Raw genomic sequence first — 57,671 nt, forward strand, 5'->3', positions numbered from 1 at the left:
CCCCCCCCCCCCCCCCCCCCCCCCCCCCCACGCTCGCGATCCCTCGCTCGCCCTTGCGGGCCCGCGCTTCGGCTTCACGCGTCGCTCGGCTGGACCAAGTGGGTTTGGAAAACACCACCTTGCCATGGTCTGAGGTGGGTTGCTCACATCCCCGTAGCGCGCACCGAGTACCACAGCCCCACCGGGAGCTTTTAAGCGAGACCGTGTTCGAGCCCGAGGCGCGTTGTTCAGCGCCCGGCGAGTTGGTCGAGCGCCCGGTGGGGCGAGGAACGGAGGGAGATGTCGCGCGCTCCGGGGGAGCGCTTCTTTGGGTATTTTCTTGTCGCGACAAGAAAGTACCTCGACCTCGGGTGCGAGAACCCGATTCAAATACGTCACCGAAGGCGACACAAAACCAGACACCAGAAACGGAGGGCACGAATAACCAGATTGGTCGGGGCGAGAGGATTTGAACCTCCGACCACCACCACCCCAAGGTGGTGCGCTACCAGGCTGCGCTACGCCCCGGATGTCAATATGCCTGATTAATTCCTGCATGATTTACGACTGATGTGCCGGAGCCATCATACCGGAGAATCCGCATGAGAGCGAGATAATCATGGCAGGGATCCACTCATTACCTATCCGTAGTACCGAATGGCAAGGTACGTGTGAACAGACGACTGCCGGTTAAACTTGTTTTACTAAACCAAGGATGGCGGGTGTAAGAGACAGGAAGGGTATTACAGTTTCCTCAGCATGCCCAAGACATCTTCCAGTTCCTGTATGAGTGTCCTGATGGTCTGTTGTCGATTGATATCGAGTGGTTCAGGACTATCCAGTTCGAGTTTGTTGCGTGCGCCGCTGATGGTAAATCCCTCGACGTATAACAGGCTGCGTATCTGCCGAATGAGGATTACATCATGCCGCTGGTAGTATCGCCGGTTGCCGCGGCGCTTTACCGGCTTTAATTGGGGAAACTCTTGCTCCCAATAACGCAACACATGAGGTTTGACGGCACACAACTCGCTTACTTCACCGATGGTGAAATAACGCTTTCCGGGTATTGTAGGGAGTTCGTGATTCTCGCCGGGGTCAAGCATTTATTTCTGCCTGCTCTTTGAATTTTTCGCGATTCGCCTGGGCATTCTGCTCGACTCGTTCCTTGAGCTTGTGGCTGGCACGAAAAGTTACAACTCTCCGGGCAGTGATGGGGATCTCCTCTCCCGTCTTGGGATTGCGTCCCGGCCGGGAGTTCTTTTGACGCAGGGAAAAATTGCCGAAACCGGATAGCTTGACCTGTTCCCCTTCAGCCAACGCGGCTCTTATCCTTTCGAAGAAAAATTCAACGAATTCCTTTGCTTCCCGTTTATTCAGACCCAGCTCGTTAAACAGGTTTTCCGCAAGATCTGCTTTGGTTAATGCCATAGGCCTATACCTTCTTCTTTGTTCTCCAACACTTACTGTCGCGGTTGTGCCCCTAACTCGGCGCCCAAGGCGGCAATTACCTTCGCCTTCATTCGTTCAGCCTCGTCTTCATTAAGAGTGCGCGAAGAGTCCTGGAAGGTCAAGCCCACGGCCAAACTTTTTCTTCCGGAATCAATGCCTTTCCCGCGATATTCGTCAAATAGCTCAAGGTTCACGAGCAAATTTCCTGCCACTTTTCGCACACAGTCGATGACAGCCTGGGCCGGGATCTCTTCGGCCACGATCACGGCGATGTCACGCCGGATTGAGGGAAATCTTGAAAATTCTTTGAAAATCAGTGTATTTCCAGGCCTCATCAGTAAAGTTAGATCGAGTTCAAACACTATCACCGATTGCTCTAGCTCCAGTTGTGATTGAATATCCGGGTGCAGTACCCCCAGCTTTCCAATCATGCGTTCTTGTTGCCAAATTTCGGCACTTTGACCCGGGTGCAGCGCCGGATGGTGCCCGGCGTTAAATGCAAATCCCTCCGATCGGGCGGTTAGACCCAGTACTGCTTCGATATCTGACTTGACGTCAAAGAAATCAACATCTCGGTCTGGAATCCCCCATTGTTTCGACTGGGCCCCGCCGCACACGGCTCCCCCCAGCATTTTATTCTGAACCACACTGCTCCCCATTGGAATAAAGGTACGCCCAATCTCGAATAATCGTACGCGCGTCTGTTGCCGATTCAGGTTGTATCGAATTGCCTGAAGCAGACCTGGCCAAAGTGTAGTACGCATAACCGCCATGTCCACACTGATCGGGTTAGTGAGCGTCAGAGGTTTTATCCGAGGATCAATAAGCGCCTGGTTCCCGGGATCGATAAAACTGTATGTAATGACTTCCTGGTAATCTCGATCTATCAAAACCGTTCGCCAGCGGGCTTCGGCAATTCCTGATTCGGGGACCGGTTTTGCGGTCATTTCGATACGGGGACGGCTGCTTGGAAGCTTGTCATATCCATGGATACGTGCAATTTCCTCAATCAAGTCCACCTCAAGGGCAATATCGAAGCGATATGATGGCGGTGTGACAGTCCAGCTACCGCCGGATTTTTTCAGTTTCATTCCAAGACGCCTTAGAATACTTTCTATTGTTCGAGGCATTACTTTCGTCCCCAGAATTCCTTCCACACGCGCCAAGCGCAAAGTTATCGGATTGACTCGAGGCAGAAAGCGACGTACCGATTTTTCGATAACCGGCCCGGGTTTTCCTCCCATGATTCCAAGTAACAATTCGGTGGCGCGCTCGATAGCGGGTCGTTGGAGTGCCGGATCCACGCCACGCTCGAATCTTAGCGATGATTCTGTTTGCAACGCCATGGCACGGGAAAGAGTTGAAATCGTTTCCGGACGGAACCAGGCGCTTTCCAGAAACAAGTGGCGTGTCGAATCGTTCACTGCTGAAGCCAGGCCACCCATAATACCCGCCAGCGCCAGCGGCTGCCGATCATCGGCGATCAATAGACTGCCTTGTTTCAAGGTGATCTCATTTCCGTCAAGCAAGACAAGCTTTTCCCGTGCTTGGGCATAGCGGACGCAGATCGTACCGTGGAGTTTTTCAAAATCAAAAGCATGCATCGGCTGGCCATATTCGAGCATGACATAATTTGTGACATCTACAACCGGATGAATGCTTCGTATACCGCTGCGCCGGAGTTTTTCTTTCATCCACAAAGGCGTAACGGCCCTTGGATTGATGTCAGTAATGATCCGCCCGACATAATGCGGGCAGTCCTTGGGCGCGTCGAGCATAACGGGCACCATTCGACGATGCTTGGGTGGGAGCGACTTGTGGGGAAGGCTTTTGAGTTTTGCACCGGTTAAAGCGGCAATTTCTCTTGCGATACCGAATACGCTCAGGCAATCGCCTCGGTTCGGCGTAAGGTCGATTTCCAGGGAGACATCATCAACACCGAGATAGTCAGATAATGACACGCCGGCCACGGCCGCTTTGCCGAGATTCATTAACTCCCCGCCGGATTCACCCAGTCCCAATTCGCTGGCAGAACACAACATGCCAAAGGAAGTAATGCCGCGAATTTCTGTATGCATAATTTTAATTCCATTGGCAAGCACGGCTCCTTCCAACGCTACAGGCGCCTTCATGCCGGCCGTTGCATTCGCAGCGCCGCAGACAATATCGAGCATTTTGGCCTTGCCGATTTCCACCCGACAAAGGAAAAGTTTCTCGGCGGTGGGATGTGTTGTGACGGAAACGATTTTACCGACAACCACGCGATCCAGCGCCGGCGCGACAGGGTGGATGGCAGCAACTTCCAATCCGGCCATGGTCAACCGGTCTGACAACTTTTTCACGTCCATTCCGGGTGATACCCGCTCACGAACCCATTTTTCACTTAATTTCATGATTTATTCTGCTATGGGTACTTCGTTAATCCCGAGACAATCGAGTTACCGGAAATATTATGGAATTATCAGTTGAATTGACGCAAAAAACGCAAATCATTTTCATAGAACATTCGTATATCGTTTACGCCATAACGCAGCATGGCGAGGCGCTCTACGCCCAATCCAAACGCAAAGCCGATCCATTGCTCGCTGTTGATGCCGACATGTCGAAAGACCTCAGGATGCACCATCCCGCAGCCGAGTACTTCCAGCCAACCGCTGTTCTTGCATACACGGCAGCCTTTGCCTCCGCAAATCACGCAACTGATATCCACCTCTGCGGATGGTTCGGTGAAGGGGAAATAAGATGACCGAAAACGTACGTTCAGCGGCTTCTCGAAAAACTGCACAAGAAAATCAGATAACACCCCTTTGAGGTCCGTGAAACTCACGGTTTTATCGACCATGAGTCCTTCGATTTGATGAAACATCGGGGTATGCGTTACATCCGAGTCACGACGAAAAACCCGTCCGGGTGCGATGATTCGCAATGGCGGCTTGTGTTGCAGCATAAATCGCACTTGAACGGGTGACGTGTGAGTGCGCAACAACCGATGCGCATCAAGATAAAACGTATCATGCATCGCCCGTGATGGATGGCTCTCAGGAATGTTGAGTGCCTCGAAATTATGATAATCGTCCTCAACCTCCGGACCGTCGGCAACGTCGAATCCCATCCGCGTTAATAGAGTTTCCAGCCGGTCCAGAGTGAGCGTAATAGGGTGTTGGCCGCCCGTGCGCAATCCACGCCCCGGAAGTGTCACGTCGACAATTTCACGCGAGAGTTGCTGTATGCTTGCCGCGGATTCAAGTTGCAGCTTTTTCGCGCCAAGCTTTTCCAGAAGTGTCTCTTTGGCCTGATTAACGACCAAGCCGACACGTGGTCGATCTTCCGGGGAAAGTTTTCCGAGATTCTTCAATTGTTCAGTCAATATTCCCTTCTTACCCAGGAATTTGACACGGATGTTTTCAATATCCGCAGCGCCGATAGCCGCGGCAACGGCTGCATCGGCATCCGCCATCCATTGCTTCAATTGCTGCTCAATATCATCAGTCATTTCGGTCATGATCCGACCTGAAATTCTTAAACTACGTTATCCCCGGAAGTAATAAAATTACCGGAAAGTGCCCTTGATTCAGCTACCAATCATATGAACACGCTGTCGAATAATTTCGTTGCGAATTTGGACACAGATATGTCATAAAAAAGGGAAAGGTCAACCGACCTTTCCCTTTCTGCGATGATCACGCCATTCGGCAGCCCACACCGCCGCGATTTCAATTAGACAAGGCGGCCTTGGCCTTGTCAGCCAGAACGGAAAAGGATTTCTTGTCATAAACCGCTATATCGGCCAGGACTTTTCGGTCGATTTCGATAGTAGCCTTTTTAAGTCCATTCATAAATCGGCTGTAAGAAAGGCCGTATTCCCTTGCGGCGGCATTGATGCGCGCTATCCAAAGCGCACGAAATTCCCGTTTGCAGACGCGTCGATCACGATATGCGTATTGTCCTGCCTTAGCAACTGCCTGTTTGGCGACCCGGTATACTTTTCGACGCGCGTTGTAGTATCCCTTGGCCCGAGACAATACCTTTTTATGGCGAGCGCCGGCTGTGACTCCTCGTTTGACTCTTGGCATGTTCCATTCTCCTCAACTGTATGGCAACAAGCGCCGAAGGCCGGAAACGTCCGAACCGGATACCGTGGTTGTTCCACGGAGATTGCGTTTACGCTTGGAGCTTTTCTTGGTGAGGATGTGCCGCAAATGTGAATGCGAACGTTTAAATCCGCCACGTGCGGTCTTTTTAAACCGCTTGGCCGCCGCGCGGTTGGTTTTCAGCTTAGGCATGTTTTGTACTCCTTTCGTTGACGCCTGGGGGCACATGCATGGCCCTTTCGGTCGCTGGTTGTAGATTCACTTAAACAGCTATTGCCATGACAGGAATCACTGCTGCTTCATCGACGGCATCCCGCATCCGGAAGATCGACGCCAATGCCACGGGATGCATTGACTAGACTGCTGTTTTTGTTTTGGGTTCAGCCTTCGTTCCAGCCACTGCTTTTGCGCCTGGTTTATGCATTGATTTTTCGCTTTTGGTGGACTTCCCGGCGCCTGGTTTTGGATTTAGCACCATTACCATCTGCTTGCCTTCCATTCGCGGGTGCTGTTCCACCAGACCATGATCTTTCAAATCGTTTTCGAGACGCTTCAGCATTTCAACACCAAGTTCCTGATGCGCCAGTTCACGTCCCCGGAAACGTAATGTAATTTTTGCTTTGTTCCCTTCTGACAGAAAGCGAATCAGATTGCGCAGCTTGGTTTGGTAATCACCGATATCCGTGCCAGGGCGAAATTTGACTTCTTTTACCTGAATCTGTTTTTGTTTGCGCTTCGCTGCGTGCTTGCGTTTGCTTTCTTCGTACTGATATTTGCCGAAGTCCATGATGCGGCATACCGGTGGCGCCGCGTTGGGAGAAATCTCTACGAGGTCGAGGCCTGCATCCTCGGCCCGACGCAGGGCATCGCTCACCGGAACTATGCCAATCTGCTGGCCGTCACTGCTTATCAGTCTGACATTCGGGGCGTTGATACGCCCATTGATACGAACCTCTTTATCCGTCGCGATCTTTCTGTTCCTCCAAAATAGTAACGCCGCGGCCCGCGGTTTCACGGGTGAGCAAGGCGTGAAACGCTTCCGGCGTCATACCGCCCAGATCTTCACCCTTACGCGTGCGCACGGCTATGGTGCCTTCCTGCGCTTCCTTCTTGCCGACAACTAGCAGGTAGGGGATACGCTGCAAGGTATGTTCCCGAATTTTAAAGCCTATTTTCTCGTTTCTCAAGTCGGACTCCACTCTCCAGCCCCGGTGACGAAGCTTCTGCTGCAGTTTACGGGCAGCCTCCTGTTGCTGATCGGTGATGGTAAGGATCATGCCCTGCACCGGGGCAAGCCAGGGCGGTAATGCGCCGGCATATTCTTCGATCAATATGCCAATAAAACGCTCCAGCGAGCCCAAGATGGCCCGATGCAGCATGACCGGGACCTGCTTGGTCCCATTTTGGTCAATGTAGGCTGCTCCCAACCGTCCGGGCATGGAAAAATCCACCTGGATGGTGCCGCATTGCCACACCCTCCCGAGGCTGTCCTTGAGGGAGAATTCGATCTTGGGACCGTAAAATGCCCCCTCCCCCGGCTGCAGACCCCATTGGAGCCTGTTGCTGTTCAGCGCCTGTTCCAGCGCCCGTTCAGCCTTGTCCCAGCTCGTATCAGAGCCGATCCGTTTCAGCGGACGGGTGGAAAATTTATAGACTACATCGCGGAATCCGAAGTCGGCATAAACCCGATGCAACAGATCGATGAATTCCGAAACTTCGTCCTGGACCTGATCTTCGGTACAGAAGATATGGGCATCGTCCTGAACAAAATTCCGGAGGCGCAACAATCCGTGCAAGGCACCTGAAAGTTCGTTTCGATGGCAGGAGCCGAATTCCGCCAGCCTCAATGGAAGGTCACGATAACTCTTGAGCCCTTGGTTATACACCTGGATATGACAAGGACAGTTCATCGGTTTGATGGCATAAAGTTTTTTTTCTGATTCGGTAATGAACATATCACTCTGGAACTGCTCCCAGTGGCCGGATTTTTCCCACAGTGTGCGGTCAACCAGCTCCGGCGTGCGGATTTCCCGATAACCGTGTTCGCGCCACAACGCGCCCATGTATTGAACAATCAACTGGTAGAGGCGCCAACCCCGCTCATGCCAGAACACCATGCCCGGTGACTCCTCCTGCAGATGAAAAAAATCCAGGCTGCGGCCGATTTTCCGGTGGTCGCGTTTTTCGGCTTCTTCAATTTGGTGCAAATAGGCATCGAGGGCTTCTTTGCTGGTCCAGGCTGTTCCGTAAATGCGGGCCAGCATTTCATTGCGGGAATCCCCGCGCCAATAGGCACCGGCGACTTTCATCAATTTAAATGCCTTCAGCTTTCCGGTAGATGGCACATGCGGTCCCCGACAGAGATCGATAAATTCACCCTGGCGATAGAGCGATATTTGTTCGCCAACCGGTATCTCTTCAATAATGCGCGCCTTGTATTCTTCACCTATGTCGCGAAAAAACTTAACCGCCTCTTCCCGCGGCATGACGGTCCGGATCACGGGGTAATCGCGTTTGGCAATATCACGCATTCGATCCTCGATTTTGACGAGATCATCCTCGGTAAATCCACGCTCAAAAGCAAAATCATAATAAAACCCATTTTCAATAACCGGGCCGATCGTGACCTGGGCTTCCGGATACAATTCTTTGACGGCCTGGGCCAACAAATGCGCGGAGGAATGACGGATAATTTCCAACCCTTCGGGATCGCGATCGGTGACGATGGCAACCCGAGCGTCCTGATCGACGAGAAAAGAAGTATCCACGAGCTTGTCATTGACACGGCCTGCCAGTGCCGCGCGTGCCAGTCCTGGTCCAATGCTCGCGGCAATTTCTGCGACGGTTACGGGTTTGGGATATTTGCGTTGGCTGCCGTCCGGCAGGGTAATGTTTGGCATATGGCGTGATCCTATGGTCAGTGGCGACCGCTACGAATGGCCGCGTGAGCAACACATCAATTTCGCATACTCATTTCCCGGTCGATCGGGAAGATCGCGCCTTATTCCGCTATCCCCCGAACAGAGGGCGATTGGTGAGCGGATCTCCCTCCCGTCCTCACGGCTTGTCCCGACAGGAGACGGGTGACGCGCGGGCGCGCATCCTGCGCATTCCCGTATACTCTGGTAGGCGCGAGTGGGATCGAACCACCGACCACCACCATGTCAAGGTGGTGCTCTACCACTGAGCTACGCGCCTGCAAATTGGCGCGAAAAAATAACACAAGTTGACATGGCGTCACAAGTTTTTCGCGTGCTTACGTAAAATAAACATCGGTTATCGCCATGAACGGAATAAGCGATGCTTTAAATTTTTTTAATCTCATTGCCGGCGGCCACCGCCTTCAACAAGGCCGAACCGGCGTGAGCGGATGGCATGAATCTTGTCGCGCAGTGCCGCGGCCTTTTCAAACTCAAGATCGCGGGCAAGGGCATACATCTGTTTTTCCAGTTTGCTAATCAGTTTCGCCAGTGCATTCGGCGCCATGGCGGCATATTCGGCTCCTTCCTCGGCGGCACGCAGATACTCGTGGCTGGGATGGGCTTTATTCGTGCCGTAGTTCTCGCTCCCGAAAAGCGGATGAGTCGGCGGAACACCATCGATGATTTCCTTGACGGCCTTGATAATGCCCTTGGGTGTTATTCCGCGCGCAGTATTATGGACCAACTGTTTCTGTCGCCGACGTTCGGTTTCGCCCATGGCCACGCGCATTGATTCGGTCAGGCGATCCGCGTAAAGAATCGCCTTTCCATGGATGTGCCGCGCCGCGCGTCCGATTGTCTGGATGAGGGATCGCGTCGACCGCAGGAATCCTTCTTTGTCGGCGTCAAGGATGGCAACCAGCGAGACTTCCGGGATATCCAGGCCCTCGCGCAACAAATTGATGCCTACGAGAACATCAAATACCCCGGAGCGCAGGTCGCGAATAATCTCGACTCGTTCGATAGTATCAATGTCGGAATGAAGATAGCGCACGCGCACGTCATGTTCATGAAAATATTCTGTCAGGTCTTCCGCCATTCGCTTGGTCAACGTCGTGACCAATACGCGCTCTCCCACGGCGACCCGGGCGCGAATTTCAGACAACAAGTCATCGACCTGGGACAACGCCGGGCGGACCTCAATTTCCGGATCAACCAATCCGGTCGGACGTACCACTTGATCCACCACAATCCCGTGACAGTGTTTTTGCTCATACGGCCCAGGGGTGGCCGATACAAAAATAGTCTGTGGCATCATACTTTCAAATTCGTCGAATCGCAGCGGTCGATTGTCCAAGGCGGAGGGCAGGCGAAATCCATACTCGACCAGGGTTTCTTTGCGTGAACGGTCGCCGCGGTACATGCCGCCGAGCTGCGGGATCGTTACGTGGCTTTCATCGATTACCAGCATGGAATTTTTCGGCAAATAGTCGATCAGCGTCGGCGGCGGTTCACCGGCCTTGCGCCCGGAAAGATAGCGCGAATAGTTTTCGATTCCGGCGCAGTATCCGACTTCGCGCATCATTTCCAGATCGTAAAGCGTCCGCTGTTCCAGGCGCTGGCTTTCCACCAGCTTGTCGTTCGCGCGCAATTGTTTCAGCCGTTCCTGGAGTTCTTTTTTGATTTCCTCGATGGCATCAAGAATGGTCTCACGCGGCGTAACATAGTGCGATGACGGATAGATGGTAGTTCGGACCAGCCGATCATTGACTTCTCCCGTCAACGGATCAAACTCGGATAGCGCGTCGATGTCATCACCGAACAATTCGATCCGGACAGCGAGCTTTTCCGCTTCCGCCGGGAAAATATCGATAACATCGCCGTGAACGCGAAACGTGCCACGGTGCAATTCGAGATCATTCCGCGTGTATTGCATTTCGGTCAGACGCTGAAGAATGGCCCTCTGCCCCATGGCGGTACCCTGCCGCAGGTGAAGAATCATGCCGTGGTAGGCGTCCACGTCGCCCAGTCCGTAAATGGCGGAAACCGTCGCCACGATGATGACATCCTCGCGTTCCAGCAAAGCCTTGGTGGCCGATAATCGCATTTGCTCTATTTGTTCGTTTATCGAGGCATCTTTTTCTATATAGGTATCCGTGGAGGGAACATAGGCTTCGGGCTGGTAGTAGTCGTAATAAGACACGAAATACTCGACTGCATTGCTCGGAAAAAAATCACGAAACTCGGAATAGAGTTGGGCGGCAAGCGTCTTGTTCGGTGCCAGCACCAGTGTCGGTCGCTGCACCTGCTGTATCACATTGGCCATCGTGAAGGTTTTGCCCGAACCGGTCACGCCGAGCAAAGTCTGAAAATGCTCGCAGCGGACCAGTCCTGAAACAATCGCGGCAATCGCCTCCGGTTGATCGCCGGCAGGCAGAAACGGGCTGGCCAACTGAAATTTGTGATTCATGTGATATCGATTTTAAATGTCGCTGCAGGTATATTACCGCGTAATTCCAACTTTGTTGCACGAGGATCTCTTGTCCACCATTCGTCTGTCAGACCGTGTCGGCCGTATCAAGCCTTCCCCTACCCTTGCCGTTACCAGCCGCGCCCAGGCGCTCAAAGCGCAAGGAAAGGATGTCATCGGACTCGGGGCGGGTGAACCGGATTTTGACACACCCGATCACATCAAGGAGGCGGCCATACGCGCCATCCGGGACGGGTTCACCAAATACACGCCCGTTGACGGAACCCCCGGACTAAAAAAAGCGGTAATTGCGAAATTCAAGCGTGATAACAATCTCGACTATGCGCCGGACGAGATATTGGTGTCTGTCGGAGGCAAACAAAGTTTTTTCAATCTCGCTCTGGCCTTGCTGGGCGAGGGAGATGAAGTCATCATTCCGGCCCCGTATTGGGTGTCCTATCCTGATATCGTCCTGCTGGCCGACGCAAAACCGGTCATTATTACCGCCGGCATCGACCAAGCGTTTAAAATAAGTTCCGAACAACTTGAGCGTGCCATCACCCGTCGTACCCGGCTGCTGGTTATCAACAGTCCATCGAACCCAACGGGAGCGGCCTACACACTTGCGGAACTGGCGGCACTGGGCGAAGTGTTGCGCCGACATTCGCATGTGCTGATTGCCACTGACGACATGTACGAGCATATTTTGTGGACGAAAGAACCCTTTTGCAACATCCTCACCGCCTGCCCCGATCTCAAGGACCGCACGATCGTGTTGAATGGGGTCTCCAAGGTTTACGCCATGACCGGCTGGCGAATTGGTTATGCCGGCGGACCAACAAATCTGATCATGGCGATGCGCGACATTCAATCGCAAAGCACTTCAAATCCTACATCGATTGCACAAGTCGCCGCGGAGGCGGCGCTTAATGGCGATCAGAGTTGCATTGCCCCGATGGTCCGTGCCTTCCAGGAACGCCATGATCGCGTGGTCAGCCGTCTCAATCGCATTCGCGGCGTGCGGTGCGTGCCGTCTCAGGGAACATTCTACACCTTCCCCGATTTCAACCAGGCCATGGCCGCCACCCCCGATGTCAAAAACGATGTGGAGTTTGCGGAATATCTGCTGGTTAAATCCGGGGTGGCCGTGGTGCCGGGATCGGCGTTCGGTACGGAAGGCTATCAGCGCCTTTCCTACGCGACGTCCATGAAAGCACTTGACGATGCGCTTGATCGGATTGAAAAACTGCTCGGTAAGGCATAACTGCCTGGTTACCGGGTGATATATTGCATAAGGAATAATATTCAGGATAATACATCGCTGTAGCAATAAATCTATAACATCAATAAAACTATCGCGCTGCTTCTCCGCGGCGAATAACAAGAAAGCAAGGAAGGATTGGGGTGCTACATTTTCAACCCACGTCAACTTCGATACATGCGCGTTTCAGGGACACCCTGAAACAGCCGGGTTTTTCCCTTCACGATCTCATGATTACCCTGTGTGTCACGAGTGTGTTGGGCGTTTTTGCCATCGGCACAACAGGCCTGGTGCAGGAAACGCGCATGACCGCCGCGGTGAACCAACTCATGGGAACTTTGAGTTTGGCGCGCAGCGAAGCCATCAAGCGAAGCGCAATGGTCGTACTATGCAAGAGCAACGATGGCGCCACCTGTTCAGATGAAGCCGCCTGGAAATCCGGCTGGATTGTGTTCGCGGATGAAGACAATAATCATGAAGTGAACACAAATGAACCGCTAATTTCCGTACAGCAGGCGCTGGAGGGAAACATGTCGCTTCGCTATGGGGAAACTGGCACATACTCTTATGTGCGCTATAACGCGACCGGCGAGGCCTGGCCGGGCGCTACATTCACATTCTGTGACGGGCGCGGCGCGGAAAAAGCCAAGGCGGTCATTGTCTACTGGAGCGGCCGGCCGCGTGTTTCTACAAAAACTTCCGAGGGTAAGCCACTGCAGTGCATTTGACCGGTTGCCTTGACCCTTCTGCCCTTCCGCCCTAACATACCCGGCCTTCTGACATTTCCCCGGTAGCTCAGTCGGTAGAGCAGGTGACTGTTAATCACCGGGTCGGCGGTTCGAGTCCGTCCCGGGGAGCCATTTACCTTTCCAAGATCATCCGACACCATCCAACACCATCTCAAAGTCTCTGCTTTTCAAGCGTTCGCTCCACTTCTCTTGTCTGTTGTCGTCTCACTTAATTCATTGACATGCCCCCAACTTGGGGGCACATTTGGGGGCACATGAGCCGTCACTCAATCGAGGTGCCCCCAATGCCCCTTTCTGATACCGCAGCACGCAACACCAAGCCACGCGAGAAGTCTTACAGAATCACAGACGCCAAAGGCATGTATCTCGAAGTCACGCCAACGGGCAGTAAGTATTGGCGCTTGAAGTACCGCTTTGGCGGCAAGGAAAAACGCCTCGCCTTGGGCGTCTATCCCGATGTTTCGCTGGCACAAGCGCGTGAGCGGTGCGGCCAGGCACGCAAACACCTGGCCAATGGCGTTGACCCCGGCATAATAAAGAAGACCAGCAAGGCGGCGACCGAAAACAGCTTCGAGGCGGTGGCGCGGGAATGGCACGCCAAATTCTCACTGGGCTGGGCTCCGCACCACGCCGAAAAAATCATCCGGCGGCTGGAGCGTGAAGTATTCCCGTGGCTGGGAAGTCGCCCTATTGGCGACATAAACGCACCGGAACTGCTCGCCGTCCTGCGCCGCATTGAAGCACGTGGCGCACTTGAAACCGCGCATCGCGTACACCAGAACTGCGGAAAGGTATTCAGGTACGCGGTCGCCACCGGTCGCGCGCAACGCGATCCTTCCGGCGATCTGCGCGGCGCGATTCCACCCGCTCAAGAACGCCATCACCCGACTATTACCGAACCCAAGCGTGTTGGCGAACTGTTACGCGCCATTGCCGGATATAGCGGCTCGAACATCACCCGGTACGCACTGCAATTAGCGCCGCTGGTTTTCGTGCGTCCCGGCGAACTGCGCAAGGCGGAGTGGTCAGAGTTCGATCTGGACAAGGCCGAGTGGCGCATACCGGCGCACAAGATGAAAATGAAGGCCGTACATATCGTGCCACTGTCCACCCAAGCCGTATCGATCCTGCAAGAACTGCACGCCGTGACTGGCAAGGAACGTTACGTATTTCCCGGCGCACGTGGCAAAGACCGCCACATGAGCGAGAACACCATCAACGCGGGACTTCGTCGGCTTGGCTACGCGGTAGGCGACATGACCGGGCACGGTTTCAGAAGCATGGCGTCCACCCTGCTCAACGAACAAGGATGGAATCGAGACGCCATCGAACGGCAACTTGCGCACGCGGAACACGACGACATCCGCGCCGCCTACAACTACGCCGAGCACCTGCCTGAACGCCGCAAGATGATGCAGGCTTGGGCGGATTATCTCGACAAGCTGAAGGCTGGAGCCGAAGTAATCCGACTAGCACAACGCGCCTGAAGGGAGCCCCTATGGGGCGGACGGGAGGCGCGGCGCGAGCACGGGGAGCGGAAGACGCGCAGCGGCTGAAGCCCCGCGCGCAGCGACACGCAAGGTGGGCGGGGAATCAAAAACAAGTGAAGGCAATTTACACATAATGCAAATTATGCGGGCACGAGCCGGACAGCGCGTTTTTTTTTGCGCTGCGCATAATTCCTAGCATTATGTTGAATTGCCGACCACCGAACATGGCTGGGCAGGCAACACCGCACGGCGAACGAAGCCGGGGACGCACGCGGGCGGAAAGTGCAGCGCCGCGCGAGGGACACGGCAGGCTGGGCGGTAGCCGAGCCTGCCAGTGGCCCGAGCAAGCGGAAACAAAGGGAGCTGCGCCAAACGAAGCCACCGAGGGCATTGCGAAGGCGGCGAAGGCGATAGCCGCAGCCGCCGAAGCATTGCCCGGTGCGAAAGGTCGCCACCGCTGTAGCCCGGCGCGACGCTTGCGCCGTTTTACTTGCAAGCGGCGTGACGGGCGGACCGGGGGTCAGCTCACTAACTCTGTCAGCGAGCTAACAACCTTGAAACGGACTTCCTCGAAATTCTTGAAATGCCGCTTACCGCATTCGATGCGCAACTCTTCAATAGGCCGCAACAAATCGAGCTGTATATGGTCTCTGTTGCCAGTGTTCTTAGTTTCTGCGACAAAGTACAAAGTTTTATCGTTGCGATACGCGAGTGCCCAATCCGGGTTGTACAGGCCGACTGGCGTCTCAATCTTAAACCAGCGCGGCAGCTTGATGTAGAACAGCACATCGTCGTTGTCTTCGCAGGCTTGCGCGAATAACCGTTCCGGGCCTGAATTGGAATCGATGACGATATGCGAAAAGAGCGTCTTGTCCTGCTTCTCCACCGCCTTCACGTTGGACGCAAACACTTCCATTAAATCATCACCCTCGAAGCATCGCATTTCATAGGCCAGACCTTCAACCTTAAAATACTCGACGCCGTTCACTAAGACTTCGCGTTTCACGGCATTGATCGCTTCCGCCGTGTGTTCGATGAAAGCCTGCGGATTCTTAACGGCGTCGGTGAGCCGCCCTGAATCAAGTAAAATGCGCGCAACGGTTGACTTCGCAAACCCAGTTTTCGCCTGTACCTGCCCAACAAAGTCCGGCATAACGTACTTTGCCTCTAGTGTTTGTGTGCGCAAGCCGGTTTGCTTACCGGTAACACCTGTAGTGCTGATGACAATATCGGCACGGGTGAGCGCCACTTTTGGCCGTTCAATAACGGGCATCTTATCCTTAATCCGCTGTGCAGCCTTTCTTGAGAGTTCCGCTGTACTGTAATGAACTCGATAGCGGGTACGTGCACGAATCTTTTCCCATAGGTCCAGAAAGCGGCTATCAGTTTCATAGCCCTTCTTGAGACGCACCGTTACCTTATCGCGCTCGTTCTGCACCATCTCGCGTTTGAATGTTACCCCGGCTTCGACCATCTCAGTCTGCAACTGGTTAGCAAAGTCCTCGTAGCTCTCATTGGCGATAACGGTTAGGTGGTTCACAGCCCGGTCACGTACCCGCTCGCCATCCTTGTTCACGCACAGGCGCAAGCCTCGACCGATCTCCTGGCGCTTCTTGATGTCCGAACTGGATTCGACCAGCGTGCAAATCTGGAACACGTTGGGATTGTCCCAGCCCTCGCGCAGCGCGGAATGGCTGAAGATAAAGGCCAGCGGTTCGCTCAAGTCCAGCAGGCGCTCTTTGTGGCGCATGATGAGCGCATAAGTATCCTCGTCGTCCTTGCCGCTGCGCTCTGTTGAATCCTTCCAGACACCAGCCTTGTCCTGCGAGAAGTAGCCGTTATGCACCTGTGCCGCTTCATGCGGCATGAGCCCCGCGTAATTGGGCTTGGCGCGGTACTGTTCGTAAATCTCCTCGAACCATTTGGCGAACTTGCCCTTGGCTGTCATACCGTCCTCCCCGTAGGTGCGGTAGTTTGCCACCCGGTCGATGAAGAAAACTGAAAGCACCTTGATCCCCATCGGATGCAAGCGCAACGCCTTCTCGAAGTGGCGGCGCACCGTGGCCTCGATCTGCAAGCGCAGGATGGCGTCGGTCAGCGCGCCGTGTGGCTGGCCTAGACGCACCCGCACGTCGTTGGCGAAGGTGACATAGCCCTCGCCCGCGTCGATCTCGTTGACTATGAAGCCGTCGCGGTAAATCTCGCGCTTGTTGGAAAACTTCTCGGAATAAAGGTCGTCCCCGTTCTTCACGGTCACGGTCATTTTCGCTGGGCCGCTGGCCTGATTGACCCAAATGGTGAGTTTGGCCGACACACTGCGAGCGCCTGTCCTGAAACCTTCCACCTCGATATAAGCCTGATTTGCATCCCTCAGCTCGATCACCGAATCCACGCCGATCTGCTTCACTAGCCCCAGCTCGTAGGCGCGCACCGGGTCCAGCGAGTGAATCAGGTTGTAAGTATTGCGGTGAGTGGCGGAGTAGCGCAGCGTACACATAGGATTCAGGCGCGCGATGGCCTGCTTGCGGATGTCAGTCTCCAGGTTCTGCGGCTCGTCCAGGATCAGGATGGGGTGCGTGGCCTGGATGAACTCGATGGGCGCCACCCCGGTTTCGCGTACCTGGTTGATGACGTTGCCCTTGGACTTCTTGCGGCGCGCACCCGCCGCGCCGTTTGCCTCGGTCGAATCCTTGGCGAAGGCATCGATGTTGATAACCAGAATCTGGATCGCATCGGAAAGCGCGAAATTGCGAAGCTGATTCACCTTGGCCGAGTCGTACACCATGAATTCAGTGCGCTCATAGTCGTAAAGCGTCTGTAAATGTTCCTTGGTGATTTGCAGGCTTTTCAGCACCCCCTCGCGGATCGCCACCGAAGGCACCACGATGACAAACTTCCTGAAGCCGTAGGTCTTCGCCAGTTCATGGACGGTGCGCAGATAGACGTAGGTCTTGCCCGTGCCGGTCTCCATCTCCACGGTGAAATTAGGAAACGCGCCGACCGGTGTCCCATCATCCAGCGTCATGGTCTCCAGTGCCAACGAAGGCTCGATGCCGTGCGCTTTTTGGACAGCGTGCAGGTTTTCCAGCCACTGCGCATCGTCGATCACCCGATGGTTGGCGATGCCGGTTTGCGTGAGCTTCAGGCTGGAAAGCTCGTCTTCGCGCGTCACGGCAGTCTGCGAGGCGACCGGCTGCCCCTCGAACAGCTCCACCACGGCGCGGATGGCTTCGAGCTGGTAGTCCTGATTCGCGTCGAATTGCAGCTTCATCCGAACGATCTTACAGGCAAGTGAATTTGATTCCCGCGTCGCGGCATTGCAGGTCCAGATTGGTCTTCAAGGTGTCCGAATCCTGAAACACCCCGTCGATGGCGATGATCTCGCGCGGCTTCAGGTCCACCAGCGGCTGGATCATGGCTTCGGTGAAGCCCTCCAGCACGAACAGCATCTTGCGCTCGTGTATGGCGAAGACCTTACCGCCCGCCACATCCAACGTTTCGACAGGCGTTGTCAGTTCCTGCCCGAACTTCAGCAGCAACTCATAGAGCATGTCCTCGATCTGCGCGCCTTCCTTTTCGGACTTGGCGAACATCTGCATTTGCTCGGCGAGTTGCTCGGGCGTGTCGATGCCGTCGCCGCGCCATTGTTTGAAGTTGGAGGGCATAAGTAGAAAAGACTTGAAACCAAGATCATCAGGGATCGGAGATACCAAGTCGGATGCTGCCTTGAGTTGCTCAATGACGCGCGCGATGCGATCCCTGCTTAATGCCGCAATAGTCGGATAACCAGCTTTGAAGGCCGCACTTTTCTCATCACACGGCTCTGGAATCTGAACAGCCAATACTCGCCGACTTCCACCTTCTCTTGCATTCAGGGTAAGCACTGCTTCCACGGTGCTTGCGGAGCCAGCAAAAAAATCCACCACCAAGCCTTTGTCATCGTCACCTATGCAATAGCGAATGAGTCGCGCCAAGACTTCATGATCCTTGGGATTATTGAAAAGCTTCCCGCCCATCAGTTTCCGTAGATACTTCACAGAGACTTGGGACTGCTTGTAAAGAACACTCCCGATAACCTGAAGACCGATCTCGTCGTCGGAAACCTCTTCTTCATCGAAATCGGTCATCTGATCGTCGGAAAGTTCATCGGGAACGGGAATGAGGTGGGCCTTCCGGAATGGTGGCTCCTTGTGGTCGTCACGAAACTCAACCAGCCCCAGCTTGATCTGACGCTGCATCTCTTCCGTGGTTGAGTAAATCCATCCACGTTCGGGAACCTTGCAAGGCTTTTTCGTGACGGGGTGCGGAACGTCATACCGCGGCCCGCCACCACCCGGCCAGGAAATATCACGGTCACGCCATGGCCCCCACTTATCCACCCATTTGTGGCGACTCAGCTTCTTGGACGGATGCGAATCGGGGAGCGATTTGTACCATTCACGAAGGGCCTCCTGTTGCGCTTCATAGTTGGTCTCTCCGCACTTTGCCTTTAGTTCGCGCCACTTCTCGACGATCTCTTTGGCCCCTGGTTTGGGTTCGCGCCAAACCGTCTTGTTTTCCTTCAGCCGAGTCATGCTACGTGCGTAAATCAGCAGATATTCGTGGCCAATAGAAACGAGCTTGGCGTCATTCTTCCGCCCTTTTTCCCAAACCATCTGGGCAATCAGGTTCTCGGGGCCGAACACCTCATCCATGAGCAATTTAAGATTGGACGCCTCGTTGTCGTCGATGGATACCAAGATCACCCCATCGTCGCGCAGCAGGTTCCGTGCGATGTAAAGGCGCGGCAACATCATCGACAGCCAGTTGCTGTGATAGTGCCCGTTTTCCTTGCTGTTCTTGCGAAAGAACCCTTCGCGCATCAGCGTGCCGTCGTCGGTCAGCTCGTTGATGCGCCGCAGGTAGTCTTCCTTGCTCTCCTGAAAGCGGTCGGGGTAGATGAAACTGTCGGAACCGGTGTTGTAGGGCGGGTCGATGTAGATCAGCTTGACCTTGCCGAAATACGCCTTCTGCAAGACCTTGAGCACTTCCAGGTTCTCACCCTCGATGAAAACATGTTGCGCCTGGTCGAAATTCACCGACTTGTCGCGCTCGGGCCGCAGTGTGGCGGTGGACGGGGTTTGCAGCACCTTGTAGGCGTTGGCCTTGCCCGCCCAGGTGAGCGCGTAGCGTTCGCCGCCTTCGATTACGGCCTCTTCGCCCAGGGCGCGCTTGAGTGCAGCCACGTCAAGCCTACCTTCCGAGAAGGCTTCAGGCACGAGGGCGGTGAGCTGTGCGCGGCGCTCGTCGGCGGGGTTGGGCGATTCGGCGATGGTCTTGTTCTCGTCAGTCATGGGCAATCCTGAATCGGTTATCGGTTGCGGATGCGACGTTCGCGCACCTGCTTCAATGCGCCCTGTTCTGGAATCGTGACACCGTTACGTCCGCAATAGTCCCGGATCAACACCTCCACCATATTGGCAATGGAACGATGCTCCCGCTCGGCGGCCGTGCGTAACGCTTCCTTCAAGGCTGGTTCGATACGAAAGGTCAGCGTGGTGGTCTTGGCGATGGCCATCCTCTCCCTCAGAGACGGCATACTGCGGATGTACTGTAATGTACTGTAAAATCCGGCATAGTCCAAATGGTAGGCATCGGAGGAAGTGATGCGACCCAAGATTTTCGACCTTCTTTTCAAGGACGACCGAATGTTTGTTCTAGAGATTTGCCCAGTGACAATGCGAAGCCTGACGTCGAGCGCACCAGAAATGCAGGAATGGGCTGTAATCACTCGTCGGAATGTCCCCGGCTATCCGCCGCACAGATCGGACACATTTTCATCCAGAGCCGAGGCAGTTGAGTACTACAAGAAAGTAGTTGTTGAAACGCCTCGGGTGAGTCTTGGAAATAAGCCACCAGATCCTTTGCCAACCCTCGATGCCTATACTTCGTGGTTGTTGGCAGAGAATCTCTATGACCCAATTCTCAATCAAAGCGCTCCCGTTAAACCCGATGCCTAACGCAGCGACATGTTCCACCGCCCGCCAGAAGGGCGCAAATGGGGCCGTCACTATTCAATCAACAGATTTCTTCCGGCAGATACCGAATCCCCTGCTCGCCTTCTACTTCCAGGAACGAGCATAAGGGGCTACATGTCGAAAAAGAATGGCGACGGAAAGAACCGCTCGGTACTACCCGAGGAAGTACAACGCCTCATAATGCGCAAACTGCAACAACGGAAACGCGAGCAGGAAATGCTACAGGTAAGTGCAAATCAGACCGCCTACTCGAAACTGCATGATGAGGTAGTGGCAAACATCCGTCTCCAAAGATTGGGGGCGGCATTCACTTCGGTTCCATTGACGGCGTACCGCGAGATTGTCGCAAGTGCCACGGCCATTACCAAAGATTGGCCAGGCATCGTGTGGGAAACCACCGCGTCCATCCTGGAGAAGGCGCAAGTTTTACTGCGCGACAGTTTGGTGCTTAACAAGATTGTCGATGAATTTGCCTGGGGCATAGGACAGAATCCTTTCACGCTAAGCTACATTGATCCCGAGCGATTCAGGGGGGCCGTGCATAGAGAGGCAGGCCGATACGGCGTGATACAGCAAGATGTTATGGCGTCATTCAATAGTCAGCTGGAATTTACTGCCGCAGCGGCCCAATGTTTAATCCTCAATACTGCAAGCCAGGCGCGCGAAGTTATTAGCATCGCCATTGACGAGCACCTGCTCGCGCAACGCCATAGTGCATCGTCCGTTGCATCCAACTTCTCCACTCTCATCACGACGCAGCGCGAAATACGAAAGCAGGCTACGCAGAAGCAGTACCAGGCTTGGCAAAAGGCGTACCGGTACTTGAAGCGCAAACGACGGAACATGTCTGATGTCTGGTACGCGCAGCAGATCGCCAAGATGGATATTGCCAAAGACCGCGACGCAGATACCATCCGCAAATACATGAAGAAGTAAAGAAGAAGAAATAGTTGGGCGAAACTTTTTCGCCCAAATCGCCTACTGCAAACCCCTTGTTTTCTCCCGTTGCCGTTGCATGGTGTGTAAATTCCAGTGACCGAAGGTGGTCCGCCTATAACTACAGCCCATTGGTTTTACAGGCAAGCACCGACCACATCGGGCCAGATCCGTAAGTTTAATCGCCCAAATCGCCCACCTAACTTGCTCATCGTCAATTCCCATAACACTTAACGAGGTTTGAAGATGATGCACAACATACTGAGACTTCCCGCTGTCAAGACCCGCACGGGCCTGTCCCGCAGCACGATTTACCTTCGTGTCGCACAAGGTAAGTTTCCCAAGCCCGTCAGCTTAGGCGCGCGCGCCGTAGGTTGGGTTGAATCTGAAATTCAAGAATGGCTAGAGAGGCAGATTGAATCGAGCCGCAAGGCGAATGCATGAATGGGAACACGCCATCCGAATCCACGTCTTGCCAAAATCCATCGTAACTACACCGTGGAGGAGATCGCCACTTTATTAGGCGTTCACAGGAATACCGTGCGGGAGTGGATCAAGCACGGCCTACCGACCACTGACGGCAAGCGGCCGATGCTGATCCTTGGTCGCGACCTGCGTGCTTTCCTCCAGGCCCGGCGGACGAAGAACAAGCGGCCGTGTCAGCCGGGGGAAATATATTGCGTCCGGTGTCGTGCTCCGAAAACCCCAGCCGGCAACATGGTGGAGTACGAGGCCGTGACCGAAAAGCTGGGGAACCTGATTGCGATCTGTCCGGACTGCGGCTCGATCATGAACCGGCGTGTAAGCCTAGCCAAGCTGGAGCAGATTCGCGGTCAAATGGACATCACGATGCCGCAGGCGTTGCGACACATTAAGAGAGAGCGCTCAACCCTCCGTGAACAGTGACTTGAGTTAGGGAGCATCTAACCATGACAACTCACAATGCCAACAATGAACGGATCAAGCGGCGTTATTTTGCCTATCTCAAAGAAGCCAAGCGTCACAGCGAACCGACGGTGGATGCAGTCGCCAAGGCATTAAATCGCTTTGAGGTCTACACCAAGTACCGCGATTTCAAGGCATTTCACTTTGAGCAGGCGGTCGCCTTCAAAAAACACCTTGCCGAACAAAGGGGGCAGCAATCCGGGGAGAAGCTGAGCAAGGCGACCTTGCACGCCACGCTGGCACACCTGAAAAGGTTCTTTCAATGGCTTGCAGGACAACCAGGCTATAAATCCCGCCTTCAGTATTCGGATGCCGATTATTTCAACCTGTCCGACAAGGACATGCGCGTTGCGACGGCCCACCGGGAACAGTCGGCACCGACATTGGAACAGGTGAAGCACGTTATCAATACGATGCCGGCAAATACGGATATTGAGCGCCGTAACCGGGCGCTTGTCGCCTTCACACTATTGACTGGCGCGCGGGATAGCGCCATTGCGTCCATGAAGTTGAAGCATATAGACTTGATTGCGGGCAGCGCCTACCAAGATGCTCGCGAGGTTCGGACCAAATTTAGCAAGACCTTCACGACATACTTCTTCCCAGTCGGGGACGAGATTCTCAAGATCGTTGCAGACTGGGTGACGTATTTGCGAGAGGTGAAGCTTTGGGGCAATGACGATCCACTCTTCCCGGCGACGCGCATTGCGTTGGGGGCGACTCGCCAGTTTGAGGCGGTCGGGCTGAAACGGGCACACTGGAGCAGTGCCGCGCGAATCCGCACAATCTTTCGCGACGCCTTTGCCAGCGCCGGCCTGCCCTATTTCAACCCGCACAGCTTTAGAAAAACGCTTGTGGCTCTTGGGGAGGTTCTCTGTCAGACGCCGGAACAGTTCAAGGCGTGGAGCCAGAATCTTGGCCATGAAGGCGTCTTGACGACTTTCTACAGCTATGGCCAGGTGGGGAACCGACGCCAAGGTGAAATCATCAAGAGCCTGGGCATACCCCAACCCACCACCCAAACGAACGTAGCCGAGCTAGCCAAGGCCGTGGCCCGCGAACTACGGCAGTCAGAACACAGTTAACTCCCCAGTCAATAATGAGCATAGCTTTAATAGGAGTGTGTGCGATCAGCATGCCACCTTTTTGGTATGGACGGATGCGAGAATAAAGCCTGTCTCCCCGTAGCACTGTCGAGAAAGGGGGGTAATGTCGAGATTCAATTCGTCAGCAGCAGACAAGGTTTGAATTTTTATGGTAGCCACCAGACGGCATCAGAAACCGAGATAGAATCAGAAGCATGATGCTCGAAAAAATCATATCCGGCGGCCAAACCGGCGTTGACCGCGCAGCACTCGACGTGGCGTTGGAGCTGGGGATTCCCTGCGGTGGCTGGTGCCCGAGCGGGCGCAAGGCAGAAGACGGCGCCATCCCCGCGCACTACCCGCTCCAGGAACTGCCCTCGGGAGGATACCGCCAGCGTACCAAACGAAATGTGCGTGAGTCGAACGGGACGCTCATTCTCTACAAGGATCAATTAACGGGCGGCAGCGCGTTCACCGCGGACGAGGCACACAAACAGGCCAAGCCTTGTTATACGGTAGAGCTGTCAGCGCCAACCGACCCACGCGAGGTCAAGGAATGGATCAGGCAGAACAATATCCGGGTGTTGAATATCGCAGGGCCGCGCGAAGGCTGTGCGCCGGGAATCCACGCCGTGGCAGCCTCCTATCTTCGGGCGCTGCTCCAGTCTGACCGCCGTTCCCAAGGCTGAGACTCAACTGGCGGCGTGGTTTCATTGACCACTGAACTGTTTCCGCCACGTCGTGACCGGAGAGGTGATGCCAGTCCATCACATCCTTTGCCAGCACGGTAATGGCATTCCAGCACCAAGGCTGGGCGATCAGCCGGCGGGTCTGCCGGCGCATACGCTCAAGAAAATGCGCTGTCTGATCGCCGGGGATAAAGAGGGTGTCTCGCAGCGATTCGCGCAGATTGTCGAGAAACTCCTGAGCCGCTAGCGCCCGTTGAAGGTCGGAACGGGCGCCCAGGGATCGTAACGGCGTGCGCAGGAGCTTTGCCTCCGCGAGGGGGCCGGCGAGCATTATCTTCACCTCGCGTTCTACTTCAGAAAAAACATGCGTCCAGTAGCGCAATGTATCCCGCGGATTCCGGGTATCCGGCGCGTCGGGAAACCATGCCCGTACCCATTTCACCCATCCGTTACCTGGAAAGTGGTGCAAGATACGCACCTCTTTGACCACGCGGCCGTAATGGAGCGCGACTACCGCGTGCGCTGCTTCGTGATAGGACGCAAGCTCGCAATGCAACGCATGATCGGCGAAACGGGTCTCCTGCATATTGCTTGTCCTCAAGTGCTCATATCAATAGCTAAGGAACAGATAACCCTACTCCATTTCCCGTTCTTCAGCTAAGGTCGTGCCTGGATCTGGTTTCATAACCTCTCGTTGCCTGGCAAACTCCTCGGGGTCATGCGGCCGGATTTCAGCGAAATTGCGAAGGCCGTGGCCCACGAACTGCGCGAGTCAAAACATCCAAGCTACTCGGTCAAGAACGTGTAGGTATGAATTAGAGGGTGCATCAATCTGGCTGTGGGGGCATATTTGGGGGCATATAATTTGCGGCAAGACATAAAACAACCCACAATCAAAAAGTTAACTCACTGATGTGAGTGAGTCCCGGGAGCCAGTTTTTTCCAAATCTTTCCGTGTTTCTGTAACTTGGCGCGTTCCAATGTGTCAAGGATTTGTAACCGACCTGCTTGAAATATCAGAAAATTCTGGAAAGCATGCCATTAGTGAAAGATTTCCTGAGCGGGACGTCAAGATAAGATTGATCCATCCCCGTGGCGTCTGGTTATCAAATCACTGCGCGCACGGCATCATTGCCACAAACTATGACAATGGCTGTCAATGATGTGATGAAGCGTGCAACGGGTTAGGACTTCCGGAGTTAAGCGCCTCGCCTAACCTCCATGGATCGCCACCAACAGCACAAACATCGCTAGAAAAAGCGCCAGCCCCACCCATCCGATCCGGGCTGACCGGCGCATGAATTGGGCTTCGCTATCAGTCATATCAATCATAATTATCTGGCCGCTATTTTCCAATGTCGTTTCCAAGTTCGCAAGTCAAATTTTCGACGAAGAATTTTCCTACCGGGTTAAGTTGGATTCAAAATTTAGGGATGACACCGGCAAAAACAAGCGGATCGTCACACTCCAGCGCGTCGAATGTCACTACTGCAATGAAAGGTATTAAACCTGCTGCTAACTATGGGCGATTGATGCGATAACTGAAATTGGGTTGTACGTATTTTACTTTGCCCGAATCAAGACCTTTTTGCTTGATTGCGGCCAATCCCGGGTCATGCTGCAGTTTGATGAGATAATAGCCGCCGCCAAGATCGGTGACATCTCTCACGCCGTAGGCCTCATAAAGCTTGTGAAGCAAATCTGGGCCGGTTCCCGAATGAACGCTGACAATATATTCACCCGCAGCTTGCTGCGCAGATGCCGGACTTCTGGCCTGTAATGGTGGGTCAGCTTTATCCGTTATCGGACCACTGCAAGCAACTGTGGCGCATAAAAGCGGCAAAAGCACGCTCAATGCATACAGATTACGGGAAATTCCATGGCTCCGTTCATTGCACACTGACTGAAAGACCTATTGGCTGGTTGATGTAGGCCAGAGATCCCATAGCATTAACAGCCTTTCCTGTGGTCGTTTTGCCTGACAAGGCTGTCACCATTTCACCCCCATTCTTGATTGCATTGACCACTTGGGTATAGGTATACGAAGGATTATAAGCCCACACTAGAGCAGCCAGCCCTGCCACGTGTGGAGTGGCCATGGAGGTGCCGTTAATTGTGTTGTAACTTGTCGTGTTTAAATTTAGCGTCATAATGACGAAATCGCTAATCGCCACGCCAAGATCCGTCAAGCTGGCATCGGATTGCAGTTGAAATCCGACGTTGCAAGTTGCGCTAATACATCCAGTTATGTCCCGGCTCACAAAAAGAAGAAACGGAAATGTTTCTATTTCAGTAACATCATCAACGATTATTCCACCTCCAGAAAATGGATCAGAACCTGTAGTAAGGTAGCCAACCCGAAAATGATCTCCTTTCTTGATGTTTATAGCGCGAAAAGAATTCAACACGGCTGCATCGCCTGTAATATTAAATGACTTGTAAACTCGGTCATCCGCGCTGCTGTTGTATTGACCGCTCGGGTAATTTGTGGGATTGAGCAGATATTGAGTTCCACTCAGGTTGACAGATCCCCACCCACCAGTTGCAGGATTGAAAGTCCAACTGCTAGTCAAGTTGTCAGGAAATGCTGCATTAGTTCCAGCCCATTGGCTCAAAATATTGGTACCCGGTGCGCCAACATCCACACTGGTTGCACCATAGTTAGAAAAGCTAGCAAGTTGAAATTTCTGATCCAGGGCAGCGATGCATACAAGATTCGATTGAGTGAAATTGCATGGATAGGACGGCGAAGATCCACTATCTGTGTTTGATCCGGAATTTCCAGCTGCAACCACCACCACAACACCGCTGTTTTCTGCATCTGTGATGGCGTCACTAAATGATAGGTCGAACACAGGATCAACCACACTCAGACTTAAGTTAATCACCTTGGCACCATGCGTAAGCGCAAAGTTTATGCCTTGACGAATAGTTGCTGTGTTTCCATTACCAGCTGCATCCAATACGCGGACGGCCATGATACTGGCCTTCCAGCAGACGCCTGTAGTGCCGGATCCGTTGTTTCCCACTGCACCGATGATGCCAGCGAGATGGGTGCCATGACCGTTTAGATCCATGGGATCATTATCGTTGTCGATAAAATCCTGGCCATGATTGGGATCGCCGTTCCACATATTGGCCGTGAGATCAACGTGGTTGTAATTTACGCCGGTATCGATCACCGCCACCGTAACGGTACTGCAGTCTGTGAGTTGATCCCATGCCAGCTCGAGGTCCATGTCACTGCCCGGATTTCCGGGATTATTGGTGCCAAACACCGACGAGGATGGTGGTTGTGTGAACGAATTAGTTATGGTCTGGCCGGTGTTTTTCAATGCCCACTGCTGTCCGTAATTCGAGTCATTTGGAGCGGTGGCAATCCGGTAAATGTAATTGGGCTGGACGGACTCCACATTCGGATCATTGCCGTAGGCCACCAAGGCCGCCTCCACGGAAAGTCCTTTAGAAAGCTTAAGATTGACCCATCCCGATTGGTACAGGGCACGAATTTTTTTTGCCCCATGGCGGCTGACAGATAGCTCCTGGGATTGAAGTGAGACTGTTGGTTTGAATTTTATAAGGATTTCATCAGATACTTGTGCTTGACGGGCATTCTTGCCAGTGGCAAGTCCGCTCGATACTGAAGTGGCGGAACTTCCCTGCCCTACCATCACGATCGAGGTGGAGAGCGCCAGCAGCAAGATGCCAATGAATATTGGCTTTTTCATTTTCATTTCTACGTTTTTTTCTTCAGGGAACGTTGACGGTGATCGGGCCCGATGCCGCACTGACACTGCCGCTAGTGCTGCCGGGCGGATTGAGCGTTGAATACGCGACGACCGTTACGGTGTAATTTCCTGTAAGGAGGGAGGTCGTTGTGGTGGTCGGGGCCAAAGGACCGGACACGTAGGGCACGTCGATCGCAGGCTGGCCGCTGATATTCACAATGTAGCCGCCCCCCGCCCGGTTAACCGCCGTCTCCGGATTAGCCGTCCAGCTAATCGTGACCGTATGCAAAGTTGGTGGAGACGAAGATCCTCCACCTCCACAAGCCGAGATGGAAATGAAGATTAGGCAATAAAAAAACAAAATCAGCCTACGAAAGGCGAGCTGCAAAATTTGTTTCATGAAGCACGCCTCGATTTCTTGTCCCTCCGGTTATCATTGTGCCTATCCTCCCTCTGACGAGAAAAGCCAAATCGACCGGGTAAACGCGGATTAACTACCTAAAGATAGAATATAAGTCCTAATGTGGATATCTGCAAACCGGAAATCATGCAATTCGAGCTGTTTATTTTGCGATCTTCCCGAGCATCGCGGTCAATTCGGGTAACGCCTGCAACAGATCGGCGACGAGACCGTAATCGGCTGAATTGAATATCGGAGCCTGTTCATCCTTGTTTATCGCGACGATCACCTTTGCTTCGGTGATGCCGGCAAGATGCTGGATAGCACCCGAGATCCCTACGGCAATATAAAGTTCTGGCGCTACCACTTTTCCGGTCTGGCCCACCTGCCAGTCGTTGGGCGCGTAGCCAGCATCAACCGCCGCGCGTGAAGCGCCGATGGCGCCACCGAGCCGATCGGCCAGCGCTTCCAGCAGCTGGAAATTTTCGCGGCTACCCACGCCACGGCCGCCGGATATGACGACACGCGCTTGCGTTAACTCCGGCCGGGACGATGCCGTCGTATCTCGCGACACAAATCGGGTATGACTTTGAGCATTGGCCGGTGAAATTTTTTCGATAGCCGCTGAACCACCGTCGACCGCAGGCACAAATGCCGTTGGCCGCACGGTGATGACCTTGATCGGATCACGCGAGCGCACGGTGGCCAAGGCATTGCCCGCGTAAATCGGGCGCACAAAAGTATCCGGTGAGATGATCTCTATTACGTCCGACAGTTGTGCGACGTCGAGCAAGGCCGCGACTCGTGGCAGCAGATTCTTTCCGAAGGTGGTGGCCGGCGCCAGGATATGCGTGTAGTCGCGACCGATGCTGACGACGAGCGGCGCCAATTCCTCGGCCAGGACATGCCGGTAACGCTCGTCGTCAACGAACAAAACCTTGGCTACGCCATTGATACTGCAAACCACATCAACCACCGACTGGCACTGCACACCCGCTACCAACACCGTAACGACTTCCCCCAATCGAAGGGCGGCGGAAATCGTTGCACGCGTGGCATGCTTGAGTGAGCTATGGTCGTGCTCCGCGATAACCAAAACGGCCATCAGATCACCTTGGCCTCGTAGCGCAGTTTGTCGACCAGCTCCGCGATGGTGGCTACCATCACTTGTCGGCGTTGGCGTTCAGGCTCGGTGACTTTGAGAGTTTCGGTGCGGGGCGTGGTATCCACACCGAGCGACGTCGCCGTCAATCTCTCAATGGGCTTTTTCCTGGCCTTGACGATATTGGGCAGGGTGGCGTAACGCGGCTGGTTCAGCCGCAGATCGGTGGTGATCACTGCCGGCAATTTCAGTGACAGCGTTTCGCGTCCTTCGTCTATTTCTCGCATCACCTCGATACGTTTGACTTTCAGGCGCAACCCCGAGGCAAACGTACCTTGAGGCCAGCCGAGCAATGCCGCCAGCATTTGGCCTGTCTGGTTGGCGTCATCATCGATGGCCTGCTTACCGAGAATCACGAGTCCAGGGTTCTCGCGCCGTGCAAGGGCGGCCAGCAACTTGGCGACGGCCAATGGCTCGAGTTCCTCTGCAGACTCAATCAAAATGCCACGATCCACGCCCATGGCAAGCGCCGAAAGAATCGTTTCCTGGCAAGCGGCCGTTCCGAGCGAAACCGCAACGACTTCGGTCGCCACGCCGGTTTCTTTGAAACGCAATGCTTCTTCGACGGCTATCTCATCGAACGGGTTCATGGCCATCTTGACGTTGGCGGTTTCTATACCGGAATGATCCGCCTTGACGCGCGGCCGGATGTTATAGTCAATCACCCGCTTTACCGAGACGAGTATTTTCATGTGAGATTGGTTAGGATGCCTCGCTGACCGCCGAGTGAAAATATTGGATAACGCGTGCTCTGATACGAGTAAGGCTGTCCCAAGTCGGGGTCATGATGCCAACCACCGGTTGAGGATTCAAGCTTAATTAGATTATTTTGAAATATTTACCATGCGCGAATCGCTTGAATTTGATGTTGTGATCGTCGGAGCCGGTCCCGCCGGTCTGGCGGCTGCCATCCGGCTCCGCCAGCTTGCCGCGGATTCCCAACTTGACTTGAGCGTGTGCGTGCTCGAGAAAGGCTCGGAAGTCGGCGCGCATATCCTCTCCGGTGCGGTGATCGAGACGCGCGCCCTTGACGAGCTGTTGCCCGACTGGCGCGAGCGTTCCGCCCCGCTGCATACCCCCGTGTTCGACGATCGATTTCAGGTATTGACATCTACCCGGGCGTTTCGCTTGCCGATTTCCCCATCATTGCGCAACCAAGGCAATTTCATCATCAGTCTTGGCAATCTGTGCCGCTGGCTGGCAAACGAGGCGGAGAAATTGGGGGTTCAGATTTTCCCGGGTTTTGCGGCCGCAGAAATTTTATACGATTCCGGCGGTCGCGTTGGCGGCGTGGTAACGGGTGACATGGGCCTGACCCACGACGGTACTCCCGGACCGCGTTATCAGCCGGGCATCGCGCTGCGCGCACCGATTACCTTGTTCGCAGAAGGCTGCCGTGGATCGTTAACGGGCACGTTGATTGATCGCTTCGGTTTAGCCAAGGCAGTGCAACCGCAGTCATACGCGCTGGGCATCAAGGAAATATGGGAGGTGACGACCGATCGCCATCACCCGGGTCGGGTCGAACATACCGTGGGCTGGCCACTTGACAGCAACACCTATGGCGGATCGTTTATTTATCATCTCGAGAACAACCAGCTAGCGGTCGGATTTGTCGTTGGGCTCGATTACCGGAACCCCTATCTGAGCCCGTTCGAGGAATTGCAGCGCTTCAAAACCCATCCCGCCATCCGACCGACATTCGAAGGCGGCCGGCGTATCGCCTACGGAGCCCGCTGCCTGGTTGAAGGCGGATACCAATCATTGCCCGAACTCACGTTTCCGGGCGGTGCCTTGATCGGCGATGCCGCCGGATTTCTCAATGTGCCGAAGATCAAGGGCACGCACACCGCCATGAAGTCGGGCATGCTTGCGGCCGATTCGGTTTTCGAAGCCCTTCGATCCCATCGCATCGGAGAAACGCTGGATTACTTCGAGCGCTTGAAACACTCCTGGCTGTGGGACGAGCTTTACCGCGCACGAAATATCCGTCCGGCATTTCGGTGGGGATTGTGGCCTGGACTTATTTATTCGGCTGTCGATACGTATTTATTGCGAGGAAAAGCGCCCTGGACATTCCATCACGCCGCCGATCACACCCGGCTCAAGCGCGCCAATCAATGCCGTCGCATCCGCTACCCGAAACCCGACGGCAAACTGACGTTCGACCGGCTGGCCTCGGTTTATCTGGCGAATACGCATCACGCGGAAGAACAGCCCGGACATTTGCGACTTCGTGATGCCAAGATACCGATAACCATCAATCTGGCGGACTACGATGCGCCGGAAACCCGCTATTGTCCCGCCGGTGTCTATGAGATTATCACCTCGGACGGACACGCACGGTTACAGATCAATGCCGCGAACTGCGTGCACTGCAAGGCCTGCGATATCAAGGATCCGATGCAAAATATATTCTGGACCGTGCCCGAGGGTGGAAGCGGTCCCCATTATTCGAATATGTAGCACGGGAGATCATCAAGATGAGCCTCGATCCTGTCGACTTTTACGATGTCCGCGCGTTGCTCAGCGAAGAAGAACGGCTCGTCCAGGAAACCGTCGCACGCTTCGTGGATGAAAAGGCGTTGCCATTGATACCTAAGGCTTTCGATGATCATCGTTTCCCGAGCGAGCTGGTCCCGGAAATCGCGGCCCTTGGCGTGCTGGGTTGCACCCTTGAAGGTTACGGTTGCGCCGGATTGAACAGTGTCGCATACGGTCTGATATGCCAGGAGCTGGAGCGTGGTGACAGTGGCTTGCGTAGCTTCGCCTCGGTGCAAAGTAGCCTGGTGATGTGGCCGATTTATACCTTCGGTTCCGAAGAACAGAAACGGCGCTGGCTGCCATTATTGGCGCGCGGCGAAGCCATCGGCTGTTACGGCCTCACGGAAGCGCACGGTGGTTCCGATCCAAACGCGATGAAAACGCATGCACACAAGCAAGGCGGTGACTGGGTGCTGAACGGATCGAAAATGTGGATCACCAACGGCTCGATCTCCGATGTCGCCGTGGTGTGGGCCCAGACCGATGACGGCATCCGCGCCTTCCTGGTGGAGACCAAGTCACCGGGTTTCCAGGCGCACGAAATCGAACGCAAGCTGTCATTGCGTGCCTCGGTGACTTCTGCGCTGTTCCTCGACGGTGTGCGCGTCCCGGACGAAAATGCTTTGCTTGGCGCCATCGGCCTGAAGTCGGCGCTCGCCTGTCTCACCCAGGCGCGTTATGGCATCAGCTGGGGCGCGATCGGCGCCGCCATCGCCTGCCTGCGGGAAGTAATTGAGTTCACCAGAACGCGCGTGCTGTTCGGCCGTCCCCTCGCCCGGACACAAACGACGCAACGACGGCTTGCGGACATGGTGCGGCGTATCACCACGTCACAATTGCTGTCGTTGCAGCTGGGGCGGCTGAAGGACCAGGGCCGGATGCAACCGGCGCAGGTGAGTCTCGCCAAGTGGAACAATGTCCGCATGGCGCTCGATGTCGCGCGCGATGCGCGCGACCTGCTCGGCGGCAGCGGTATTACCACCGAGTATTGCTCGATGCGCCACATGCTCAATCTGGAAAGCGTCATAACCTACGAAGGCACCGAGATTATCCACGAATTGGTGGTTGGCCAGGAGCTAACCGGTTTCGACGCATTCTAGGATATTTGCATTTCTCCCATCGGGGTCGATGATTTTTTTCAGTCGTTTATTATCGCCTGGCACAGTTGCTCAACTGGGTCTCCACTTTCAAATCGGATATAGTGGCAGAATGAAACCCAATAAAGCTATTTATCGATTTGCTAATTCATGCATATCTACATAGACGAGTTGACCCCGAGCCAGGCGTATTTCACCCTGATTCAATCTGTTATCCCCCGGCCGATAGCCTGGGTGCTGTCGGAAAATGCCTCCGGGACATTCAACCTGGCGCCCTTCTCCTATTTCAACATGATTTGCAGCGACCCGCCGCTGCTCATGATCTCGGTCGGCAAAAAGCCCGATGGCGCGTTCAAGGACACGCGTGTGAACATCGAACAGCGGCCGGATTATGTGATCCATATTGCGCACCGCGCCATGCTGGAATCGCTTAACGCAAGTTCCGCCACGTTGCCGTCTGAGGTTTCCGAACTGCACCAGATCGGTCTGTCGACCACGGCCTTTCCAGGATCGCGGTTGCCACGGATAGAGGGTTGCCGCCTCGCTTTTGCCTGCACGCGACATTCGATCCAGGAAATCGGGGCGGTTCCGCAGTCACTGATTCTCGGCCGGGTGAAAGCGGTCTACCTGGATGACATGATTATCGGCCAGGACAGCAAGGGGCGACTGAAGGTTCACGCCGACCGTCTTGATCCCATTACTCGTCTCGGTGGGAGCGAATACGCCACATTCGGCGAAATTGTAAATATCTTGCGTCCGAAATAAGGAAGTAGAAAATAAATCGATGACATGCGAAGTTACCCCTTTGTTTCTAACCGGGATGTTGGCTGATTTCGCGGGGCCCGTATTGTGACACGAAAGGATGGAATGCTGCCGGATGGCATCTTCGCGGCATGTCTGACCCCGCTGAAACCCAATCTGGATGTCGATGACAAAGCTTTGTTACGTCATTGCCAATGGCTGCTGGCCAACGGTTGCGACGGGCTGGCACCACTTGGTTCGACCGGCGAGGCCAATTCATTCAGTGTGTCGGAACGCAAGAAACTCCTGGATGTGTTGATCGAGGGTGGACTACAACCCGAGCGACTGCTGGTGGGCACCGGTTGTTGCGCGATTCCGGATGCCTGCGACCTGACCCGGCACGCCATCGCTCACGGCGTGGGTGGTGTATTAATGCTGCCGCCGTTCTTTTACAAAGGCGTCAGCAACGAGGGAGTGTTTCGCTATTACGATCAGGTCATCCAGAAAGCCGGTGAGTCACGATTACGCATTTATCTTTATCACTTTCCGAAGATGACCGGCGTGCCGATCGACGAGCCTTTAATCGAGCGGCTGATTAAAGCTTATCCGCGGACCGTGGTCGGCATGAAGGACTCCGGCGGTGACTGGAATCACATGAAGTTAATCTGCCAGCGCTTTCCCGGATTTCGAGTCTACGCCGGCAGCGAACAGTTTTTGCTGGATATTTTAAAAATCGGCGGCGTTGGATGTATTTCCGCATCAACCAACATCACCTGTACCTTGGCCAGTAAAGTTTTCCGCGCTCGGATGTCAAACAATGCCACGGAACTGCAAGACGCGCTCAATCGGGTCCGTGGTGTGATCGAGAAATATCCGCTGATACCCGGGCTTAAACTGCTCATGGCGAACGCGACGGGAAATCATGACTGGCTCAACATGCGGCCACCGTTTACCGCACTGAGCGAAAACGACGCAAGTATAATTGATAAAAACCTTAAAGAACTAGGCTTCGTTGTACCACGGTCTTAGCACGATAGACTGTTTATTGAAAAACAGATTTCTGTAAGCAAATGTTGTATTAATGAAATAAACTTCCCAGGTTGCCTCGATTTTTCCACTCATTTTCTGCCTTGGCTGGAGAGTCTATTTGATCGATGAATTTTGTAATCACGATATAATTACAATCGACTTGCCGATAAATCTGGATGAATAAGAACGGAATGAAGAAGACTTTCATCATTGTTTCGATTGTATCGGTATTGCTTGTCGTGATTGTCGTTACTCTCAAGGTAACGCATAACAGTGATGACGATCCACCGACGAATGTAAAAGCAACGTCCAGCAATGAAGCCAGGATTGTAATGCCATCGCCTTGTGGTCCCGGATTGGCGGCGCAGGATCTGGCCGGGGTCTGCCGGTCGACACCGAACCCAAGTCCCGGCGCATTGGAGGCCGTTGACAGGCTTAAGCCATAAAATTACATTATGAACTGAAGTAAGCGGATTTAGAGTGTACGGCCTCTGGAGGATTTTGGGTGACCGCCCGCGCGTTCAATACCGACCGCCCGAATTACCGGCAATGCACTGGAGACTGGGGAAATTATTAAATTTCTGATGTCGCCTTTGAATTAGTGCTAATCGGTTTGCCCGCAGTCCATGCATCACCGAGTAGTAAAACGTGGTGCATGCCTTCTGTCGAGCATGAAGACCGGGTTGTGAACGATGGGCAACTCCGGGCTGGGTAATTCGACGTACTCGGAGCGATCATGCAACGCCGCCTTGCCGGTTCGCGCGATCTGTCCATCCTGGAACGCCTTGACACCGCTTACACCGATGGCACCGACGATATGACCCTTCCAGGTCAGCGGAACTCCCCCCTCGGAGGGCAACACACCGGGTAGTCTAAGAACCCTTTGCTGACCGGCTGCAAGCGAGTCTTCCCACTCCTTGGTTGGACGCTTGAATGCCACGGCCGACCTGGCTTTGCCAATCGCGACATCCACACTGCCGAACTGGGCATTATCCAGACGATGCAAACACAGAAGGTTGCCGCCGTCGTCCACCACGGCGATGACCACGGGGAAACCCTGTTTGAGCGCTTCGTCCTCCGCCGCGGAAATGACCTTCTTCGCCGCCGCCAGAGTCAACATGGGCTTCTGCCTCAGCAGCGGTTCCTCTGCGGGATGCAGGTCATCAGGCATCGTTAATACCTCTTTATTCCGAACAACAGATAAAATACAGTAAAGAAATTCTCACCCAATACCATGTCAGTGGCAACCCCCGGCCTCTCAAGCGCCATCACATGTGACTTAATTCTGCGATCACCATACTGGCATGCCATGATTATTGTCCGTCTATTTAACATCGTTTTCCCGATTTTTTCCATTGTGGCGGTCGGTTATCTTTATAGCCGCTGGCGCCGTCCGGACATGACGGCAGCGAACCAGATCAATATGACCGTCCTGCTCCCGGCACTGGTATTTAACATCCTTTCCGACAAGGACTTTCATCTGGGCGAATACGGGCAACTTGCGCTGGGTGCCATAGCGGTTGTGCTCGGCTCAGGTTTGCTGGCGGCGCTGGTGGCCAAAGCCGCGCACATCTCACTTAAAACCTTTGTTCCGCCCATGATGTTCACCAATTCGGGAAACATGGGTTTGCCGCTTGCGGTGTTAGCCTTTGGCGAACAGGCGTTACCGGCGGCGGTGGTGCTTTTCCTGATTGAAAACGGATTGCATTTTACCCTTGGCACCTACCTCATGGACCACCGCGCGCATCTATTGAAGGTGGTCACGCAACCCATCGTCATGGCGACCATCGTCGGATTATCCTTCAGCCTTTTCGGTTGGTTGGTTCCTGAAACTCTGGATACGGCCATAGGCATGCTTGGCCAGGCTTCGATACCTCTGCTGTTGTTTTCCTTGGGCACGCGCCTTACCAGCGTTGACTTTGGCGAATGGCGTGTCGGCGTTTTAGGCGCCGTGGTGTGTCCACTGACCGGGATAATCATGGTGTTGCTTGTACGTCCATTTCTGGATTTAACACCGCTGCAATTGAGCCTGTTGATAGTATTCGGCACTTTACCGCCCGCGGTGCTGAATTATCTTATTGCCGAACAATATCGACAGGAACCGGGAAAAGTGGCATCCATTGTGCTGATGGGTAATCTCGCGAGCTTCATCAGTCTGCCGATCGCTTTGGCATTCGCGCTTTTATGAAGTCACGTCGCACCGGCACCTGATCGAGCAGGCATGGTTTCAGGGAGCAACCTTGTCCCCGTTCATGGCGAAGTGATTGGCGATTACCTGACGGATTTTGCGCGAGATTTTCTCCGGTATAATACCGCCTCGCGGCCAGATACTTCCGCTCACGGACGTCCTGCCTAAGATTCCCGATGAACAAGCAGATCGTCAATAAAATCCGGCGCTTCGTTACTCCGATACGCCTGCGTATTTTTTTCTTGTCATTGGCGCTATTGCTGGCGGGATTTTTCCTTTATCTGGATATCGCCGTACGCGCCCAATTCGAAGGGAAGCGCTGGGCATTGCCGGCCAGGGTCTACGCCCGACCGCTGGAGCTCTATTCGGGCATGAAATTGCGCCCGGAACAATTATTGCTGGAACTTTCCATGCTCGGTTACCGTTCCGCCGGTAGCCAGCTCGAACCCGGAAGTTACCGGCAAAGTGATGCTTCATTCACGATCATGACGCGACCTTTTATCTTCTGGGATGGCGCGCAAGGAGCATTGGAATTACACGCAGAATTTGAAGCAGACCGCCTGCGAAACCTGCAAAATCTAACTAATCCAGGCAATACCGCGATCCCGGTACGTCTCGATCCCCAGTACATCGGAGGCATCTATCCGGCGCACAACGAAGACCGTGTCCTGGTGAGACTGACTGAAGTTCCGCCGCTACTGATCCAGGGCCTAATCGCCATTGAAGACCGGAAATTCTATAGCCATCATGGAATCGACCCGCGCGGCATCGCCCGCGCGGTGCTTTCCATCTTGCGCGGCGGCGGAGTCCAAGGTGGGAGCACGGTTACGCAACAACTGGTAAAGAATTTTTTTCTGACGCCCGAGCGAACTCTGCGGCGAAAAGTCACTGAAATTCTGATGGCTCAGCTTTTGGAGTTGCATTACTCCAAAGAGGAAATTCTGGAGGCTTATCTCAACGAGATTTATCTCGGCCAGGACGGCAATCGTGCTATCCACGGGTTCGGCCTCGCCAGCCTTTTTTATTTCAATCGTCCGGTATCCCGGCTCGGACTCAATGAGATTGCATTATTGGTAGGAATAATCAAGGGGCCATCCTATTACGATCCGCGCCGCCACCCCGCGCGCGCGCTGTCGCGGCGCAACCTGGTGCTCCAGGAAATGACGCAACAGCAAGTCATCACGCAGCAACAACTTATCAGCGCCCGTTCCGCCCCGTTGGACGTCGTGGACCATGCGCCCGTGGGAACCTCCATTTACCCTGCGTTTGTCGAGCTCGTGCACCGGCAACTTCGCAGCGATTACCGCGAGACGGACTTGCGATCGGAAGGATTGCTGATTTTCACGACGCTTGACCCGCTGGCGCAATTTACCGCCGAACGCGCACTCACCTCCCGCCTGGGTCAGCTTGAAAAATCCAGGAAAATCGTTCCCAACGCGCTCGATGGGGCAATTGTCGTTACGCATTCTCAAAACGGTGAAGTGCAAGCTTTGGTGGGAGGACGCGACACGCGATACGAAGGCTTCAACCGCGCGCTCGACGCGCAACGGCCCATCGGTTCGTTGCTCAAGCCGGTGATTTATCTCAGCGCGCTTGAACAGCCTTATGCCTATACGCTGGCCACGCTGCTGGATGACAGCCCGCTGGTCTGGCGCGAGCGTGGCACCCCGGATTGGGAGCCGCGCAACTACGACAAGACGTTCCATGGCAAAGTACCGTTGTATTCTGCGTTAGCCAATTCATACAATGTGTCTGCCGCGCGACTGGGGTTGTCGCTGGGCGTGCGCAAGGTAATGGACAATGTCCAGCGCCTCGGCATAGACCGAAATTTGAATGCTTTTGCATCAAGTTTGCTGGGCGCCGATGGCCTTTCCCCCTTTGAAGTCGCGCAACTTTATCAGCCGCTGGCCAGCGGTGGATTCCGCCTGCCCCTTCGTTCGATACGCGAAGTGCTCACCGCGGACGGTCAACCATTGCAGCGTTTCTCGCTTTCCGTGCAACAAGTCATCGATCCGGGCCCGGCTTTTCTCACAACCGCTGCGTTGCAATATGTCGTGCGCGAGGGGACCGCCGACGGACTGAGCCGGTATCTTCCGCCGGATTTACAAATCGCCGGAAAGACCGGCACCACGAATGACCTTCGAGACAGCTGGTTTGCCGGTTACACGGGCGACCGACTGGCCGTGGTCTGGATCGGGCGCGACGATAACCAGCCGATTAACATGACCGGCGCGAGCGGAGCCATGACGGTCTGGGGTGATATGATGGCAAAACTCGATCCCGAACCGCTCCAGCCGCCCCAACCGGATAACATCGAGCTGGCCTGGACGGATCCGGCGAATGGTTTAAAAGCCGATGAAAATTGTCAAAACGCTAAATTGCTGCCATTCATTCGAGGCTCGGTACCCACGGAAACATCGCCGTGCGTATCCCAGGCGCCGTCGGAACCCATAAAAAGTTGGTTCAAAAGGCTGTTTGAATAAATGGAAAAAATCCGCGCAAGATCGGTGCTGTTGACGTTGTGCATGCTTTCAGGCTGCGCCGGTTTCCCCGGCCGGGAACCGGAAATAACACCGGTTTCCGGCAACGACGCTGTTGTCTCGCTGGTTAATGCCGCCCAATCGGATATCAGCGACGGAAAATACGACGCGGCCGCGGCCACGCTTGAACGGGCTTTGCGCCTTGAACCGCGTAACCCCGCGCTGTGGCATCAACTGGCAAAACTCCGCATGCAACAAGGCCAATATCAGCAAGCCGAAGGACTTGCCGCCAGATCGAACGGTTGGTCGGTCAACAACAAGACTTTGCAGGCCGAAAACTGGCGCCTCATCGGCGAGTCGCGTCTGAAACGTGGCGATTATCCGGGAGCTCAAGCCGCCTTTGACAAGGCAGCCGAACAAGCGAATTAATTAATCTACGCGAGATGAATGTCCGTGTTGAACATTCCGAACGGAGCTATGTTGAGCGCTGAATCGCGGCGTTTCGCCAGAGATGTTAGGATTTTTTAAATAGTGAAAATCAGAGTCAACTACTTGGTTTTCCCGGTCAACAAAAAGTCGAGCATTTCCGTGACAATTTGTTGCGTGCGTGCACCACCTGTCTGAAAATAGATACCGTTGGGAAAGAAACTTTACTTGTACAGTTAATTTTAGTTGCATCAAAAGAAATTCTAAGGGATTCTAGGCCCACCTACATGGAGGTAAGACATGAGCCTGGATACGCTAGTTGTGATCTTGCTGGTATGGACGGTGGCCGGTTTGATGGCAGCCATCTTGTTTGGGAAAGCAATTCGGGAAAACAATTCATCATACGACGAGGAACCACTCCCAGCCTCAGCCGACATGATGAAATTTTTTCGAAAAAGCAAAACCTACGAAACTGCTCCGAGTTCAGACGCCGTAAAGATGCAAGGCAAAACGACGCGGCGAAAGTCTGAATAATTATCCTGTCCCCTGACGTAATTCCTTCTTTAAAAAAACCAAAAAATTTTCACCCGGCTTCTGGAGGCAACGGGGCGTCGGGCAATGCATTTTTATTGATATTCCATGACAAGGTAATGCGCGGCCGTTTCCCGGTATAAGGGTTCACGGCATGGACCAGTTGGCTCGGGAAAATAAGCATGGTGCCCGACGGCATGCCGGGGAGGAAAGGCGTGGTCATGCATTCTTCTTGATCCTGGCAACAACACTTCAATCGGGGATCTACAAAGCAAAAACGGCCGCTTTGCCGATCTTCAGGGTCTTCGTCACCGGGATCCAGACAATAAACCACGCTCGCCGTGGAGCGCACGTGACTGTGTGGCATGCAATAATCTCCCGTGCGATACACGTTGGCCCAACTGAGGTCGACCACGGCGTCTTGGCAATCAAGCACTTTCATGAATAAGGCTTTCGCGCGGGCGGTGATCAACTCGGCCTCGGAATTCACCCATTTCTCCAAATGATGAATCTTCGTGCCACAGGCGCCGCGATAATAGCGTTTACGGAGGCGCTGGTTTTCCTCAAGTTCCAGGATTTTGGCGACCAGACGCGGATGATACTCTTGGATATCGGTAAAAAAGATCCTGCGGACGACCGGATCGCCACAGATTTCCACCTCGCGTTGCTCCGGCCAAATCTCGATCGATTTAAATCCCAGATGTACTGTGTTAGCGAGCATTCACGTGTCTCGGCATGACTTTGGAATAGATGCGTATTCTGTCATGTATCACGGTTGTCTTGAAATCCGCCCCGCCCGATATTCCTCATGGAGCACCCTGTTGCATTACTCTCCCAAGAATAAACCGTGTATATAAGACTTACGGTTCCGTTTCAAGCGTTACAAAAGCCACGGCATGGTCGTGTTCGTCGGCCAGGCTCAGATGGGCGACAACAATGTTCTGTTCGTCGGCAAACCGTCGCGCCTGTCCATGAAATTTCAGCAGGGGTCTTCCTTGCGGGTTATGCGTCACTTCGATGTCACGCCATGTTAAACCGTTGCTGAAGCCGGTTCCCATGGCTTTGGCTGCGGCTTCCTTGGCGGCAAAACGGCGCGCCAGGTAATTTGCCTTCTTGGCTTCAAGCCGGAACTCGCTTAATTCTCCATCAGTAAGGATTCGTTCGGCGAATCGGTCGCCGAATCGAATCAGATCTTCCTCGATGCGCTGAATCCGAACTATATCGGTGCCGATTCCGAATATCATGTTTGCGCTGCATCGGGACGGCTGAATGGCCATGTACTGCATAAAGGCATTGTGATAAATCGGTTCACGCCGCGACCTCCTGCATGAGTCGCTTCATTTCGCGGACCGCTTCGCGCATGCCCGTGAAAACTGCGCGCGCAACGATGGCATGCCCGATATTAAGTTCGGAAATTCCCGGAATGGCGGCGACAGCCTGAACGTTGTGATAGTTAAGCCCGTGACCGGCGTTGACCTGAAGCCTTAGCTTGAGGCCTTGTTGCACTGCCTGCTCGATGCGCGCCAGCTCACGTCTTTGTATTGCTTCGTTTTCAGCATCCGCATAATGTCCGGTATGAATTTCGATCACGGGCACACCCATTCTGGCGGCCGCCTCGATCTGATCAGATTCCGCGTCTACAAACAGCGATACCCGCACACCCGCCTGGGCAAGTCGCGTGCACGCAGCGGCGATTTTTTCATAACCACCGACAACATCCAGCCCGCCTTCGGTGGTCAACTCCTGGCGTCGTTCCGGGACTACACAGCAGTCATGTGGCTGGACCCGGGCGGCAAACGCCACGATTTCATCAGCTACCGACATTTCAAGATTCAGCCGGGTCTGGATTAAATTGCGGATAATCTCGACGTCCTGATCCTGGATGTGACGCCGGTCCTCGCGCAAATGGAGCGTAATGGCGTCGGCACCGGCTTGCTCTGCTTCGATGGCGGCCTGGACAGGATCGGGATAACGCGTCCCGCGCGCCTGGCGCAATGTGGCCACATGGTCGATGTTAACTCCCAACTTTATCAAGATCCGCCTCCGCCTCGGTATCCGTGGAATGCGATGCAGCGATGCGGCGAAATAATTTCCGGCTGTGTAATGGACGGTCTCCCAAATGCACCGCCAGTACGGAACGCATGAGCGTTTTCACGTCCCGCAGCACGACAGGATCGGTCATACTGTCCCGCTCCAGCGCAATCAGACTGGCTCCGCGTATCCGCACCCCTTCCGTCTGGCCATTCAACTGCGGGCGGGCCAGGCGTACCGGGCCGCGATCGAGAATGTAATCGTATGTGACCTCGGCATCAATCGGTGTCTTGTCGGCAACGTCATGGTCGAGCACCAGGCCGTAACCCAGCTCGCGCAGAAGTTTTTTTTCAAAGATGCGCAAGACCTTTTCATTGGTATCGTCCCGTTGGAGATTTTGCAACGCCGCCTGATAGGCATCGAATAAATTTTCGTGCGGATCATGCCGGTGCAATAACCGCAACAGCACCTCATTCATGTAAAAACCGCAGTACACCGCATGACCTTCCGGAGTGCTTCCGGCATCTTCCATCTCGGCGTTGGTCAGCACCGCGAGATCGCCCTTGCCGCTCCAGCCAATCAGCAGACGCTGAAACGGCTTGAGTATGCCGCGCATGCGGCTGCTCGCGCGGCGCGCGCCCTTGGCGATAAGCCCCAGGCGACCGTATCTGGCCGTGAAAACTTCGAGCAGAAGGCTGGTCTCGCTGTAATCACGGTGGTGCAGAATATAGCCGGGTTGTTGATGGATTCTCATGCATCAGGTCTCGTCGAGATATCCCAGGCTGCGCAAGGCACGCTCGTTGTCCGACCAGCCTTCACGCACCTTGACCCACAGGCGGAGATGGACTTTGTTGTCGAAAAGTTTTTCCATAGCCTGGCGCGCGCGACTTCCAACAGTCTTAAGTCGTTTCCCGTCTTTTCCGATCAGTATGGGTTTTTGCCCGTCCCTTTCCACCCAGATCGTTGCCTGGATATGCAATGTCTGCCTGATTCTTTCGAACCGGTCAATGCTGACGGCCGTGGCATAAGGCACCTCCTGTTGAAAGCCGCGGAAAATCTGCTCGCGGACCAATTCCGCTGCAAGAAACCGTTCGCCACGATCACTGATCCGGTCCACGGGATATAAAGGCGGTTGTTCAGGAAGATACTTCAGGATGATATTTTCCAGATCGTGAGTATTCTCACCGGTTCTGGCGGAAACGGGAACAATCTCTTTAAACGCCATTTTCCGGTTCGATTGCGCAATAAGCGGCAACAATAGGCGACGATCCTTCAATTGGTCAATTTTATTGATGGCCAGGATCACGGGTATGCCGGTCTTGGAAACAAGCCGCAGCGGATATTCATCCGCTTCGGTCCAGCCTTTGGAGGTGATCAGCAGAACGATACAATCAACACCGAACAGGCTCGATCCGGCCACACGATTCAGGTGACGGTTGAACAGACCTTTATTATGCGCATGCAGGCCGGGCGTATCCACATAGATAATCTGCGCTTGCCCGGTCGTCTTGATTCCCAGCAGCCGGTGACGCGTCGTCTGGGCCCTCGAAGAAGTAACGCTGATTTTCTGTCCGATCAGGCGGTTTAGCAGCGTGGATTTGCCGACATTAGGACGTCCGGCGAGCGTGATCAGTCCGGAACATGTGATCGTTTCAGGCATCAGAACGGACAAGCAGATCCAACGCCTTGGCGGCGGCTTCCTGTTCCGCATGACGGCGGCTGCTGCCTTCACCCTGTACGACGGTATCCACGCCGGTGACGAGGCACTCCACCACAAAGTTTTGACTATGCGGTTCTCCGGTAATTTCCCGGATAACATAGGTAGGTGGAGGCAACGAATTTTTTTGCAGGAATTCCTGCAATTGGGTCTTGGGATCTTTAGGTATCGAAGCGGGATCGAGATTCTCCAGGCGGTCGCGATACAGGTGCCGGATGACGCGCATGGCCTCATCCACGGAACTGTCCTTGGAGATTGCGCCGATCAGCGCTTCCAATGAATCGGCAAGAATCGAATCCCGGTCGTATCCGCCGCTTTTCAGTTCCCCTTCACCGAGAATCAGATGAGCGCCAATATTGATATCGCGCGCGAGTGCGGCGAGGGTGTTTTTATTTACCAGGCTGGCGCGCAACCGCGTCAGCTCGCCTTCATCCAGTTTCGGATAACGGTTGAAAAGCTCGGAAGATATTGTAAAGCCGAGGACGCTGTCGCCAAGAAATTCCAGTCGTTCATAATTGGTCGTGCTTTTGCTTCGGTGGGTCAATGCCTGTTCAAGCAGCTCATCTTGCCGGAAAGTGTAATTTAACCGGCGGCCAAGCTCCGCAGATTGCTTACTTTGACCCACTGAGTTCGGCGACGTGGTCAAAATCAAGCAACAAAGAGATGTTGAAAAACAACGGAACAATCGTTTCATACTTGATGCGAACGACTTTTGTCTTGCCCCGCATCTGTATTGTCATCGTGTCCGCGAGATTGAAATTATCCGCGCTGTCGATTTCAAGCCGCTTGCGGATGGCTTCCGCAATCTCCGGCTGCGACATCGATGCCGCATCGGGCTGCCGGCCCAGACTCGAGAGGGCGCTTTGTACCTTGAAGTCATCCATATAGGGCGAGAACAGCTTGAAAATGATAAACAGGAAAAAAGCCAGTGTGCCAAGAACAAACAACAAGCTCCACATGGTCATACCCGCTTGGCGCTTTGGATTATGCATCTTCATCTCCTTCATTAAGCCGATACACGCTTCAACATCATTTGATCGGCGAACCAATGCGTTCCCATACAATTCGCTGCCAGAACTTCCTGTCCTGCCATGACATGTCCCAGCTAAACCAGATCAGAAAGGCCTTCCCGACCAGGTTCTCATCCGGCACGAAATCCCAATAGCGGCTGTCATTGCTGTGATCGCGATTGTCGCCCATGACGAAATAATTGCCTTCCGGAACCACTATCTCCGGGCGCGACAATTCCGACTGGTCCGTTTTCAGAATATCATGTTTCACTCCATCCAGATTTTCCGTCACCCGCAGCGCCTCTCCGCGCTCCTCACCGCCGGGAGTGAAAAAATACGGGCGGCCGTCAGACTGTGTCATCAATCTTCCATTGATATAAAGCTTCTTATCCTTATATAGGATACGGTCTCCGGGAATGCCAACCACGCGCTTTATATAATTGATCGAGGGATCCTTGGGAAATCGGAACACCATGACTTCCCCGCGCTTCGGGCTGCCGACGTCGAATATCTTGGCATTGACGATCGGCAACCGCACGCCGTAGGAAGACTTGTTTACCAGTATAAAATCACCGATAAAGAGGCTGGGCAGCATGGAACCCGAGGGAATGCGAAACGGTTCGACAATAAATGACCGAATCAGAAACACGATAAGTATCACGGGGAAAAAGGCGCGGGCATACTCCACATAAACCGGATCTCGGCGTGCCTGAGCAGCCTCTTCACCTTTTCCGGCCTGCAACAAGGCTTTGGCCTTGCGTTCGCGACCATCCATCCACAACAAGCGGTCGAGTCCCCAGATGGCTCCGGTGCCGACCAGAATCAGCAGCATGATAAGGGCGAAATCCATATTTACTTTTCGCTCACGCGCAGAACTGCGAGAAACGCCTCCTGAGGAATTTCCACGGTACCCAGTTGTTTCATGCGTTTTTTACCTGCTTTCTGTTTTTCCAGCAATTTACGCTTGCGCGTGACATCGCCACCGTAACATTTGGCCGTGACATTCTTGCGCAGTGCCTTCACGGTCTCGCGAGCGATAATTTTGGAACCGATCGCCGCTTGAATCGCCACGTCGAACATTTGCCTCGGAATCAGTTCCCGCAATTTTTTCACCAGTTCCCGGCCGCGGTATTGGCTTTGCCCGCGATGCACGACCACGGACAGGGCATCCACTTTATCGCCATTGATCAGTACGTCAAGCTTGCACAGATCGGAGGCACGGAATTCCAGAAAATCGTAGTCGAACGAGGCGTATCCCCGGCTTGATGATTTCAGCCGGTCAAAAAAATCAAGCACGACTTCGTTCAACGGCAATTCATAGATAAGCATGGCCTGACGGCCATGGTAGGTCATGTCTTTCTGGATGCCGCGTTTTTCCACGCACAGGCCGATGACATTGCCGACGAATTCTTGTGGTACCAGTATGGTCGCGCGGATGATGGGTTCGCGGGTTTCCATGATTCGGGAAGGATCCGGCATTTTGGCCGGATTCTCGACAAGCAGCACTTCATTCGCAAGAACCACTTCGTATATAACCGTGGGCGCGGTGGTGATGAGATGCATGCCATACTCACGCTCAAGACGTTCCTGGATGATCTCCATGTGCAGCATGCCGAGAAAACCGCAGCGGAAACCAAGGCCAAGCGCCTGGGAAGTTTCCGGCTCGTAATGCAGCGAAGCATCGTTGAGTTGCAGTTTTGCCAATGCTTCACGGAAGGCTTCGTAATCCGCGGAATCAACCGGATACAAACCGGCAAAAACGCGCGGCTTGATTTCCTTGAAACCGGGCAAGGCATGGGCCGCCGCGCGATCAACATGTGTGATGGTGTCGCCGACGCGGGCGCCTCGGACATCCTTGATACCGGCAATGACGTATCCCACCTCACCGGGACCCAGCACTTGCACCGGTTTGCGCTTGGGGGTAAAAATGCCGATCTGTTCGACAATATGATCCCGCCCCATGGCCATCAGGCGGATTTTATCCTTGGATTTGAGGCGTCCGTCGATCACACGCACCAGCGAGATCGTACCAAGATAATTATCGAACCAGGAATCGACGATCAGCGCCTTGAGCGGGGCTTCCGCATTGCCCGTCGGCGCGGGAATACCATTTACGATGGCTTCAAGAATATCCACCACGCCCTCGCCGGTCTTGGCGCTGGCGCGAATGGCATCCTTGGCGTTGATGCCGATGATTTCCTCAATCTCGGCGATTGATCTTTCCGGGTCAGCGGAAGGAAGATCGATTTTATTCAGCACCGGCAGGATTTCGAGATTCAGCTCGGATGCGGTATAGCAGTTGGCGACGGTCTGCGCCTGCACACCTTGTGTGGCATCGACAACCAGCACCGCGCCCTCGCAAGCCGTGAGTGAGCGCGAGACTTCATAGGAAAAATCCACGTGTCCCGGGGTATCGATCATGTTCAGGCGGTAGACAGTGCCGTTGCGCGCCATGTAATCGAGCGCGACACTCTGGGCCTTGATAGTGATACCGCGCTCGCGCTCGAGGTCCATCGAATCGAGCACCTGCTCCTGCATCTCGCGCGCCTCCAGCGCCCCGCAAGTCTGGATAAACCGGTCCGCCAACGTGGACTTGCCGTGGTCGATATGGGCTATGATCGAAAAATTTCGGATCAGATCCTGTTTTAAGCCATTCATGAAAATTGCGATACTCCCGCCGATTCGGCGCCGGCGGACACCGCCTGTGTCGGAGATGTGAAAAAGGCGCCCGCGGCGCCTTGAGTTCTGTATTCCGTCAATTAGGCTTTAGGGCCATTACGGCTGTTGCGACTGCCCTGGATGGACGAAGAATACCTCATTTCAGGGGTTGCATAAATATTTTTCGCAAAATCAGCCCGCCGGGTTGAGCGCCAGGAACAGCGTTCCCATCCCGCGGCGAATCCGTAACACGACCGCGCGGCCGCGTGGCGTGTGATCCATCAATCGGTGAAAGCTGGAAATGTCGCTGACCCGTTTGCCGTCCACGTCCAGAATCACATCGCCGGGGCGCAACCCGGCAGCTCGCGCCTGGCCTTCCTCCACGCCGGCCACGGACACGCCATGGTCGATATCAAGATTTTTCCGCTGGATGGAGCTTATTTCGTTTAGACGCAGGCCAAAACGCGAAATTTTCTCGCTGCGCTCCGGTCGCGCGGGAGGGCGGTCTGATGCCTCTTCTCTCAGCTCGCCTAACGTGACGACTACGGTTTGTATCCCTTCATTGCGCCGAAACACACTGAACTCCGCGCGCGTCCCCGGCGACGACAAGCCGACCAGCGGAGGCAAATCCGTGGAACGGTTTATCGTGCGCCCTTCGAATTCGAGCACGATGTCCCCTGCGCGCAAGTCGGATTTCGCCGCCGGGCTGTTGGCGAGAATATCCGAAACCAGAGCGCCCCGGGGTCGGTGCAATCCGTATGCATTCGCCAGCGGGCGTGATACCTCTTGCAGGCTCACGCCCAGCCATCCGCGCCGTACCCGCCCTTCGCTTTTCAATTGCAAGCCGATTTTCATCGCGGCGTCAATCGGGATGGCGAAGGACAAACCCATGAATCCGCCAGTGCCACTGTAAATCTGCGAATTGATCCCGACCACCTCGCCATTCAGATTGAACAGCGGCCCGCCGGAATTTCCCGGATTGATGGGTACATCCGTTTGCAGAAAGGAAATATAGTTTTCGTCCGGCAAGGTCCGGTCCTTGGCGGAAATAATCCCCGAAGTGGCAGAACTGTCGAAACCAAACGGTGAACCGATGGCCAGCACCCACTCACCGACCCGCAATTTTCCGGCATCGCCGATTTTCACGGTTGGCAGTCCTGAGGCCTCGATTTTTATCAATGCCACGTCGCTGCGGCGATCCGAACCCACCACGCGCGCACTGAATTCACGCCGATCGGTGAATCGCACCAGAACTTCCCGGGCGTTTTCTATGACGTGCGCGCAGGTAAGGATATAGCCGTCAGGCGAGATAATAAAACCGGATCCAAGTGATTTCTCGTCCGTGGATTCAGGCGAATCCTCGAAATAACGGCGCCCCAGTTCGCGCGCCGGAGGTTCATTCGGTGCCGTCTGATTCCTGGGTTCAGACGTAAACCCCGGTCGTTTGATATCCCGGATAGCGCTGATATTCACAACGGCTTTGCCATGCTGGGAAACCAGCCGGCTGAAATCCGGCAGTTCGCGGGGCGCAGCCTGGACCAGGTTCACGAGCAGCGGCAACAACAGGAGAGTGAAACGACAAGTAAGGATCACGTTTGACCAATTCACCTGACGGGCATCACGGACCCGCCAATAAGCGACACGGTATTTGCCGGGACCGCCCCCACCGCCGTGATCTGGTAATCGTCAATGTTTGTACCATAGGCATGAACCGCGCCCATGCTGCTCGATCCCGGTTTTACAGGCTTGACGCCTTTTTCCTGTTTCTCGATGAATATCGACACAGCCGCCAGTCCGTCCGTGTAAACCAGATGCTCGACAGGCTGATTACGCATCGGCATCTGGCGCATCATGCGCGCTGAAAGCATAAAACCCTCGGGAAGATTTGTAACGGTCCAACCGGATTTCGCCGGGGACTTCCGGGTATCCCCGCCTTCCCGATACCAGACCATATTCTTGGTGCTGACCGCGGGAGCGAGCGCAGCGTCAGGAATAGTGCCGCCAATCTTGACCTGAGTGAACATGAATTGTTCCAGGATTTTACCGTTGCTATTCAGCAAATCGGCTTTCAGCAATAATCCGGTTTCTTTGTCCGCCCACAGATTATAGCCATACCGGAAATTATCCGCGGGCTTGACGATGACCAGTTGTGCGACACGATCGATGATACGCTGCTCCTTCCCCAGTTTGATCTCGTAATATTCCTCCAGATCCTGCAGCCGCTCGGGGAGAATGGCAGGGAAACCCGAGCTGCCAGCCTTGCGATATTCCACCAACACCGAGTTTTTGTCCGGCCAATAACATATGACTTCACGGTCGTCACGAATAACCTCGCGCGGAGCGCCGTTCAGTGATACCAGCCGCTCTTTTGACGATTTGTTCACGGCCTTGTGAATGATGCGCATGGCCTCGAGTTGGGTGTCGTGCAGATACACAAACACCCCGTCGTAATCGAGATTACGCGCCGCGTGGTTGATTTTCATCAGCCACTGCTGTGCCGAGTCCGCCGCGAAAACAAGAGTGCTGAAGGATAGACCGAGGAAAACAAGCAAGAAACGGATTGAAAACCGGTGGATCATTTATCTGTATCAGAACTGACGACACGTACATATGACATCATGCCGCCGATCCCAGGAGTCGAGGCAAACTCTTCGTGTTCAACCAGGTAGGCATTCAGGGCATTCACCGTTTCCTCATCGCCTGCATCCGATGACGCGGTAACGGCTCGAACTATTGCCGCCGGTGCCGGTTTGGTGTCAGCCAGCAGCGCTAACGGCGCGGGTGGCGATTGATTCAGCCACTGAACGCCGACGATGGCAATGGCGGCCACAGATGCCGCAATGGCCAGCGTCCCCACGAAACGGATTACCTTGTGGGGTTGAAATAAGGTGGCGGCAGATGGATCCGCGGCGATTCTTTTCGCTAATTCCTCCGACACATCCGGAGCGGCGGCGGCGCTCAAATCTCCCTGCAAAATCGCCCTTGCCAGGTGATAACGCTGCCACGTTTGACGCAGCGGGGCATTGCTTTCGAGCGCGGCTAAAACTCGGCGTTCTTCCAATTCATCAAGCTCGTTATCGACCAATGCCGATAGCTTTTCTTTCATGTGTTCATCCGTCATAAAGTTTACCTCTCAAGCAACGGCCGCAGTTCCTGATCAATGGCTTCGCGCGCCCGGAAAATGCGTGACCGCACCGTACCGATCGGACATTCCATGATCCCGGCGATTTCCTCGTAACTCATGCCCTCGATTTCGCGCAGGGTAATCGCCGTGCGCAGATCGGCAGGCAGATTGGTCATCACCCGTTGTACCGTACTGGCGATCTCATTGGTGAGCAATTGGCGCTCCGGCGTCGCCTGATCACGCAGGCCTTCACCGCTTTCGATGAGTTCGGCACCCTCGATTTCCATATCCGAGCCGGGAGGCCGCCGCCCCTGCGTCTCCAGATAATTTTTGGCGGTGTTCACGGCGATCCGGTACAACCAAGTATAGAATGCACTGTCACCCCGAAACCCTCCGATCGCACGATAGGCCTTGATCAGGGCCTCTTGTGTCACGTCTTCCACTTCTCTCAGGTCGCGTACGTAGCGCGAAATCAGCTTGGCGATCTTGTGCTGATATTTCCGGGCCAGCAGATCAAACGCGGCTTTATCACCCTTCTGCACCCGTAAAACCAGTTTCTGGTCGATACTCCGCTCGCTCACGCGGACCTGCCTTCGTGAGCCCGCAGCGGGTGGATTCTGTCAATTAGAGACCGCGGCGAAAGGGCAAAGTTCGATGAAAAAGGCCGGATAAATGGGTATTTTTTGTTCAATTCTCCATCCCTGAAGTAACGCGGCAAGGCCAACCGGGGTACGTCCGTGTGATAGGATATCGTAATCACGAAAACCGCGCCCTATCCTATTCAATTACGCCGCGCATGCAGACCTCCCTTTCTTCCGACGTCCTGATCGTCGGCGGTGGCTTGGCCGGGCTCGGCCTGGCGTTGCGCGTAGCCGACAAAGCGCGCGTCACCATTCTCGCCAAGGCGGCGCTCACGGAAGGTGCAAGTTTGTATGCCCAGGGCGGTGTCGCTGCGGTCCTGGACGGGAAGGAAGACACTTTCGAGTCGCACATCCAGGACACGATCGACGCCGGCGTCGGTCTCTGCCGCCAGGACACGGTTGAATTTGTCGTCCGCCAGGGGCCCGGGGCAATACGCTGGCTCATCGATCGGGGCGTGCCCTTCAGCAAGGAAAAACAACTCGGCGGCGGACTCGAATACCACCTGACCCGCGAAGGCGGTCATACCCACCGGCGCGTGATCCATGCCGCGGATGCCACCGGCCGTGCCGTGGAGACCACCCTGGAAGCCCTGGTACGCCAGCACCCGAATATCACGCTGCATGAAAACCACATCGCGATTGACCTGATCACCAGCCAAAAAATCGGCCGGCCCGGGCCAAAGCGTTGCCTGGGCGTCTATGCGCTGGACAAGGCCACGGGCCAGACTCACGCCTTCAGCGCCAAATTCCTGGCGCTGGCCACCGGCGGCGCCTCCAAGGCCTATTTGTACAGCAGCAATCCGGATACCTCCACGGGGGATGGGATTGCCATGGCCTGGCGCGCCGGGTGCCGCGTGGCCAATATGGAATTTGTGCAGTTTCACCCCACGTGCCTCTATCATCCCCGGGCCAAGTCATTTCTGATTTCCGAATCCATGCGTGGCGAAGGTGGTCGTCTGATTTTGCCGGACGGGAAAACCTTCATGGAGGAACACGATCCACGGGCCGAATTGGCCCCGCGCGATATCGTGGCCCGCGCCATTGACTATGAAATGAAACGCCGCGGCCTGGATTACGTGCGCCTCGATATCAGCCACAAACCGGCCGATTTCATCAAAAGTCACTTTCCCACGATTTACCAGCGGTGCCGGGAGTACGGCTACGACATTACCCGCGAGCCCATCCCGGTGGTGCCGGCGGCGCACTATACGTGCGGCGGCATCATGACCGATCACTACGCGCATACCGACCTGGAGCGGCTTTACGCTGTCGGAGAATGCGCATTTACCGGCCTGCACGGGGCCAATCGGCTGGCCAGCAACTCCTTGCTCGAGTGCCTGGTATTCGCGCAGACGGCGGCTGAGGATATCCTCAAGCAGTTACCGTCTTCTGGGCCGGCATCCGAAATCCTGCCGCCCTGGGACGAGAGTCGGGTGACGGACCCGGATGAACAGGTTGTGGTCTCGCACAATTGGGACGAAATGCGCCGCTGCATGTGGGACTATGTCGGCATCGTGCGCTCCACGAAGCGGCTGCAACGCGCGCTGCACCGCGTGAACCTGCTGAAAGAGGAAGTCCGGGAGTTCTACAGTAACTTTAAGATAACGAACGATCTTATTGAATTACGTAACTTATTATTGGTGGCCGAATTGACCATTCACTCCGCGCTGTCGCGCAAGGAGTCACGCGGGCTGCATTACACTCGCGATTATCCGCAAGCGTCACCGGGCGTGCCACAAAATACGATTCTTACGTCACCTCAGTTTGAAGCTTCAGGGCGGCACGCCAGCGCCTGAAGGGTTCCGGCTCAACGGCATCCGCAGCGATCACCACGTTCACCGGCCACCAGCGGCCTTCAACGCGCAACGACATCACCGTTAGCCACGGGTGGATAAAGCGTGACGTGATGCGTGCGGGATGCCACAGCTCCTCGCCGACATAACGCAAGGCCACGTAACTTTCGCTGTCCATTTCAATGACAGCGACTGCCGAGGTACTCCGGCGCCAGGCGTGGATCGTAAATACCTGGATAAAACTAAAACCAAGCGCGAGCCAAATCAGAATCCGAATCGCCCAAGGCAGTGGGACAACCGCCGTGACCACTACTCCGCCGGCGTGGATCACGGCAAAAATGCACACCAAAATATGCGATTCTTTTATGTTTAAAATCATTCTATTGCCTTATTTTTATGATAATTTGCATTAATTCTTTTTCGGCGGGATTTTGTACGCCCTGAATATAGGCCAGCAGGATGTTGTCCGGCGTCGACAGCAATTGAGTGAACGCCTCTTGCTCCGACGGTGTCAGGGAGTGAAAGCGGTGTTCCAGAAATTCCAGCAGAATTAAATCGAGTTCGAGCAATCCGCGCCGGCAGCGCCAGCGTAGCCGCTCCATTCGCCGGTCATCCATATCGAGGTGTGCCGTGCTGCTTGCTTCCTTTAGCTGGATAAGGGGTGCGGCTGACGATCCAGCCGTCACAATACCCGTTTCGCCAGCATCATCTTGATATGCCCGATGGCGCGCGTGGGGTTCAGGCCTTTGGGGCAGACCTCGGCGCAATTCATGATGGTATGGCAGCGGAAAAGTTTATAGGGATCTTCGAGGTCGTCCAAGCGCTCGCCGGTGGCCTGATCGCGGCTGTCCGCCAAAAACCGCAAGGATTGGAGCAAAGCCGCCGGCCCCAGAAATTTGTCCGGATTCCACCAGAACGACGGGCACGAAGTGGTGCAACAGGCGCACAGGATGCACTCGTATAGTCCGTCGAGTTTATCTCGCTCCTCGGGGAACTGGAGCCGTTCGATTTCCGGTTCCGGGTCGTTGTTGATCAGCCACGGTTTCACCGCCCGGTAGTGGCTGTAAAACTGGCTCAAATCCACGATTAAATCGCGAATGATCGGCACCCCGGGCAGTGGCCTGAGCACAATGGGCTGGCGCAGGTCCTTGAGTGGCTTGATGCATGCCAACCCATTGCGGCCGTTGATATTCATCCCGTCCGAACCGCACACCCCTTCACGGCAGGAGCGGCGAAATCCCAGACTGTCATCCTGTTGTTTCAATAACAGCAACGCGTCGAGCAGCATGACGGCCCCGGTGTCATCCGGCAGTTCGTAGGCCTGCATCCGTGGTTTGTTGTCGGTCTCGGGATTAAAACGGTAAATCGAGAATTTCATGTTATTAGTTCAGTTCGTTTTCACCGCTGAATTGCCCGACTAATAATAGCTTGCTTGCCCTTGGCCTGGCAATGACCTGAATCTGAAAACACGCCATCCAGCAATGTTATTTTATTATCGGACGGCATTGCTGTTGTCGTCCGTACCTGTGCAGTTTCTTCAAACGATTTAATCGGCTCGATACGCAATGCGAAGCAGCGAACAGTCCCTTAATCCAACAATTTCCATGCCTTATTTTGGAAGACCGATAGTCCCCGTATTTGGCACCTTTGGTCAGATTGGACCGACGCTCGTCTGGGATAACGTATAAAAGTACCCAATAATTAACTGATCAAGCCTGACAACTGGGCATATCCGTGGTTCACGCGGGGAGAATCTTATGGGCAACTGGGAATCGGTAATGATGTGGCCGGGAAATCCGGTCCTGTCGTGGCTGTTATTGTTCGTCATCGTCGTGCCGCTCCTTTACGGCGCGCGCCATGGCATGCACGGACTGCTGCGGGCGCTGTTCCGCGGTGTCGGTAATCCCCTGCGACTCGGTGCCCGCTGGCTTTTCAAAGCCGCCGAGGAAATGCGCCAGCGTAACAAGGCGGTGCTGTTCGATCACGGGCACCGAGAAGTTTCTCAAAACATCGTCAAGGAATTCGAACGCGTCACCAACATGGTGCAGCGTGATTTGCACGGGTACCCGGCGTTGCAGCGCAAACTCATGGACGAGATCACGCATATTGAAGAAGATTTTCAAAAATGCGGTGAAGTGCCCCCGCCTCCGCCGGAATGGACCAAGGCGATCAGCGCCATCGCCAAGATCAAACCCACCGGTGACGGCCTGGTAGAACAGATCCTGGACGATATTCGCGTTTCCATCGAAGAAGTATACGAAAAGGTTGTGGCCGAATACCGCAAATCGTACGAAGAGCGGCACAATATTCTCGAAAGCTTCATGCCCTTCTGGCGCTCCGTGGACAAAAGCCTGAAGCGCGTGGACAAGGATTTAACCGGCTTGCGGGACAGCGCCGCGAGAATTGACGAACAGATGGAGAAGTTCGTTCAGATCAATGCCAAATCAGAAAAGGCCGAACACGAACTCACCTCCTCGGCATCCATACTGTTCGTGATCTCACTGCTGGTGATCCTGATCGCGGCCGGCGGTGCGTTCGTGAACTTCTGGCTCATCGAGCGTCCGATGGAAGCCATGGTGGGCGGTTCCGAATACATCTATGGCGGAATCCAGGCGTCATACATGGCGGCGATGGTGATCATCTTTTTTGAGACGCTCATGGGATTGTTCCTGATGGAATCGTTGGGTTACACCCATCTGTTCCCGCTCAACAACATGAGCAACAAGATGCGCCTGTGGATGGTGTGGATCTCGTTCACGATCCTGCTTATTCTCGCCGGCGTTGAAGTGGCGCTGGCAGTGATGCGCGATATGATTATCGCCGCGGACATCGCCCTGAAACAGGAACTGGCCGGCGGTACCGCGATCGCGGTTACCAGTGCCTGGGCGCTCAACATCCCCAAAGCCGCGCAGATGATTCTGGGTTTCACCCTGCCCTTCGCGCTGGCCTTTGTCGCCATTCCCCTGCAATACCTGATTCATTCCGGTCGCACGGTATTCGGCGCCATGCTGGTATTGGCCGTTCGCGGATTGGGATTCGCCATGCGCTTCCTTTCCAGTGCGATGCGCCAAATCGGCAAAGGCGCCGAGCACCTTTATGACGCGATCATCTTCCTGCCGTTGCTGATCGAACGCGCGGTCAAAGCCTATTACGATTCCCGAACGGATTCTGCTTCTGACAAATCTTCCCGCGTTGGATCATTCCCCAAACGCGCGACCGGGGGCATGCTGTGAAGTACTACTTACGATTGATTCCGGTTCTGCTTCTGTCCCTGTTGTCGGCCTCTTGCGCCGACCCACGCACGCATGCGCAGGCCATTTATATGCTGGTGGATACGTCCGGCACTTATTCGCAAGAACTCGACAAGGCGCAGCGCATCGTGAGCTACCTGCTCGGCAGCCTCAAATCGGGGGATTCACTGGCCGTAGCGCGGGTCAAGAGTCGCAGTTTCTCCGAGAAAGACATCATCGCCAAGACGACCTTCGCCAAGGACCCCATGCAAGTCAACGCCCAGAAGCGCGCCTTTGCCGATAAGGTCGGCACCTTCAAGGCCGAAATGAAGAAAGGCAGTGCTTATACCGATATCACCGGCGGCATCATCCAGGCGGCCGAGTTTTTGAACGAGACCGGGGCCGGACAGAAAACCATTCTGATCTTTTCCGACATGCAGGAAGAGCTGGATTACAAAACGGTGCGCGATTTTCCGATTGACCTCAAGGGCATCCGTATCATCGCGCTGAACGTCACCAAGCTCACCACCGACAACGTCGACCCGCGCCGCTATCTCGGGCGTCTGGAGTGGTGGGAGAAACGCACGCGCGTCGCCGGCGCCACGGACTGGAAGGTGGTGAACGACCTGGAGCACCTGGAACGCATCTTCAGGAACCGAGGATAAAAATATCCACTGAATCCGGTGTCGATACCGGAGCACGATCTTCTGTGCGGGTAGTTACAGCTTGTTTGTTCCAGATAATTTATTCTTGCAAGCAATCATAACCTGTCCGTTTTAGGCCACAAGCGGACATTCGTGCATTGCATGAAACTGTTATCCGGAAAGATACATGGTGCGAAATTATTTTCGCGCAAATAAAAAAACCCCGGCGGTGAGGCCGGGGTTTCATGTCTTACACCGCCTGTTTCAACAGAGCACTTCCCTGTTGGCATTCCGCGGCACGGCGGGATCGCCGCCGACCTCAAGTCGGCCGCACCATCGCGCGCAGCGCCAGCAACGCGCCGACCACGAACACAAGCGTCGCCACGTAGATGGGGCCCAGGTGCGTGACCCAATT

General features: G+C 54.6%; 58 protein-coding genes and 3 tRNA genes (1 of these 61 running past the window's edge). 23 read left to right on the forward strand and 38 right to left on the reverse strand.

The window, feature by feature from the left end; genetic code table 11:
* Positions 1-430 precede the first annotated feature (430 nt).
* From WD823_RS13080 to uvrB, 11 genes are all read right to left on the reverse strand, one after another.
* Positions 431-507 (reverse strand) — tRNA-Pro (locus WD823_RS13080).
* 215 nt (positions 508-722) lie between these two features.
* Positions 723-1,082 carry a MerR family transcriptional regulator gene (locus WD823_RS13085; RefSeq protein ID WP_368429940.1) on the reverse strand — a complete coding sequence of 120 codons (360 nt, stop codon included), beginning with the start codon at positions 1,080-1,082 and terminating at the stop codon, positions 723-725.
* The gene (locus WD823_RS13090; protein WP_368429941.1) at positions 1,075-1,407 is read right to left on the reverse strand and encodes an integration host factor subunit alpha; all 333 of its coding nucleotides are present in this window, start codon (positions 1,405-1,407) and stop codon (positions 1,075-1,077) included. Before WD823_RS13090 ends, WD823_RS13085 begins: the two co-directional genes overlap by 8 nt.
* A gap of 32 nt (positions 1,408-1,439) precedes the next feature.
* Positions 1,440-3,821: a phenylalanine--tRNA ligase subunit beta gene (pheT, locus tag WD823_RS13095; RefSeq protein WP_368429942.1), complete on the reverse strand. Its 2,382-nt coding sequence runs from the start codon at positions 3,819-3,821 to the stop codon at positions 1,440-1,442.
* 68 nt (positions 3,822-3,889) lie between these two features.
* Positions 3,890-4,921: a phenylalanine--tRNA ligase subunit alpha gene (gene pheS, locus WD823_RS13100; protein ID WP_368429943.1), complete on the reverse strand. Its 1,032-nt coding sequence runs from the start codon at positions 4,919-4,921 to the stop codon at positions 3,890-3,892.
* Positions 4,922-5,141: 220 nt separating this feature from the next.
* Positions 5,142-5,501: a 50S ribosomal protein L20 gene (rplT, locus tag WD823_RS13105; RefSeq protein ID WP_368429944.1), complete on the reverse strand. Its 360-nt coding sequence runs from the start codon at positions 5,499-5,501 to the stop codon at positions 5,142-5,144.
* 12 nt (positions 5,502-5,513) lie between these two features.
* Entirely contained in the window at positions 5,514-5,711 is a 198-nt protein-coding gene (gene rpmI, locus WD823_RS13110; RefSeq protein WP_368429945.1) for a 50S ribosomal protein L35, read from the reverse strand.
* A 163-nt stretch (positions 5,712-5,874) separates the two neighbouring features.
* The gene (gene infC / locus WD823_RS13115; protein ID WP_368430003.1) at positions 5,875-6,489 is read right to left on the reverse strand and encodes a translation initiation factor IF-3; all 615 of its coding nucleotides are present in this window, start codon (positions 6,487-6,489) and stop codon (positions 5,875-5,877) included.
* Positions 6,476-8,419: a threonine--tRNA ligase gene (gene thrS, locus WD823_RS13120; RefSeq protein ID WP_368429946.1), complete on the reverse strand. Its 1,944-nt coding sequence runs from the start codon at positions 8,417-8,419 to the stop codon at positions 6,476-6,478. The genes infC and thrS overlap by 14 nt, the downstream gene beginning before the upstream one ends.
* A gap of 223 nt (positions 8,420-8,642) precedes the next feature.
* Positions 8,643-8,717, reverse strand: a tRNA-Val gene (locus WD823_RS13125).
* A gap of 123 nt (positions 8,718-8,840) precedes the next feature.
* Positions 8,841-10,910, reverse strand: coding sequence for an excinuclease ABC subunit UvrB (gene uvrB / locus WD823_RS13130; protein WP_368429947.1), 2,070 nt, complete (start codon positions 10,908-10,910; stop codon positions 8,841-8,843).
* Positions 10,911-10,926: 16 nt separating this feature from the next.
* Between uvrB and WD823_RS13135 the strand changes: the two genes are divergently transcribed.
* The 4 genes from WD823_RS13135 (at position 10,927) to WD823_RS13150 (ending at position 14,407) form a co-directional block, all read left to right on the forward strand.
* A complete protein-coding gene (locus WD823_RS13135) occupies positions 10,927-12,174 on the forward strand; it encodes a pyridoxal phosphate-dependent aminotransferase (protein WP_368429948.1) in 1,248 nt (415 codons plus the stop codon).
* 140 nt (positions 12,175-12,314) lie between these two features.
* The gene (locus WD823_RS13140; RefSeq protein ID WP_368429949.1) at positions 12,315-12,899 is read left to right on the forward strand and encodes a GspH/FimT family pseudopilin; all 585 of its coding nucleotides are present in this window, start codon (positions 12,315-12,317) and stop codon (positions 12,897-12,899) included.
* Between the two features lie 56 nt (positions 12,900-12,955).
* Positions 12,956-13,031, forward strand: a tRNA-Asn gene (locus WD823_RS13145).
* Positions 13,032-13,204: 173 nt separating this feature from the next.
* Entirely contained in the window at positions 13,205-14,407 is a 1,203-nt protein-coding gene (locus WD823_RS13150; RefSeq protein ID WP_368429950.1) for a tyrosine-type recombinase/integrase, read from the forward strand.
* Positions 14,408-14,930: 523 nt separating this feature from the next.
* On the opposite strand, the gene WD823_RS13155 is transcribed toward WD823_RS13150, so the two are convergent.
* Genes WD823_RS13155 through WD823_RS13165 form a run of 3 tightly spaced genes read right to left on the reverse strand, consistent with a single transcriptional unit; the run spans position 14,931 to position 19,967 of the window.
* Positions 14,931-17,681, reverse strand: a complete 2,751-nt coding sequence (locus WD823_RS13155) for a DEAD/DEAH box helicase family protein (protein WP_368429951.1) — start codon at positions 17,679-17,681, stop codon at positions 14,931-14,933.
* A 10-nt stretch (positions 17,682-17,691) separates the two neighbouring features.
* On the reverse strand, positions 17,692-19,743 hold the full coding sequence (locus tag WD823_RS13160; protein WP_368429952.1) for a site-specific DNA-methyltransferase: 2,052 nt from the start codon (positions 19,741-19,743) through the stop codon (positions 17,692-17,694).
* Positions 19,744-19,760: 17 nt separating this feature from the next.
* Positions 19,761-19,967 (reverse strand): ribbon-helix-helix protein, CopG family, encoded by a 207-nt coding sequence (locus WD823_RS13165; protein ID WP_368429953.1) that lies wholly within the window; start codon positions 19,965-19,967, stop codon positions 19,761-19,763.
* Between the two features lie 88 nt (positions 19,968-20,055).
* On the opposite strand from WD823_RS13165, the gene WD823_RS13170 reads away from it, so the two are divergent.
* The 7 genes from WD823_RS13170 (at position 20,056) to WD823_RS13200 (ending at position 24,329) form a co-directional block, all read left to right on the forward strand.
* On the forward strand, positions 20,056-20,409 hold the full coding sequence (locus WD823_RS13170) for a hypothetical protein (RefSeq protein WP_368429954.1): 354 nt from the start codon (positions 20,056-20,058) through the stop codon (positions 20,407-20,409).
* 132 nt (positions 20,410-20,541) lie between these two features.
* Positions 20,542-21,363 (forward strand): hypothetical protein, encoded by an 822-nt coding sequence (locus tag WD823_RS13175; protein WP_368429955.1) that lies wholly within the window; start codon positions 20,542-20,544, stop codon positions 21,361-21,363.
* A gap of 246 nt (positions 21,364-21,609) precedes the next feature.
* On the forward strand, positions 21,610-21,807 hold the full coding sequence (locus WD823_RS13180; protein WP_368429956.1) for a helix-turn-helix transcriptional regulator: 198 nt from the start codon (positions 21,610-21,612) through the stop codon (positions 21,805-21,807).
* Complete coding sequence (locus WD823_RS13185; protein WP_368429957.1) at positions 21,808-22,269, forward strand: helix-turn-helix domain-containing protein; 462 nt, start codon at positions 21,808-21,810, stop codon at positions 22,267-22,269.
* Between the two features lie 23 nt (positions 22,270-22,292).
* On the forward strand, positions 22,293-23,393 hold the full coding sequence (locus tag WD823_RS13190; RefSeq protein WP_368429958.1) for a tyrosine-type recombinase/integrase: 1,101 nt from the start codon (positions 22,293-22,295) through the stop codon (positions 23,391-23,393).
* Between the two features lie 215 nt (positions 23,394-23,608).
* Complete coding sequence (locus WD823_RS13195; RefSeq protein ID WP_368429959.1) at positions 23,609-24,082, forward strand: putative molybdenum carrier protein; 474 nt, start codon at positions 23,609-23,611, stop codon at positions 24,080-24,082.
* Between the two features lie 67 nt (positions 24,083-24,149).
* On the forward strand, positions 24,150-24,329 hold the full coding sequence (locus WD823_RS13200) for a hypothetical protein (RefSeq protein ID WP_368429960.1): 180 nt from the start codon (positions 24,150-24,152) through the stop codon (positions 24,327-24,329).
* Between the two features lie 1,272 nt (positions 24,330-25,601).
* Here WD823_RS13200 and WD823_RS13205 read toward each other — a convergent pair.
* The 5 genes from WD823_RS13205 to WD823_RS13225 all read right to left on the reverse strand — a co-directional run bounded on the left by WD823_RS13205 (position 25,602) and on the right by WD823_RS13225 (position 30,064).
* Complete coding sequence (locus WD823_RS13205) at positions 25,602-25,931, reverse strand: hypothetical protein (protein WP_368429961.1); 330 nt, start codon at positions 25,929-25,931, stop codon at positions 25,602-25,604.
* A gap of 40 nt (positions 25,932-25,971) precedes the next feature.
* Positions 25,972-27,816 (reverse strand): S8 family serine peptidase, encoded by a 1,845-nt coding sequence (locus WD823_RS13210; RefSeq protein WP_368429962.1) that lies wholly within the window; start codon positions 27,814-27,816, stop codon positions 25,972-25,974.
* A 16-nt stretch (positions 27,817-27,832) separates the two neighbouring features.
* Positions 27,833-28,210, reverse strand: coding sequence for a hypothetical protein (locus WD823_RS13215; RefSeq protein ID WP_368429963.1), 378 nt, complete (start codon positions 28,208-28,210; stop codon positions 27,833-27,835).
* Positions 28,211-28,373: 163 nt separating this feature from the next.
* Entirely contained in the window at positions 28,374-29,315 is a 942-nt protein-coding gene (locus WD823_RS13220; RefSeq protein ID WP_368429964.1) for an electron transfer flavoprotein subunit alpha/FixB family protein, read from the reverse strand.
* Positions 29,315-30,064 carry an electron transfer flavoprotein subunit beta/FixA family protein gene (locus WD823_RS13225; protein ID WP_368429965.1) on the reverse strand — a complete coding sequence of 250 codons (750 nt, stop codon included), beginning with the start codon at positions 30,062-30,064 and terminating at the stop codon, positions 29,315-29,317. Before WD823_RS13225 ends, WD823_RS13220 begins: the two co-directional genes overlap by 1 nt.
* Positions 30,065-30,215: 151 nt before the next feature.
* On the opposite strand from WD823_RS13225, the gene WD823_RS13230 reads away from it, so the two are divergent.
* The 5 genes from WD823_RS13230 (at position 30,216) to WD823_RS13250 (ending at position 35,229) form a co-directional block, all read left to right on the forward strand.
* On the forward strand, positions 30,216-31,838 hold the full coding sequence (locus tag WD823_RS13230; RefSeq protein WP_368429966.1) for an electron transfer flavoprotein-ubiquinone oxidoreductase: 1,623 nt from the start codon (positions 30,216-30,218) through the stop codon (positions 31,836-31,838).
* Between the two features lie 17 nt (positions 31,839-31,855).
* Positions 31,856-33,016, forward strand: coding sequence for an acyl-CoA dehydrogenase family protein (locus tag WD823_RS13235; RefSeq protein WP_368429967.1), 1,161 nt, complete (start codon positions 31,856-31,858; stop codon positions 33,014-33,016).
* Positions 33,017-33,163: 147 nt separating this feature from the next.
* Complete coding sequence (locus WD823_RS13240) at positions 33,164-33,778, forward strand: flavin reductase family protein (protein ID WP_368429968.1); 615 nt, start codon at positions 33,164-33,166, stop codon at positions 33,776-33,778.
* Between the two features lie 84 nt (positions 33,779-33,862).
* Positions 33,863-34,783, forward strand: a complete 921-nt coding sequence (locus WD823_RS13245; protein ID WP_368429969.1) for a dihydrodipicolinate synthase family protein — start codon at positions 33,863-33,865, stop codon at positions 34,781-34,783.
* A 191-nt stretch (positions 34,784-34,974) separates the two neighbouring features.
* Positions 34,975-35,229 (forward strand): hypothetical protein, encoded by a 255-nt coding sequence (locus WD823_RS13250; RefSeq protein WP_368429970.1) that lies wholly within the window; start codon positions 34,975-34,977, stop codon positions 35,227-35,229.
* A gap of 185 nt (positions 35,230-35,414) precedes the next feature.
* Here WD823_RS13250 and WD823_RS13255 read toward each other — a convergent pair whose 3' ends face one another.
* Positions 35,415-35,954, reverse strand: a complete 540-nt coding sequence (locus tag WD823_RS13255; protein ID WP_368429971.1) for a heme-binding protein — start codon at positions 35,952-35,954, stop codon at positions 35,415-35,417.
* 138 nt (positions 35,955-36,092) lie between these two features.
* On the opposite strand from WD823_RS13255, the gene WD823_RS13260 reads away from it, so the two are divergent.
* The 4 genes from WD823_RS13260 (at position 36,093) to WD823_RS13275 (ending at position 40,411) form a co-directional block, all read left to right on the forward strand.
* Positions 36,093-36,971, forward strand: coding sequence for an AEC family transporter (locus tag WD823_RS13260; RefSeq protein WP_368429972.1), 879 nt, complete (start codon positions 36,093-36,095; stop codon positions 36,969-36,971).
* 176 nt (positions 36,972-37,147) lie between these two features.
* A complete protein-coding gene (mrcB, locus tag WD823_RS13265) occupies positions 37,148-39,454 on the forward strand; it encodes a penicillin-binding protein 1B (RefSeq protein WP_368429973.1) in 2,307 nt (768 codons plus the stop codon).
* Positions 39,455-39,880, forward strand: coding sequence for a tetratricopeptide repeat protein (locus tag WD823_RS13270; protein WP_368429974.1), 426 nt, complete (start codon positions 39,455-39,457; stop codon positions 39,878-39,880).
* A 297-nt stretch (positions 39,881-40,177) separates the two neighbouring features.
* Positions 40,178-40,411, forward strand: coding sequence for a hypothetical protein (locus WD823_RS13275; protein WP_368429975.1), 234 nt, complete (start codon positions 40,178-40,180; stop codon positions 40,409-40,411).
* A gap of 49 nt (positions 40,412-40,460) precedes the next feature.
* Here WD823_RS13275 and WD823_RS13280 read toward each other — a convergent pair whose 3' ends face one another.
* The 13 genes from WD823_RS13280 to rpoE all read right to left on the reverse strand — a co-directional run bounded on the left by WD823_RS13280 (position 40,461) and on the right by rpoE (position 51,529).
* Positions 40,461-41,129, reverse strand: a complete 669-nt coding sequence (locus WD823_RS13280) for a putative 2OG-Fe(II) oxygenase (protein ID WP_368429976.1) — start codon at positions 41,127-41,129, stop codon at positions 40,461-40,463.
* A 139-nt stretch (positions 41,130-41,268) separates the two neighbouring features.
* Positions 41,269-41,652 (reverse strand): holo-ACP synthase, encoded by a 384-nt coding sequence (gene acpS / locus WD823_RS13285; protein WP_368429977.1) that lies wholly within the window; start codon positions 41,650-41,652, stop codon positions 41,269-41,271.
* 64 nt (positions 41,653-41,716) lie between these two features.
* Positions 41,717-42,442 (reverse strand): pyridoxine 5'-phosphate synthase, encoded by a 726-nt coding sequence (gene pdxJ, locus WD823_RS13290; protein WP_368429978.1) that lies wholly within the window; start codon positions 42,440-42,442, stop codon positions 41,717-41,719.
* Positions 42,423-43,193, reverse strand: coding sequence for a DNA repair protein RecO (gene recO / locus WD823_RS13295; protein WP_368429979.1), 771 nt, complete (start codon positions 43,191-43,193; stop codon positions 42,423-42,425). The genes pdxJ and recO overlap by 20 nt, the downstream gene beginning before the upstream one ends.
* Before the next feature lie 3 nt (positions 43,194-43,196).
* Positions 43,197-44,099 carry a GTPase Era gene (era, locus tag WD823_RS13300; RefSeq protein ID WP_368429980.1) on the reverse strand — a complete coding sequence of 301 codons (903 nt, stop codon included), beginning with the start codon at positions 44,097-44,099 and terminating at the stop codon, positions 43,197-43,199.
* On the reverse strand, positions 44,092-44,781 hold the full coding sequence (gene rnc / locus WD823_RS13305; protein ID WP_368429981.1) for a ribonuclease III: 690 nt from the start codon (positions 44,779-44,781) through the stop codon (positions 44,092-44,094). Before rnc ends, era begins: the two co-directional genes overlap by 8 nt.
* Positions 44,768-45,163: a DUF4845 domain-containing protein gene (locus WD823_RS13310; protein ID WP_368429982.1), complete on the reverse strand. Its 396-nt coding sequence runs from the start codon at positions 45,161-45,163 to the stop codon at positions 44,768-44,770. Before WD823_RS13310 ends, rnc begins: the two co-directional genes overlap by 14 nt.
* A gap of 22 nt (positions 45,164-45,185) precedes the next feature.
* Complete coding sequence (gene lepB, locus WD823_RS13315) at positions 45,186-46,016, reverse strand: signal peptidase I (protein WP_368429983.1); 831 nt, start codon at positions 46,014-46,016, stop codon at positions 45,186-45,188.
* A 2-nt stretch (positions 46,017-46,018) separates the two neighbouring features.
* Complete coding sequence (gene lepA, locus WD823_RS13320) at positions 46,019-47,824, reverse strand: translation elongation factor 4 (protein ID WP_368429984.1); 1,806 nt, start codon at positions 47,822-47,824, stop codon at positions 46,019-46,021.
* A gap of 192 nt (positions 47,825-48,016) precedes the next feature.
* Positions 48,017-49,417 (reverse strand): Do family serine endopeptidase, encoded by a 1,401-nt coding sequence (locus WD823_RS13325; protein WP_368429985.1) that lies wholly within the window; start codon positions 49,415-49,417, stop codon positions 48,017-48,019.
* 11 nt (positions 49,418-49,428) lie between these two features.
* Entirely contained in the window at positions 49,429-50,403 is a 975-nt protein-coding gene (locus WD823_RS13330; protein WP_368429986.1) for a MucB/RseB C-terminal domain-containing protein, read from the reverse strand.
* Entirely contained in the window at positions 50,400-50,945 is a 546-nt protein-coding gene (locus WD823_RS13335) for a sigma-E factor negative regulatory protein (protein WP_368429987.1), read from the reverse strand. Before WD823_RS13335 ends, WD823_RS13330 begins: the two co-directional genes overlap by 4 nt.
* 5 nt (positions 50,946-50,950) lie before the next feature.
* Positions 50,951-51,529 (reverse strand): RNA polymerase sigma factor RpoE, encoded by a 579-nt coding sequence (rpoE, locus tag WD823_RS13340; protein ID WP_368429988.1) that lies wholly within the window; start codon positions 51,527-51,529, stop codon positions 50,951-50,953.
* Positions 51,530-51,744: 215 nt separating this feature from the next.
* Between rpoE and nadB the strand changes: the two genes are divergently transcribed.
* Positions 51,745-53,385 carry an L-aspartate oxidase gene (gene nadB, locus WD823_RS13345; protein ID WP_368429989.1) on the forward strand — a complete coding sequence of 547 codons (1,641 nt, stop codon included), beginning with the start codon at positions 51,745-51,747 and terminating at the stop codon, positions 53,383-53,385.
* Here the strand turns inward: nadB and WD823_RS13350 are convergent.
* Genes WD823_RS13350 through WD823_RS13365 form a run of 4 tightly spaced genes read right to left on the reverse strand, consistent with a single transcriptional unit; the run spans position 53,339 to position 54,948 of the window.
* Complete coding sequence (locus WD823_RS13350) at positions 53,339-53,761, reverse strand: protein YgfX (protein ID WP_368429990.1); 423 nt, start codon at positions 53,759-53,761, stop codon at positions 53,339-53,341. The genes nadB and WD823_RS13350 overlap by 47 nt on opposite strands.
* A 1-nt stretch (position 53,762) precedes the next feature.
* Positions 53,763-54,068: a succinate dehydrogenase assembly factor 2 gene (locus WD823_RS13355; protein WP_368429991.1), complete on the reverse strand. Its 306-nt coding sequence runs from the start codon at positions 54,066-54,068 to the stop codon at positions 53,763-53,765.
* The gene (locus tag WD823_RS13360; RefSeq protein ID WP_368429992.1) at positions 54,065-54,760 is read right to left on the reverse strand and encodes a succinate dehydrogenase iron-sulfur subunit; all 696 of its coding nucleotides are present in this window, start codon (positions 54,758-54,760) and stop codon (positions 54,065-54,067) included. Before WD823_RS13360 ends, WD823_RS13355 begins: the two co-directional genes overlap by 4 nt.
* A gap of 20 nt (positions 54,761-54,780) precedes the next feature.
* On the reverse strand, positions 54,781-54,948 hold the full coding sequence (locus tag WD823_RS13365; protein WP_368429993.1) for a hypothetical protein: 168 nt from the start codon (positions 54,946-54,948) through the stop codon (positions 54,781-54,783).
* Positions 54,949-55,139: 191 nt separating this feature from the next.
* Here WD823_RS13365 and WD823_RS13370 point away from each other — a divergent pair, with 191 nt between their 5' ends.
* Both WD823_RS13370 and WD823_RS13375 read left to right on the forward strand, forming a co-directional pair.
* Positions 55,140-56,615: a hypothetical protein gene (locus tag WD823_RS13370; RefSeq protein ID WP_368429994.1), complete on the forward strand. Its 1,476-nt coding sequence runs from the start codon at positions 55,140-55,142 to the stop codon at positions 56,613-56,615.
* A 14-nt stretch (positions 56,616-56,629) separates the two neighbouring features.
* Positions 56,630-57,277, forward strand: a complete 648-nt coding sequence (locus WD823_RS13375; RefSeq protein ID WP_368429995.1) for a VWA domain-containing protein — start codon at positions 56,630-56,632, stop codon at positions 57,275-57,277.
* A 298-nt stretch (positions 57,278-57,575) separates the two neighbouring features.
* Here the strand turns inward: WD823_RS13375 and WD823_RS13380 are convergent, their stop codons facing one another.
* Positions 57,576-57,671, reverse strand: partial view of a hypothetical protein gene (locus WD823_RS13380; RefSeq protein ID WP_368429996.1) — the 3' portion only. The gene runs 372 nt beyond the window's last position; the window shows 96 of its 468 coding nt (coding positions 373-468); its start codon lies off the right edge, out of view — the gene reads right to left on this strand; it ends in the stop codon at positions 57,576-57,578.

The organism is Sulfuricaulis sp. (assembly GCF_040901545.1).
Lineage (GTDB): Bacteria > Pseudomonadota > Gammaproteobacteria > Acidiferrobacterales > Sulfurifustaceae > Sulfuricaulis.

Coding starts and splice junctions, on each gene's coding strand:
- mrcB (WP_368429973.1), top strand. CDS start 37,148: ATGAACAAGCAGATCGTCAATAAAATCCGGCGCTTCGTTACTCCGATA.
- WD823_RS13170 (WP_368429954.1), top strand. CDS start 20,056: ATGCGACCCAAGATTTTCGACCTTCTTTTCAAGGACGACCGAATGTTT.
- WD823_RS13350 (WP_368429990.1), bottom strand. CDS start 53,761: ATGATTTTAAACATAAAAGAATCGCATATTTTGGTGTGCATTTTTGCC.
- WD823_RS13175 (WP_368429955.1), top strand. CDS start 20,542: ATGTCGAAAAAGAATGGCGACGGAAAGAACCGCTCGGTACTACCCGAG.
- rpmI (WP_368429945.1), bottom strand. CDS start 5,711: ATGCCTAAGCTGAAAACCAACCGCGCGGCGGCCAAGCGGTTTAAAAAG.
- uvrB (WP_368429947.1), bottom strand. CDS start 10,910: ATGAATCACAAATTTCAGTTGGCCAGCCCGTTTCTGCCTGCCGGCGAT.
- WD823_RS13270 (WP_368429974.1), top strand. CDS start 39,455: ATGGAAAAAATCCGCGCAAGATCGGTGCTGTTGACGTTGTGCATGCTT.
- WD823_RS13225 (WP_368429965.1), bottom strand. CDS start 30,064: ATGAAAATACTCGTCTCGGTAAAGCGGGTGATTGACTATAACATCCGG.
- lepA (WP_368429984.1), bottom strand. CDS start 47,824: ATGAATGGCTTAAAACAGGATCTGATCCGAAATTTTTCGATCATAGCC.
- WD823_RS13165 (WP_368429953.1), bottom strand. CDS start 19,967: ATGGCCATCGCCAAGACCACCACGCTGACCTTTCGTATCGAACCAGCC.
- WD823_RS13280 (WP_368429976.1), bottom strand. CDS start 41,129: ATGCTCGCTAACACAGTACATCTGGGATTTAAATCGATCGAGATTTGG.
- WD823_RS13220 (WP_368429964.1), bottom strand. CDS start 29,315: ATGGCCGTTTTGGTTATCGCGGAGCACGACCATAGCTCACTCAAGCAT.
- WD823_RS13310 (WP_368429982.1), bottom strand. CDS start 45,163: ATGAAGGAGATGAAGATGCATAATCCAAAGCGCCAAGCGGGTATGACC.
- WD823_RS13180 (WP_368429956.1), top strand. CDS start 21,610: ATGATGCACAACATACTGAGACTTCCCGCTGTCAAGACCCGCACGGGC.
- WD823_RS13160 (WP_368429952.1), bottom strand. CDS start 19,743: ATGACTGACGAGAACAAGACCATCGCCGAATCGCCCAACCCCGCCGAC.
- WD823_RS13235 (WP_368429967.1), top strand. CDS start 31,856: ATGAGCCTCGATCCTGTCGACTTTTACGATGTCCGCGCGTTGCTCAGC.
- rplT (WP_368429944.1), bottom strand. CDS start 5,501: ATGCCAAGAGTCAAACGAGGAGTCACAGCCGGCGCTCGCCATAAAAAG.
- WD823_RS13260 (WP_368429972.1), top strand. CDS start 36,093: ATGATTATTGTCCGTCTATTTAACATCGTTTTCCCGATTTTTTCCATT.
- nadB (WP_368429989.1), top strand. CDS start 51,745: ATGCAGACCTCCCTTTCTTCCGACGTCCTGATCGTCGGCGGTGGCTTG.
- WD823_RS13250 (WP_368429970.1), top strand. CDS start 34,975: ATGAAGAAGACTTTCATCATTGTTTCGATTGTATCGGTATTGCTTGTC.
- WD823_RS13085 (WP_368429940.1), bottom strand. CDS start 1,082: ATGCTTGACCCCGGCGAGAATCACGAACTCCCTACAATACCCGGAAAG.
- WD823_RS13370 (WP_368429994.1), top strand. CDS start 55,140: ATGGGCAACTGGGAATCGGTAATGATGTGGCCGGGAAATCCGGTCCTG.
- WD823_RS13135 (WP_368429948.1), top strand. CDS start 10,927: ATGTCGCTGCAGGTATATTACCGCGTAATTCCAACTTTGTTGCACGAG.
- WD823_RS13155 (WP_368429951.1), bottom strand. CDS start 17,681: ATGAAGCTGCAATTCGACGCGAATCAGGACTACCAGCTCGAAGCCATC.
- WD823_RS13190 (WP_368429958.1), top strand. CDS start 22,293: ATGACAACTCACAATGCCAACAATGAACGGATCAAGCGGCGTTATTTT.
- WD823_RS13150 (WP_368429950.1), top strand. CDS start 13,205: ATGCCCCTTTCTGATACCGCAGCACGCAACACCAAGCCACGCGAGAAG.
- WD823_RS13185 (WP_368429957.1), top strand. CDS start 21,808: ATGGGAACACGCCATCCGAATCCACGTCTTGCCAAAATCCATCGTAAC.
- WD823_RS13230 (WP_368429966.1), top strand. CDS start 30,216: ATGCGCGAATCGCTTGAATTTGATGTTGTGATCGTCGGAGCCGGTCCC.
- acpS (WP_368429977.1), bottom strand. CDS start 41,652: ATGATATTCGGAATCGGCACCGATATAGTTCGGATTCAGCGCATCGAG.
- era (WP_368429980.1), bottom strand. CDS start 44,099: ATGCCTGAAACGATCACATGTTCCGGACTGATCACGCTCGCCGGACGT.
- WD823_RS13240 (WP_368429968.1), top strand. CDS start 33,164: ATGCATATCTACATAGACGAGTTGACCCCGAGCCAGGCGTATTTCACC.
- thrS (WP_368429946.1), bottom strand. CDS start 8,419: ATGCCAAACATTACCCTGCCGGACGGCAGCCAACGCAAATATCCCAAA.
- lepB (WP_368429983.1), bottom strand. CDS start 46,016: ATGGATTTCGCCCTTATCATGCTGCTGATTCTGGTCGGCACCGGAGCC.
- WD823_RS13360 (WP_368429992.1), bottom strand. CDS start 54,760: ATGAAATTCTCGATTTACCGTTTTAATCCCGAGACCGACAACAAACCA.
- WD823_RS13200 (WP_368429960.1), top strand. CDS start 24,150: ATGCCAGTCCATCACATCCTTTGCCAGCACGGTAATGGCATTCCAGCA.
- WD823_RS13195 (WP_368429959.1), top strand. CDS start 23,609: ATGATGCTCGAAAAAATCATATCCGGCGGCCAAACCGGCGTTGACCGC.
- WD823_RS13275 (WP_368429975.1), top strand. CDS start 40,178: ATGAGCCTGGATACGCTAGTTGTGATCTTGCTGGTATGGACGGTGGCC.
- WD823_RS13215 (WP_368429963.1), bottom strand. CDS start 28,210: ATGAAACAAATTTTGCAGCTCGCCTTTCGTAGGCTGATTTTGTTTTTT.
- WD823_RS13335 (WP_368429987.1), bottom strand. CDS start 50,945: ATGACGGATGAACACATGAAAGAAAAGCTATCGGCATTGGTCGATAAC.
- pheT (WP_368429942.1), bottom strand. CDS start 3,821: ATGAAATTAAGTGAAAAATGGGTTCGTGAGCGGGTATCACCCGGAATG.
- WD823_RS13090 (WP_368429941.1), bottom strand. CDS start 1,407: ATGGCATTAACCAAAGCAGATCTTGCGGAAAACCTGTTTAACGAGCTG.
- recO (WP_368429979.1), bottom strand. CDS start 43,193: ATGAGAATCCATCAACAACCCGGCTATATTCTGCACCACCGTGATTAC.
- WD823_RS13255 (WP_368429971.1), bottom strand. CDS start 35,954: ATGCCTGATGACCTGCATCCCGCAGAGGAACCGCTGCTGAGGCAGAAG.
- WD823_RS13330 (WP_368429986.1), bottom strand. CDS start 50,403: ATGATCCACCGGTTTTCAATCCGTTTCTTGCTTGTTTTCCTCGGTCTA.
- pheS (WP_368429943.1), bottom strand. CDS start 4,921: ATGACTGATGATATTGAGCAGCAATTGAAGCAATGGATGGCGGATGCC.
- WD823_RS13210 (WP_368429962.1), bottom strand. CDS start 27,816: ATGAAAATGAAAAAGCCAATATTCATTGGCATCTTGCTGCTGGCGCTC.